The sequence below is a fragment of the Streptomyces sp. NPDC048111 genome (genome assembly GCF_043202815.1).
Classification (GTDB): domain Bacteria; phylum Actinomycetota; class Actinomycetes; order Streptomycetales; family Streptomycetaceae; genus Streptomyces.
On sequence record NZ_JBIDBD010000010.1, the window covers coordinates 173,015 to 229,453 of the forward strand.

46 protein-coding genes (1 of these 46 running past the window's edge) are annotated in these 56,439 nt (G+C 72.9%); 14 read left to right on the plus strand and 32 right to left on the minus strand.

What is annotated here, in order from left to right:
- Both ACGF3I_RS19005 and ACGF3I_RS19010 read right to left on the minus strand, forming a co-directional pair.
- Positions 1–807: the 5' portion of an NADH-ubiquinone oxidoreductase-F iron-sulfur binding region domain-containing protein gene (locus ACGF3I_RS19005; protein WP_393133425.1), read on the minus strand. 753 nt of this gene lie to the left of the window's left edge; 807 of the gene's 1,560 nt are visible here — the first part of the coding sequence; its start codon is at positions 805–807; its stop codon lies off the left edge, out of view.
- Between the two features lie 28 nt (positions 808–835).
- Complete coding sequence (locus ACGF3I_RS19010) at positions 836–2,056, minus strand: hypothetical protein (protein WP_393133427.1); 1,221 nt, start codon at positions 2,054–2,056, stop codon at positions 836–838.
- Positions 2,057–2,450: 394 nt separating this feature from the next.
- Here ACGF3I_RS19010 and leuS point away from each other — a divergent pair, with 394 nt between their 5' ends.
- The 3 genes from leuS to ACGF3I_RS19025 all read left to right on the plus strand — a co-directional run bounded on the left by leuS (position 2,451) and on the right by ACGF3I_RS19025 (position 7,162).
- The gene (leuS, locus tag ACGF3I_RS19015; protein ID WP_393133429.1) at positions 2,451–5,324 is read left to right on the plus strand and encodes a leucine--tRNA ligase; all 2,874 of its coding nucleotides are present in this window, start codon (positions 2,451–2,453) and stop codon (positions 5,322–5,324) included.
- Positions 5,325–5,444: 120 nt separating this feature from the next.
- Positions 5,445–6,203 carry a hypothetical protein gene (locus ACGF3I_RS19020; RefSeq protein ID WP_393133431.1) on the plus strand — a complete coding sequence of 253 codons (759 nt, stop codon included), beginning with the start codon at positions 5,445–5,447 and terminating at the stop codon, positions 6,201–6,203.
- Between the two features lie 113 nt (positions 6,204–6,316).
- A complete protein-coding gene (locus ACGF3I_RS19025; RefSeq protein ID WP_393133433.1) occupies positions 6,317–7,162 on the plus strand; it encodes a DegV family protein in 846 nt (281 codons plus the stop codon).
- Positions 7,163–7,415: 253 nt separating this feature from the next.
- Here the strand turns inward: ACGF3I_RS19025 and ACGF3I_RS19030 are convergent, their stop codons facing one another.
- Positions 7,416–7,655 (minus strand): hypothetical protein, encoded by a 240-nt coding sequence (locus ACGF3I_RS19030; protein WP_393133435.1) that lies wholly within the window; start codon positions 7,653–7,655, stop codon positions 7,416–7,418.
- A 181-nt stretch (positions 7,656–7,836) separates the two neighbouring features.
- Between ACGF3I_RS19030 and ACGF3I_RS19035 the strand changes: the two genes are divergently transcribed.
- Both ACGF3I_RS19035 and ACGF3I_RS19040 read left to right on the plus strand, forming a co-directional pair.
- The gene (locus tag ACGF3I_RS19035; RefSeq protein WP_393133437.1) at positions 7,837–8,664 is read left to right on the plus strand and encodes a helix-hairpin-helix domain-containing protein; all 828 of its coding nucleotides are present in this window, start codon (positions 7,837–7,839) and stop codon (positions 8,662–8,664) included.
- A 410-nt stretch (positions 8,665–9,074) separates the two neighbouring features.
- Positions 9,075–11,660, plus strand: coding sequence for a ComEC/Rec2 family competence protein (locus tag ACGF3I_RS19040; protein WP_393133439.1), 2,586 nt, complete (start codon positions 9,075–9,077; stop codon positions 11,658–11,660).
- 216 nt (positions 11,661–11,876) lie between these two features.
- Here ACGF3I_RS19040 and ACGF3I_RS19045 read toward each other — a convergent pair whose 3' ends face one another.
- Positions 11,877–12,338 carry a pyridoxamine 5'-phosphate oxidase family protein gene (locus ACGF3I_RS19045; RefSeq protein WP_393133441.1) on the minus strand — a complete coding sequence of 154 codons (462 nt, stop codon included), beginning with the start codon at positions 12,336–12,338 and terminating at the stop codon, positions 11,877–11,879.
- 393 nt (positions 12,339–12,731) lie between these two features.
- On the opposite strand from ACGF3I_RS19045, the gene ACGF3I_RS19050 reads away from it, so the two are divergent.
- On the plus strand, positions 12,732–13,619 hold the full coding sequence (locus tag ACGF3I_RS19050; RefSeq protein ID WP_393133443.1) for a YceI family protein: 888 nt from the start codon (positions 12,732–12,734) through the stop codon (positions 13,617–13,619).
- A 67-nt stretch (positions 13,620–13,686) separates the two neighbouring features.
- Here ACGF3I_RS19050 and ACGF3I_RS19055 read toward each other — a convergent pair whose 3' ends face one another.
- Complete coding sequence (locus ACGF3I_RS19055; protein WP_393133445.1) at positions 13,687–13,935, minus strand: hypothetical protein; 249 nt, start codon at positions 13,933–13,935, stop codon at positions 13,687–13,689.
- 215 nt (positions 13,936–14,150) lie between these two features.
- On the opposite strand from ACGF3I_RS19055, the gene holA reads away from it, so the two are divergent.
- Positions 14,151–15,137, plus strand: a complete 987-nt coding sequence (gene holA / locus ACGF3I_RS19060; protein ID WP_393133447.1) for a DNA polymerase III subunit delta — start codon at positions 14,151–14,153, stop codon at positions 15,135–15,137.
- Positions 15,138–15,544: 407 nt separating this feature from the next.
- On the opposite strand, the gene ACGF3I_RS19065 is transcribed toward holA, so the two are convergent.
- From ACGF3I_RS19065 to ACGF3I_RS19090, 6 genes are all read right to left on the minus strand, one after another.
- Entirely contained in the window at positions 15,545–15,739 is a 195-nt protein-coding gene (locus ACGF3I_RS19065) for an acyl-CoA carboxylase subunit epsilon (RefSeq protein ID WP_393133449.1), read from the minus strand.
- A 9-nt stretch (positions 15,740–15,748) separates the two neighbouring features.
- On the minus strand, positions 15,749–17,320 hold the full coding sequence (locus ACGF3I_RS19070) for an acyl-CoA carboxylase subunit beta (RefSeq protein WP_393133523.1): 1,572 nt from the start codon (positions 17,318–17,320) through the stop codon (positions 15,749–15,751).
- A 124-nt stretch (positions 17,321–17,444) separates the two neighbouring features.
- On the minus strand, positions 17,445–18,419 hold the full coding sequence (locus ACGF3I_RS19075) for a Gfo/Idh/MocA family protein (protein WP_393133451.1): 975 nt from the start codon (positions 18,417–18,419) through the stop codon (positions 17,445–17,447).
- A complete protein-coding gene (locus ACGF3I_RS19080) occupies positions 18,412–19,869 on the minus strand; it encodes an NDP-hexose 2,3-dehydratase family protein (RefSeq protein ID WP_393133453.1) in 1,458 nt (485 codons plus the stop codon). The genes ACGF3I_RS19075 and ACGF3I_RS19080 overlap by 8 nt, the downstream gene beginning before the upstream one ends.
- 51 nt (positions 19,870–19,920) lie before the next feature.
- Positions 19,921–21,222, minus strand: coding sequence for a lipopolysaccharide biosynthesis protein RfbH (gene rfbH / locus ACGF3I_RS19085; RefSeq protein WP_393133455.1), 1,302 nt, complete (start codon positions 21,220–21,222; stop codon positions 19,921–19,923).
- A gap of 39 nt (positions 21,223–21,261) precedes the next feature.
- Positions 21,262–22,287: an NAD-dependent epimerase/dehydratase family protein gene (locus tag ACGF3I_RS19090; RefSeq protein WP_393133457.1), complete on the minus strand. Its 1,026-nt coding sequence runs from the start codon at positions 22,285–22,287 to the stop codon at positions 21,262–21,264.
- A gap of 130 nt (positions 22,288–22,417) precedes the next feature.
- On the opposite strand from ACGF3I_RS19090, the gene ACGF3I_RS19095 reads away from it, so the two are divergent.
- Entirely contained in the window at positions 22,418–23,041 is a 624-nt protein-coding gene (locus ACGF3I_RS19095; RefSeq protein WP_393133459.1) for a dTDP-4-dehydrorhamnose 3,5-epimerase family protein, read from the plus strand.
- Between the two features lie 220 nt (positions 23,042–23,261).
- Here ACGF3I_RS19095 and ACGF3I_RS19100 read toward each other — a convergent pair whose 3' ends face one another.
- The 5 genes from ACGF3I_RS19100 to ACGF3I_RS19120 all read right to left on the minus strand — a co-directional run bounded on the left by ACGF3I_RS19100 (position 23,262) and on the right by ACGF3I_RS19120 (position 28,829).
- The gene (locus ACGF3I_RS19100; protein WP_393133461.1) at positions 23,262–24,866 is read right to left on the minus strand and encodes an FAD-dependent oxidoreductase; all 1,605 of its coding nucleotides are present in this window, start codon (positions 24,864–24,866) and stop codon (positions 23,262–23,264) included.
- Positions 24,863–25,879, minus strand: coding sequence for a dTDP-glucose 4,6-dehydratase (gene rfbB / locus ACGF3I_RS19105; protein WP_393133462.1), 1,017 nt, complete (start codon positions 25,877–25,879; stop codon positions 24,863–24,865). The genes ACGF3I_RS19100 and rfbB overlap by 4 nt, the downstream gene beginning before the upstream one ends.
- A complete protein-coding gene (locus tag ACGF3I_RS19110; protein ID WP_393133464.1) occupies positions 25,876–26,943 on the minus strand; it encodes a glucose-1-phosphate thymidylyltransferase in 1,068 nt (355 codons plus the stop codon). Before ACGF3I_RS19110 ends, rfbB begins: the two co-directional genes overlap by 4 nt.
- Positions 26,944–27,038: 95 nt before the next feature.
- Positions 27,039–27,614, minus strand: coding sequence for an NADPH-dependent FMN reductase (ssuE, locus tag ACGF3I_RS19115; protein ID WP_393133466.1), 576 nt, complete (start codon positions 27,612–27,614; stop codon positions 27,039–27,041).
- Positions 27,615–27,686: 72 nt separating this feature from the next.
- Positions 27,687–28,829, minus strand: a complete 1,143-nt coding sequence (locus ACGF3I_RS19120) for a MupA/Atu3671 family FMN-dependent luciferase-like monooxygenase (RefSeq protein WP_393133468.1) — start codon at positions 28,827–28,829, stop codon at positions 27,687–27,689.
- A gap of 410 nt (positions 28,830–29,239) precedes the next feature.
- On the opposite strand from ACGF3I_RS19120, the gene ACGF3I_RS19125 reads away from it, so the two are divergent.
- Positions 29,240–30,760, plus strand: a complete 1,521-nt coding sequence (locus ACGF3I_RS19125) for a class I adenylate-forming enzyme family protein (RefSeq protein WP_393133469.1) — start codon at positions 29,240–29,242, stop codon at positions 30,758–30,760.
- Between the two features lie 48 nt (positions 30,761–30,808).
- Positions 30,809–31,072 (plus strand): phosphopantetheine-binding protein, encoded by a 264-nt coding sequence (locus ACGF3I_RS19130; RefSeq protein WP_393133471.1) that lies wholly within the window; start codon positions 30,809–30,811, stop codon positions 31,070–31,072.
- Positions 31,073–31,897: 825 nt separating this feature from the next.
- Here the strand turns inward: ACGF3I_RS19130 and ACGF3I_RS19135 are convergent.
- The 10 genes from ACGF3I_RS19135 to ACGF3I_RS19180 all read right to left on the minus strand — a co-directional run bounded on the left by ACGF3I_RS19135 (position 31,898) and on the right by ACGF3I_RS19180 (position 45,630).
- Positions 31,898–33,061 (minus strand): nucleotide disphospho-sugar-binding domain-containing protein, encoded by a 1,164-nt coding sequence (locus ACGF3I_RS19135; RefSeq protein WP_393133473.1) that lies wholly within the window; start codon positions 33,059–33,061, stop codon positions 31,898–31,900.
- The gene (locus ACGF3I_RS19140; protein WP_393133475.1) at positions 32,949–34,775 is read right to left on the minus strand and encodes an MFS transporter; all 1,827 of its coding nucleotides are present in this window, start codon (positions 34,773–34,775) and stop codon (positions 32,949–32,951) included. Before ACGF3I_RS19140 ends, ACGF3I_RS19135 begins: the two co-directional genes overlap by 113 nt.
- Positions 34,772–35,941, minus strand: coding sequence for a nucleotide disphospho-sugar-binding domain-containing protein (locus ACGF3I_RS19145; RefSeq protein WP_393133477.1), 1,170 nt, complete (start codon positions 35,939–35,941; stop codon positions 34,772–34,774). The genes ACGF3I_RS19140 and ACGF3I_RS19145 overlap by 4 nt, the downstream gene beginning before the upstream one ends.
- Positions 35,929–37,095, minus strand: coding sequence for a nucleotide disphospho-sugar-binding domain-containing protein (locus tag ACGF3I_RS19150; protein ID WP_393133479.1), 1,167 nt, complete (start codon positions 37,093–37,095; stop codon positions 35,929–35,931). The genes ACGF3I_RS19145 and ACGF3I_RS19150 overlap by 13 nt, the downstream gene beginning before the upstream one ends.
- Positions 37,083–40,241 carry an amino acid adenylation domain-containing protein gene (locus ACGF3I_RS19155; protein WP_393133481.1) on the minus strand — a complete coding sequence of 1,053 codons (3,159 nt, stop codon included), beginning with the start codon at positions 40,239–40,241 and terminating at the stop codon, positions 37,083–37,085. The genes ACGF3I_RS19150 and ACGF3I_RS19155 overlap by 13 nt, the downstream gene beginning before the upstream one ends.
- Positions 40,238–41,440 (minus strand): nucleotide disphospho-sugar-binding domain-containing protein, encoded by a 1,203-nt coding sequence (locus ACGF3I_RS19160; RefSeq protein WP_393133483.1) that lies wholly within the window; start codon positions 41,438–41,440, stop codon positions 40,238–40,240. The genes ACGF3I_RS19155 and ACGF3I_RS19160 overlap by 4 nt, the downstream gene beginning before the upstream one ends.
- 144 nt (positions 41,441–41,584) lie before the next feature.
- Entirely contained in the window at positions 41,585–42,298 is a 714-nt protein-coding gene (locus ACGF3I_RS19165; protein ID WP_393133485.1) for an ABC transporter permease, read from the minus strand.
- Positions 42,298–43,224 carry an ABC transporter ATP-binding protein gene (locus ACGF3I_RS19170; protein WP_393133487.1) on the minus strand — a complete coding sequence of 309 codons (927 nt, stop codon included), beginning with the start codon at positions 43,222–43,224 and terminating at the stop codon, positions 42,298–42,300. Before ACGF3I_RS19170 ends, ACGF3I_RS19165 begins: the two co-directional genes overlap by 1 nt.
- A 43-nt stretch (positions 43,225–43,267) precedes the next feature.
- Positions 43,268–44,434, minus strand: a complete 1,167-nt coding sequence (locus ACGF3I_RS19175) for a nucleotide disphospho-sugar-binding domain-containing protein (protein WP_393133489.1) — start codon at positions 44,432–44,434, stop codon at positions 43,268–43,270.
- Positions 44,419–45,630: a glycosyltransferase gene (locus tag ACGF3I_RS19180; RefSeq protein ID WP_393133491.1), complete on the minus strand. Its 1,212-nt coding sequence runs from the start codon at positions 45,628–45,630 to the stop codon at positions 44,419–44,421. Before ACGF3I_RS19180 ends, ACGF3I_RS19175 begins: the two co-directional genes overlap by 16 nt.
- A gap of 215 nt (positions 45,631–45,845) precedes the next feature.
- Here ACGF3I_RS19180 and ACGF3I_RS19185 point away from each other — a divergent pair, with 215 nt between their 5' ends.
- The 3 genes from ACGF3I_RS19185 to ACGF3I_RS19195 are packed head-to-tail and all read left to right on the plus strand — an operon-like array spanning position 45,846 to position 48,408.
- Positions 45,846–46,910 carry a ketoacyl-ACP synthase III family protein gene (locus tag ACGF3I_RS19185; RefSeq protein ID WP_393133493.1) on the plus strand — a complete coding sequence of 355 codons (1,065 nt, stop codon included), beginning with the start codon at positions 45,846–45,848 and terminating at the stop codon, positions 46,908–46,910.
- 34 nt (positions 46,911–46,944) lie between these two features.
- Positions 46,945–47,706, plus strand: coding sequence for an NAD-dependent epimerase/dehydratase family protein (locus ACGF3I_RS19190; RefSeq protein WP_393133495.1), 762 nt, complete (start codon positions 46,945–46,947; stop codon positions 47,704–47,706).
- Between the two features lie 33 nt (positions 47,707–47,739).
- The gene (locus ACGF3I_RS19195) at positions 47,740–48,408 is read left to right on the plus strand and encodes an antibiotic biosynthesis monooxygenase (protein ID WP_393133497.1); all 669 of its coding nucleotides are present in this window, start codon (positions 47,740–47,742) and stop codon (positions 48,406–48,408) included.
- 85 nt (positions 48,409–48,493) lie between these two features.
- Here ACGF3I_RS19195 and ACGF3I_RS19200 read toward each other — a convergent pair whose 3' ends face one another.
- The 6 genes from ACGF3I_RS19200 to fabG all read right to left on the minus strand — a co-directional run bounded on the left by ACGF3I_RS19200 (position 48,494) and on the right by fabG (position 55,031).
- Positions 48,494–49,756 carry an FAD-dependent oxidoreductase gene (locus tag ACGF3I_RS19200; protein WP_393133498.1) on the minus strand — a complete coding sequence of 421 codons (1,263 nt, stop codon included), beginning with the start codon at positions 49,754–49,756 and terminating at the stop codon, positions 48,494–48,496.
- On the minus strand, positions 49,753–50,583 hold the full coding sequence (locus tag ACGF3I_RS19205) for an SRPBCC family protein (protein ID WP_393133500.1): 831 nt from the start codon (positions 50,581–50,583) through the stop codon (positions 49,753–49,755). Before ACGF3I_RS19205 ends, ACGF3I_RS19200 begins: the two co-directional genes overlap by 4 nt.
- A gap of 11 nt (positions 50,584–50,594) precedes the next feature.
- Positions 50,595–51,638 (minus strand): aldo/keto reductase, encoded by a 1,044-nt coding sequence (locus ACGF3I_RS19210; RefSeq protein ID WP_393133502.1) that lies wholly within the window; start codon positions 51,636–51,638, stop codon positions 50,595–50,597.
- A gap of 87 nt (positions 51,639–51,725) precedes the next feature.
- The gene (locus ACGF3I_RS19215) at positions 51,726–53,249 is read right to left on the minus strand and encodes a class I adenylate-forming enzyme family protein (RefSeq protein WP_393133504.1); all 1,524 of its coding nucleotides are present in this window, start codon (positions 53,247–53,249) and stop codon (positions 51,726–51,728) included.
- Positions 53,242–54,192 carry an aromatase/cyclase gene (locus ACGF3I_RS19220; RefSeq protein ID WP_393133506.1) on the minus strand — a complete coding sequence of 317 codons (951 nt, stop codon included), beginning with the start codon at positions 54,190–54,192 and terminating at the stop codon, positions 53,242–53,244. Before ACGF3I_RS19220 ends, ACGF3I_RS19215 begins: the two co-directional genes overlap by 8 nt.
- A gap of 41 nt (positions 54,193–54,233) precedes the next feature.
- On the minus strand, positions 54,234–55,031 hold the full coding sequence (gene fabG / locus ACGF3I_RS19225; RefSeq protein ID WP_393133508.1) for a 3-oxoacyl-ACP reductase FabG: 798 nt from the start codon (positions 55,029–55,031) through the stop codon (positions 54,234–54,236).
- A gap of 238 nt (positions 55,032–55,269) precedes the next feature.
- Here fabG and ACGF3I_RS19230 point away from each other — a divergent pair, with 238 nt between their 5' ends.
- The gene (locus tag ACGF3I_RS19230) at positions 55,270–55,710 is read left to right on the plus strand and encodes a nuclear transport factor 2 family protein (protein WP_393133510.1); all 441 of its coding nucleotides are present in this window, start codon (positions 55,270–55,272) and stop codon (positions 55,708–55,710) included.
- Positions 55,711–56,439 lie beyond the last annotated feature (729 nt).

The following is a 56,439-nucleotide window of genomic DNA, read 5'->3' on the forward strand; positions in this document are numbered from 1 at the left end:
GGCCAGCTGGAGGACGTAGCGCAGCGGCACCCCGGTCGGCACTTCGACGACCATCGGCCGGGCGACCGCGCCCGAGAGCGTGAGCAGCACCGTGCCGGGCTCGGACGGCTCGCCCGTGTTGCCGAAGCGGCGCGGGCCGAGCCGGGCGGCCACCGCGAGCTGGGCGTACGTCTCGGCGTTGGACAGCAGGGTCGGGGCGCCACCGACCCCGGACTCGGCGGCCCGCTCGCGGCGGCCCGGCGGCAGGGCGGGTCCGCCGTCGATGGCCCGGATCACCGCCGACGCCTCGCCCGACACCATGCGCTCGGGGGTTCGCACCACGCGGGCGCGCAGGGCGGAGCCGCGCTTGTCGGCGAGGCCGCGCTCGGCGAGCGCGGCCCGCACGGAGGCCTCCGTGGAGTCGCGGGTGACGGCGACGACCAGGGTCCTCGCGCCCAGCGCCTCGGCGGCCAGCAGGGCGCCGTCCAGGACGAGGTGGGGTGCGCGGCACACCAGCACGGTGTCCTTGCGGCAGGCGGGCTCGCCCTCGCTCGCGTTGACGACGACGACCGGGCGTATCCCGCGCCGGATCGCGGCCGACGCGACCGAGCGCAGCTTGCGGCCGAAGGGGAAACCGGCGCCGCCGCGGCCGGTGAGGGAGATGTCGTCGGCGAGCTGGGCCAGACGTTCCCCGTCGACCGGCTTCAACGGCCCGTGCACCTTGAGGTGCATCGGCAGGGCCAGGCGCTCGACGAGGTCGAAGCCCGCCGTCAGATGGGGCAGGCCCACGACGCGGACCTCGGGTACATCGGGGAGGGGCGTGTTCATGGTCGTACTCCTGCTGTCGCGGGCACCGTCACGGACGTTCCCCGGAGGAGCCCGGCCGCGCGGCGTGCCAGGGCTCGCCGGCGGCCGGCGGCTGATAGGGCGAGGAGGGGGCGGGGGCGGGCAGCGACTCGGGCGGGTGCGGCGAGGGCGCGGGCCAGCGGGGCGCCGGGGGAGCGGACGGCGCCAGGGAGACGGCGCGATAGGCCGCCGAGATGCCGGTACCCGCGTCGATACGGGGCTCGGGCGGGGCGGGCCGGTAGCGCGGCAGGGCCTCGTGCGGGGGCTCGTACAGGGGGCGCGTGTGCTCGAACTCCCGCCCCGGCGCGAGGACTTCCGGCGGCGCCTGTGCGCCGGGCAGGGGCTGCGTCGGCCGTGCTTCATACGAGGGCGCGCCGACGGGCCCGTGGGCGGGCTGCTCGTAGGGCGCCCCGTACGCCGGGGCGTAAGGCGGCTCGGGGGGCGCCTCGTAGGCCTCGCGGGCGGGCGGCGCGGCCGGGCGCGGGGGCATCGCGGGCTCGCTCTCCTGGGCCGGGCCGAGCGAGGAGAGCCGGGCCGCGATGCGGCGCTTGACCGGGCGGGGGAGCGCGCGTACGGCCAGCGCGCCCGCCACTCCCGCCAGGCTCAGGGCGTACATCGCGACGACCCAGCCGGCCGGCGGGCGGCCCGCGAACAGGCCGTGGACCAGCGCCGAGCACCAGGCCGGGTAGGCGAGCATGTGCACCGCGCGCCAGCGCGCCGCGATGCGGCCCGGGGTGGCGAAGGCGCTGCGCATCGCGCCCGTGGCGCCCGTCAGGACCATCAGGAGCCCGGCGAGCGACCCGAAGCCGATCAGCCCGGAGGCGCCCGTCATGCCCATCCCGAACGGGACGACGGCGCCGAGCAGGCCGACATGGCCGAGCGCGATCTTGACGGTGACGTGCAGCAGCAGGAAGCCGATCGAGGCGATGGCGGTCGCGCGGTGGACGGCCTGCGCCATGAGGCGGTCGCGCGGGGTCAGGAAGAGCCGGTCGGTGGCCAGCAGGCCCCAGGCGACGGAGGCGGTCAGCGAGACCAGGGACAGGACGCCGGAGGTGAAGTCCAGAGCGGCGCGCAGCGCGCCCGAGGACAGCAGGGCCAGCGGCGGGATGAGCAGGGCGACGACGCCCAGTGCGGCGGCGGAGAGCCCGCCCCTGCGGGCGGGACGCCCCCGGGCGGGGTTCTGACGCGGACGGTGCGGGCGGAGCGGGGTGAGCGGATGGCGAGGTTTCATGGTGGGGCGACTCCGAATGGTTCGGCAAAGCGGTCCCGTGGCGGCATGCTAGGTCGCCCCATACCGGCCGGTACGGGGTTTGCGCGGTTGCCCCAGAAGAGGGGGGTACGCGGAGTAACCTCGCCCTCGGCACCCCCGGGGGGTAGCCCGGATCACGCTCCGTGGGCGCTCCGTGCGGGCCTTGCGGGGCCTGCGGTACCCTGACGCCATGCGTGCCGTACGCCTTCTGCTTAGCGAGCCGCGCTGAACACTCCCGACCGATGAACAGACCCGGTCGGACTCGGCGCGGCGCCCCCTCCTGTGCGAGGGGTTTTTTCGTTTGGCGATTCGATGGCGGATCGACGGACGAACGCTCGTTACCGCTGGCAGAGACGATCGATGGAGCTTTGAGGACATGAGCGAGACGAACACCGCTGCCGCCGCAGAGTCGGCCGCGCCGCACCGCTACACGGCGGCCATGGCCGCCGACATCGAGGCACGCTGGCAGGACTTCTGGGACGCCGAGGGCACCTACGCGGCGCCGAACCCGACGGGCGACCTGGCCGGTGACCCGGCGGTCGCCGCCCGGCCCAAGAAGTTCATCATGGACATGTTCCCGTACCCGTCGGGCTCGGGCCTGCACGTCGGCCACCCGCTGGGCTACATCGCGACCGACGTCTACGCCCGCCACCAGCGCATGACCGGCCACAACGTGCTGCACACGCTGGGCTTCGACGCCTTCGGCCTGCCCGCCGAGCAGCACGCGGTGGCCACGGGCACGCACCCCCGGGTGTCGACCGAGGCCGCCATGGACAACATGAAGCGGCAGCTGCGCCGGCTCGGCCTGGGCCACGACAAGCGCCGGTCGATCGCGACGATCGACCCGGAGTACTACAAGTGGACGCAGTGGATCTTCCTGCAGATCTTCAACTCCTGGTACGACACCGACGCGAAGAAGGCCCGCCCCATCGCCGAGCTGGCCGCCGCCTTCGCGGACGGCAGCCGTGAGGTGCCCGGCGGCCGTGACTGGGCCGCGCTGAGCGCGGCCGAGCGCGCCGACGTCCTGGGCGGATACCGGCTGGCCTACGCCTCGGACGCGCCCGTCAACTGGTGCCCGGGCCTGGGCACCGTGCTGGCCAACGAGGAGGTCACCGCCGACGGCCGCTCCGAGCGCGGCAACTTCCCGGTCTTCAAGTCCAAGCTGCGCCAGTGGAACATGCGCATCACCGCCTACGCGGACCGGCTGCTCGACGACCTGGACGCGCTGGACTGGCCGGACGCCATCAAGCTGCAGCAGCGCAACTGGATCGGCCGCTCCGAGGGCGCCCGCGTCGACTTCCAGGTCGCCGGCGCCGACCCCATCACCGTCTTCACCACCCGCCAGGACACCCTGTTCGGCGCCACCTACATGGTGCTGGCGCCCGAGCACGAGCTGGTCGACACGATCGTCCCGGCGGCCTGGCCCGAGGGCACCCACGAGGTGTGGACGGGCGGCCACGCCACCCCCGCCGATGCGGTCGCCACCTACCGCGCGTTCGCCGCGTCCAAGTCGGACGTCGAGCGCCAGGCCGACGCCAAGGAGAAGACCGGCGTCTTCACCGGCGCGTTCGCGACCAACCCGGTCAGCGGCGACCAGGTGCCCGTCTTCATCGCCGACTACGTCCTGATGGGATACGGCACCGGCGCGATCATGGCCGTCCCGGCGCACGACACCCGCGACTTCGCCTTCGCGCGCGCCTTCGAGCTGCCCATGCGCTGCGTCGTGGAACCCTCCGACGACCGTGGCACCGACGCCTCCACGTGGGACGACGCCTTCGCCTCCTACGAGGCCAAGCTGGTCAACTCCGCCAACGACGCGATCTCCCTGGACGGCCTGGGCGTCGTCGAGGCCAAGGCGAGGATCACCGGCTGGCTGACCGAGCGCGGCATCGGCGAGGGCACCGTCAACTTCCGGCTGCGCGACTGGCTGTTCAGCCGGCAGCGCTACTGGGGCGAGCCGTTCCCGATCGTCTACGACGAGGACGGCATCGCCCACCCGCTGCCCGAGTCGATGCTGCCCCTGGAACTGCCCGAGGTCGACGACTACTCGCCGCGCACCTTCGAGCCCGACGACGCCGACACCTCGCCCGAGACGCCGCTGTCGCGCAACGAGGACTGGGTCAACGTCGAACTCGACCTGGGCGACGGCGTCAAGAAGTACCGCCGCGAGACCAACACCATGCCCAACTGGGCCGGATCCTGCTGGTACGAGCTGCGCTACCTGGACCCGCACAACAGCGAGAAGCTGGTCGACCCGGCCGTCGAGCGGTACTGGATGGGCCCGCGCGAGGGCATGCCGACCGGCGGCGTCGACCTGTACGTCGGCGGCGCCGAGCACGCCGTGCTGCACCTGCTGTACGCGCGCTTCTGGTCCAAGGTGCTGTTCGACCTGGGCCACATCTCCTCGGCCGAGCCGTTCCACAAGCTGTACAACCAGGGCATGATTCAGGCGTACGTCTACCGGGACGGCCGCGGCTTCCCGGTGCCGGCCGCCGAGGTCGAGGAGCGCGACGGCGCGTTCTTCTTCGAGGGCGAGCCCGTCAAGCGCGAGCTGGGCAAGATGGGCAAGTCCCTGAAGAACGCCGTCACTCCGGACGAGATCTGCACCGAGTACGGCGCGGACACGCTGCGCCTGTACGAGATGGCGATGGGTCCCCTGGACGTCTCGCGCCCCTGGGACACCCGCGCGGTGGTCGGCCAGTACCGGCTGCTGCAGCGTCTGTGGCGCAACATCGTCGACGAGGCGACCGGCGAAGCCACCGTCACCGACGCCGAGCCCGACGAGGCGACGCTGCGCGCCCTGCACAAGGCGATCGACGGCGCCGGCGGCGACCTGGCGGAACTGCGTTTCAACACCGCCATCGCCAAGATCACCGAGCTGAACAACCATCTGACCAAGGCCGGCGGCCCGCTGTCGCGCACGGTCGCCGAACAGCTGGTGCTCCTGATCGCCCCGCTGGCCCCGCACATCGCCGAGGAGCTGTGGCGCAAGCTGGGCCACACCGACTCGGTGGTGCACCGCGACTTCCCCGTCGCCGACCCGGCGTACGTCGTGGACGAGGCCGTGACCTGCGTCGTGCAGGTCAAGGGCAAGGTCAAGGCCCGCCTGGAGGTGCCGCCCGCGATCTCCGACGAGGAACTGGAGAAGCTGGCCCTGGCCGACGAGGGCGTCGTCGCCGCCCTGGGCGGCGCGGGCATCCGCAAGGTGATCGTGCGCGCCCCCAAGCTGGTGAACATCGTCCCCGCCTAAGGGCCGGGGCGGCCCTGCGGGCTTTCCCCTACGGGCAGGTTGGGGGTTCCACGGGAACCACCGGCCTGCCCGTTCCGTTTACGGTGGAGGGGACGATGCCGACCGACCGAGGGGACGTTCATGGAAGCCGCGATCCTGATCATGGCGCTGCTGTTCGTCGCCTTCGTGGCGCTCGGTGTGTATGTGACGGTCAAGGCGGTCGGCGCCGCCAAGCGCGGCGTTGAGCGCACGGTCACCCAGGCCAGGCGCACGGTCGAGGACACCACACTGCGGGCCAAGAGCGTGGGCCAGCCCGGCACGGCGGGGCGGCTCGCCCAGCTGAGGCTCTCGCTGCGCACCTCGATGCGCGCCACCCAGGAGGCACTGCACGCGGGCCTCGCCGAGGACGCGTCGCTCCACGAGTCGCTCGCCCTTTTCGAGCGGCTCAGCGCCCACGGCCGTGAACTGGACGACGAACTGAGGCGTCTGGAGCGCGAGCCCGACAAGCGCCGGATCGCCGACCTGCTGCCGGAGCTGCGCGAGCGCACCGAACGCGTCACCCACGCCGCGGACTCGCTGCGCTGGGCGGCACGCGACCGCGCGCGCCAGTTCGCCGACGACGACCTGGCCTCGCTCAGCCAGCAGATCGAGATGGAGTCCGGCGCCCTGCGCGACTGGTCGGTCAAGGGCCCCACGACCGGCCGGCCCGGCACCTGGGACGACACCGAGGACACCGGGGCGCCCTCGCCGGGTGAGCCGTCCTCCGCCGCGCCCTCGCCACGGCGCACCGCGGACCCCCGCCCCGAGCCGCGTGCCCAGGGACCGCAGGCGATCGGCGCGGCCCAGCCGCCGGTGAGCCATCCGTGGCAGAAGGCGCCCCGCCCCGAAGCCACCAGCTGATCCGCGAACACCGGGCCCGGGCGCCGGAACAGGGCGCGCCCGGCAGTCCCGAACCGATCACCGCACCGGGCCCGGACTGCCACGCGGCGGCCTCGGCGGGTAACCTCCCGCTCATGTCCCGCCATGTCGCTATCGTCACCGATTCAACGGCCTATCTGCCGCCGCAGACGATGGAGCGGCACAGCATCACCGCAGTGCCGCTGACCGTTGTCCTGGGCGACCGGGCGCTGGAGGAGGGCACCGAGATCTCGGCCCGTTCCCTCGCGCTCGCCCTCCAGAAGCGACGTCCGGTCACCACCTCCCGGCCCAGCCCCGAGGTCTTCGCGGCGGCCTACCGCAAGGTCGCCGAGGCGGGTGCGACGGCCATCGTCTCGCTGCACCTGTCCGCCGAGTTCTCCGGCACCTATGACGCCGCCGTCCTGGCGGCCAAGGACGCTCCCGTGCCGGTACGGGTCGTCGACACCGGCATGGTCGCGATGGCGCTCGGCTTCTGCGCGCTCGCGGCGGCCGAGGCGGCCGACGCGGGCGGCACGCTGGACGAAGCGGTGGCCGCCGCCGAGAAGCGGGCCGGCGCGACGTCCGCGTACTTCTACGTCGACACCCTCGACTATCTGCGCCGCGGCGGCCGGATCGGAGCCGCGCAGGCGCTGCTCGGCTCGGCCCTCGCGGTCAAGCCGCTGCTCCAGCTCGACGGCGGCCGCATCGACATGCTGGAGAAGGTACGCACCGCCTCCAAGGCCATCGCGCGGCTTGAGGAGATCGTCGTGGAGCGGGCCGGCAGCAGTCCGGTCGACATCGCGGTGCACCATCTCGCGGCGCCGGAGCGCGCCGCCGCCCTCGCCGAGCGCCTGCGGGCGCGGGTGCCGGGCCTGATCGACCTGCACACCAGCGAGGTCGGCGCGGTCATCGGCGCGCACACCGGTCCCGGGTTGCTCGGGGCGATCGTGTCGCCGCGCTGAGCGGACCACGTCAACGCGGGCGCGTGCCCGGGCGGTTGCGCGGTAACCCTGCGGGGTGACGGAGTTATCCACAACGGGCTTGCTGTCCACCGGAATTGAGGCCGCTCAGCGAGCTTGCGCCCAGGTGCCTAACGTCTCGTGCCATGGCGATCCGATCAGCACGCACACCAGGCACCACCCGCACCGCCACGAGCGGACCGGGCCGACCCCGGGGCTCCGATGGCCGGACCCGGGCGGTCCACGCCCGACGGCTTCATCCGTCCCGGGGCTCGGAATCCGCGCAGAGTTCGGCGTCGGCATCGGCATCCGCATCGGGCCCCGCGTCGGCGCCGGCATCGGCGTCTGCCTCGGCATCGGCGCGGAGTACCGCCATTGCGCCGCCGTCAGCGTCCGCCGAGTCGCCCACCGCATCCGCGCGGACCAACGCTTCCGCGCCCGCATCCGCGCAGAGCACCGCAGCCGGCCCGCCGTCAGCGTCCGCGGGGACGGCCACTGCATCCGCGCAGAGCGCGCGCCGGCGCGCGGACGCGCTGTTCCTTGCCCGGCCTCCGGGCACAGCCGCGCCGCCGCACGACCCCGGCGCGTCCTTCGCTGACGCGTACGCGGAGCCGGGCGGTACCGCGACGGGGGCCGGCCGCGCATCGCGGGCGAAAGCCCTGACTCCGGTCGGCTCCGTGCGGACGGCCGACTCGGTACCGTCGGACGACTCGGCGCCGTTGGCCGAGCCCGCGGGACGAACGACGTGGGACGCGCCCGGTGTACGAGACCGGCTGTGGGCGGCGGTGCGCGAACGGCTGCCGGTCTGGGCGCAGTCCAGGATCGGGCTCGCGCCGCGCAGTGTGGCCGCGCTGTGTGTGGTCCTGGTGGCCGCCGGTGCCTTCGCCGTGCACCACTTCTGGGCCGCCCGACCCCAGTCCGTCCGCGCTCCCGAGGTGGCCGACGGGCCCGTGGTGGCGCCGAGTGTCAGGGGTGCCGGTGCGCGGGCCGGGGGCGCCGGAGCAGGGCCCGGTGTGGGTGCCGCCACCCCGCGCACCGTGCCGAACACGGCGCCGTCACCGGCAGGGCTGCTCGTCGTGGACGTCGGCGGGAAGGTGCGGCGGCCGGGGGTCTACCGGTTGCCCAGCGGATCCCGGGTCGCCGACGCGCTGGCCCTCGCGGGCGGGGTGCGCGAGGGCACGGATCTGACGGCCCTCAACCGGGCACGGCTCCTCACGGACGGCGAACAGGTCCTCGCCGGCGTACCGGGAGGTGCGGCCCCGGCCGTCCTGGGGGTCGGTGGGGGTGGGGGCGGCCCGTCCGGAGGTGCAGCCGGGCCAGTCAGTCTCAACGCCGCGTCGGCCGAGCAGTTGGACGGGCTGCCCGGGGTCGGGCCCGTGCTGGCACGGCACATCGTGGATTACCGGACCCAGCACGGCGGCTTCCGCTCCGTCGACGAGCTGCGGGAGGTCAACGGAATCGGTGAGCGGAAGTTCCACGATCTGCAGGCGCTGGTGCGGCTGTGAACCGCTCACAGGCCCTGCTCGCCGATGCGGGGCATCGCCCGGACGTCCATGCCGACGCGGGCCATCGCCTGGGCGCCGCCAACCCGGCCCGGGAGGGGCCGACGGACCTGCGTCTGATCGGCCCCGCGCTCAGCACCTGGGGAGGCGCGGCCCTGGCACTGAACTTCTCGCTGGGGGAGGTGAGTTGCTGGACAGGCCTGTGCTTGGTGGCCGCGGGTGTGCTGGTGGCGCCGTCCGCGCGGCGGGCCCTGAGGGCGTGGCGGGCGGGGAGAGCTGAGGGCGGTGCGGCGGGTGCTGGGGGTGTGGAGGGAGAGGCGGGCAGGGTGGGGCCCGTCGGAGGGTGCCGGGGAGGTGGGGAAGACGGTACTGGTGGCGGTGGAGGAGGGGGCTGGCGGTATCGGGGAGCGGTCGTGGCGGTGCTGGTGTGTGTGGCCGCCGGGATCGTGGCCGGGGGCCTGCACGGAGCCGAGGCGCGGAGGGGCCCGCTGCCGGGGCTGGCGGCCGAACATCGGCAGGCCGTCGTGGAGTTGGTGATCCGCAGCGATCCAAGGGCGATCCGGGGCCCGGGCTGGGGCGGTGCGATGGTCGCGGTGGATGCGGAGGTCGAGCGGGTCCTGGTTCCGGGTTCGGCCCGGGCCCCGGGGGCGGCGTTGGCGTCAGGATTGGCTTCGGGTTCGGCCCGGGCGTCGGGTGCGGCGCTGGCCCTGGCTCCCGGTTCGGCCCGGGCCCCGGGTGCGGCGCTGGCGTCAGGCCTGGCTTCGGGCTCGGCCCAGGCGCCCGGTACGGATCGGAACGGGAGCCGGGACGAGCCCCCGGCCGGGAGCCGGGACGGGAGCCCGGGTGGGCGCCAGAGCGGGAGCTCGGCTGGGAGGAGTGAGCGGGTGCGTACGCCGGTCGTTGTGATCGCGCCCGCGAGCTGGCGGGGCCTGCTGCCGTCGACCCGGGTGCGGGTGACCGGGCGGCTGGCGCCCGGTGACAGGGGAGCCGCCGCCCTGGTGAAGGCTCCCAACGGTCCGCCGTACGTCGTCGCAGGCCCAACTGCCGTGCAGCGTCTGGCCGGTGGGTTGAGGGGAAAGCTACGGACCGCGACTGAGGGCCTCGCGCCGGACGTGCGGGCATTGCTGCCGGGGCTGATCGTCGGCGACACCTCCCGGGTCACCCCCGAACTGCACGCCGCCTTCGAGGCGACCGACCTCACGCACCTCATGGCCGTGTCGGGGAGCAACTTCGCCATCCTGCTCGCGTTGCTGATCGGGCCGCCGGGGCGGGCCCTGCTGGCGGAGCGGGGCGGTCTCGCGCCGCGGCTGGGAATCCCGCTGCGCGCGACGGCCCTGCTCGGCGGGGCTCTCACCGTCGCCTTCGTGGTGGTGTGCCGCCCGGAGCCGAGCGTGCTGCGGGCAGCGGCGTGCGGTCTGGTGACGCTGCTGGCCATCGGGACCGGCCGGCGCAGATCGCTCATCCCCGCGCTGGCCGCGGCCGTACTGCTCCTGGTGCTGTACGCGCCCGAACTGGCCCGCAGCTACGGCTTTCTGCTCTCGGTGCTGGCCACCGGGGCGCTGCTCACGATCGCGCCGGGATGGGGCGCGGCATTGCGACGGCGCGGTGTGCCGGGTTGGCTCGCCGAGGTGCTGGCCGCGTCGGCGGCGGCGCAGGCGGTGTGTGCGCCGGTGGTGGCCGTGTTCGCGGCACGGGTCGGTCTGGTGGCCGTGCCGTGCAATCTGCTGGCCGAGCCGGCGGTGGTGCTGGCCACGGTCGCGGGCTTCGCGGCGCTGGCTGTGGGGCCGCTCTCGATGCCCGTCGCCACCTGGCTGGCCTGGTGCGCGGGGTGGCCCACCGGGTGGATCGCGTCGGTGGCGCGCAACGGGGCTGCGCTGCCCGGGGCGCAGTCGGGGTGGCCGGGCGGCTGGCTCGGGGGGCTGCTGCTCGCGGCGGTGATGGGGGCGGCCGTGCTCGCGGTGCGCCGGGTGCCGCGATACCCGTGGGCGTCCGCGTCGCTCGCCTTGCTCGTTCTGCTCGCGGTGGTGCGGCCGGCCCCGCTGGCCAGGATCGTCACGGGGTGGCCGCCGCCGGGCTGGTCGTACGCCATGTGCGATGTGGGGCAGGGTGACGCCACGGTGCTGGCGGCGGGAGCGGGGTCGGCGGTGGTGATCGACACCGGGCCCGAGCCGTTGCCGGTCGACCGGTGCCTGCATGAACTCGGGGTGTCGTCCGTCCCGTTGCTCTTGCTCACGCATTTCCACGCCGATCACGTGGGCGGCCTCGCGGGGGTGTTGCGGGGCCGGGCCGTCGGGGTGATCGAGACGACCGGGTTCGCGCAGCCACCCGACCAGGCGGCGTTCGTGCGGCGCACCGCCGCGGAGGCCGGGGTACCGGTGGTGACGGCTCAACTCGGCGAGCGGCGAACCCTCGACGGCCTTTCCTGGGAGGTCCTGTGGCCGCCCCCGGCTCCGGTCACGCCCCCGGCCCCGGTCACGCCCCCGGCCCCGGCCGCGCCCTTGGCGCCGGGCACGCCCCCGGACCCGGCCGCGCCCCCGGTGCCGGGAGCGCAGTCACCGCCATGGCCGGCGCCACCGCCTCCGTTCCCGCCGCCGCCCCCGCCCGCACCAGGGCCGGTGCTGGACGGACCGAACGATGCCAGTGTCACCCTGCTCGTCCGTACCGCGTCCGGGCTGTCCCTGTTGCTGCCCGGAGATCTCGAACCCCCTTCACAGCGAGGCCTGTTGAGAGAGAAACCGGAACTCGGGCGGGTGGACGTCCTGAAGGTCGCCCATCACGGTTCGGCCCATCAGGAGCCTGCGCTGCTCAGGGCCGTACGACCCAGGATCGCGCTGATCTCGGTGGGGCGGGACAATCGGTACGGCCATCCCGCCGGCGGCACGATCGCCGTGCTGCGCGCGGGCGGAGCAGTGGTGCTGCGCACCGATACGGACGGGGCGGTCGCGATCGCCGGGGCGGGAGCGGGACTGAGGGCGGTGCCACGGGGGCGGGGGCCGTGACGCCGGCCGGGCCGGCAGCGGTGAACCCGGGTGCGCACAAGCCCGGCTGTGCACAAGCCCAACAGTGCATAAGCCCGGCTGCGTCCAAGCCCGGCTGCGTCCAAGCCCGACTGCGCACAAGCCAGGCTGCGCACAAGCCAGGCTGTGCGCAAGCCCGGTAGTGCCCGGCCCCCCGGCTCTGCGCAACACCTGCTCTGTACACGGGAGTTGGGGCCGTCAGATCAGCCAGGTCCCGTCGGTCATCAGGGTGCGGTCGGCGATTTCGTTGGCCTCGCGCCAGGCCTGGATGCGGTGCGGGACGACGCGGAAGTAGGTGTAGGACGGATCGCTGTTGCGAGGGTCCCAGATCACCTTGGCGGCGAAGGCGTCACCCGAGGAGGAGGGGAGGTCGGCGGTCGGAACGATGGTCGCGGTGCCGGTGATGTGGACGACGTCACGGGTGTGCCCGAGCGTGAGCTGGACCCGGCCGTCACCGGACTCCACGTTGCGCAGCGTGGGGTTGGTGCGGCGGGTGCACATCAGGAACGAGTCGCGTTCCCAGACGAAGGAGAGTGGCATGAGGTGGGGCTCACCGGTGGCGGAGGCGGTCGCGACCCAGGCGTCCTCGTCCTTTTCGAGGCGGGTCAGGACATCCTGCTTGCGCTGGATACGGCTGCGCGCGGGCTCGCGTGTGGTCATGTCGCGTTACGTTAGCGGCCGTTGGGGAGGGAGCGACTCCGTCGCTGGTCCTAGGTCCACAGCGGCGGATCGGGGCACGGGAGGGGTGCGGACCAGGGCGTGGGGCCGGGCGCCGAGCGGGCCGTGGGGCGGGATGTCGAGCGGGAAGTGGGGCCGGGCGCTGAGCGGGCCGTGGGGCGGTGTCGGGAGAGCCGGTAAGCGGAATGGTCAATTCGGGCCTCTGCTGACAGGTGCCTCAACAGTACGCAGGCGCCGTGTTTGCCTCGAACGGCACAACAGTGATCGAATGCGTCTTCGTCAAGGGGCCGCAGACCTGCTGTGGCGAGGACGGACGAGGATGTCTGCCCCCAGCGCGGCCCGGCAGATACTTCTTCGCACGGGGGTGCGTGCACAGTGTTCAGCCGCTGGTTCGGCAAGGGCTCGACCGGTTCTCCGCTTCGTTCCGGTCCGCTGGCCGGTCTCTCGGTCCCGCCGACCGCGGGAGTGCTCAGCTGTCGTGTGCTCGACCCGGTCAGCGAGCCCGTGCAGCGGGCCGAGTTCGTGGTCAGCGATGCCACGGGGCGCAAGGTCGTGGCGGGGGAGACCGACCCGTTCGGCTCGGTCGTCACGATGGTCCCGGCGGGCGAGTACCGGCTGGCCGTCACGGCCGAGGGATACACGCCCTTCCACGGCAACGCCAGTGTCGTCGCGAGCGGGCTCGCCGCGCTCGGCGACGTCACGCTCCAGGTCGCCGCCCCGCCCGCCCTGCCCGATCCGGGCGAGTGGGAACTCGACCCGACGCACTCGCAGATCGGCTTCACCGCGAGCCACATCGGGCTGGCCCGGATCCACGGGCGCTTCAACACCTTCGCCGGGGCGATCCGGATCGGTGAGCGCATGGAGGGTTCGGCGATGCACGTCATCATCGACACCGCCTCCATCGACACCGGGGTCCAGATGCGGGACGACCACCTCCGGTCGGGCGACTTCCTGGACGTCGGCAGCTACCCGACAATGGAGTTCTACAGCGACCGGTTCGTGCACCGGGGCGGCAGCAGGTGGGCGATCATCGGCGGCCTCACGTTGCACGGGGTGAGCCGCACGGTGACGCTCGACACCCAGTACCTGGGCCTCGGCACCGGGCTCGGGGGCGAGACCCGGGGCGCCTGCCGCGCCAGTACCGAGCTGCACCGCGAGGACTTCACGCTCACCTGGCAGACGATGCTGGCCCGCGGGATCGCGGCCATCGGGTCCTCCATCTCGATCGACCTCGACATTCAGGTCGTGCCGAAGGCGGGCTGATCCTGGCCCTGGCCCTGCCGGTGGCGGTGGCCGTGATCCTGGCCGCGCCGAAGTGAAGGCGGATGGTTCAGGGGGATTCCAGCCAGCCGTCGTGGTCCGCGACGAGGGTGTCCAGGGCCTTCGGGTCCAGGCGGGCGCCGGGGTCCTCCACGACGACGAGCCACTGGGCGTCCTCGGCGTCGTCCTCGCCGGCCAGGGCGTCCCGGACCAGATGGGGTTCCTCGGCGAGGCCGAACCGGTCGGTGAGCTCGGTGGCGACGTCCTCGGCGGCGTCGCGGTCCGGGAGCACCAGTACGTGTCGGGTCACATCGTTCACCTGGCCATTCTGCTGCATGGCGCCGTGCGGCCCGGGGCCTGGCCCCGGCCCCCCGCCCGGGTCCGTTCTCCGCCTGGCCCCGGCCTGGCTCCGGTCGGTCCCTGGGCCGTCCCGCGTCCGGTACGCGGTCCGGCCCCGGTCCGGCCTCGGGGCCTACCCGGGGCCACTCCCAGGCGTTCCGTGGGTGTCAGTGGGGCGTGGGATGCTGGACGGCGATGGCCACCAGGAAGAATTCCACCGACGATCCGCTCGCCCCCGTCACGCTCGCCGTGGGCCAGGAGGACCTGCTGCTCGACCGCGCCGTGCAGCAGGTGGTGGCGGCCGCCCGGGCCGCCGACCCCGACACCGATGTACGCGACCTGACCTCCGACCAGCTCCAGCCGGGAACGCTCGCCGAGCTCACGAGCCCTTCGCTCTTCGCCGAGCGGAAGGTCGTGGTCGTCCGCAACGCGCAGGACCTGTCGGCCGACACGGTCAAGGACGTGAAGGCGTACCTCGACGCGCCCGCCGAGGAGATCACGCTGGTGCTGCTGCACGCCGGCGGGGCCAAGGGCAAGGGGCTGCTCGACGCGGCCCGCAAGGCAGGGGCGCGGGAAGTGGCGTGCCCCAAGACGACGAAGCCGGCCGAGCGGCTCACTTTCGTACGGCAGGAGTTCCGGGTGCTGGGGCGTTCGGCCACGCCCGAGGCGTGCCAGGCGCTGGTCGACTCCATCGGCAGTGACCTGCGCGAGCTGGCCTCCGCGGTGTCCCAGCTGTGCGCGGACGTCGAGGGCACGATCGACGAGGAGGTCGTCGGGCGCTACTACACGGGGCGGGCCGAGGCGTCCAGCTTCACCGTCGCTGACCGGGCGGTCGAGGGGCGGGCGGCGGAGGCCTTGGAGGCCCTGCGCTGGTCGCTGTCGACCGGGGTCGCGCCGGTGCTCATCACCAGTGCGCTGGCGCAGGGGGTCCGGGCGATCGGGAAGCTGTCCTCCGCGCGGGGTGGGCGGCCGGCGGATCTTGCGCGGGAGTTGGGGATGCCGCCGTGGAAGATCGATCGGGTGCGGCAGCAGATGCGGGGGTGGACGCCGGAGGGGGTTTCTCTGGCCCTGCGGGCCGTGGCTGAGGCTGATGCGGGGGTCAAGGGTGGGGGGGATGATCCTGAGTACGCTCTCGAAAAGGCGGTTGTCGCCATTGCGCGGGCGGCTCGCATCGGGCGCTAGCGGGTCCGCTTTTTGCGCCGTTCCGCGCGCCCCTGGTGGGCCGGCTGCGCCTGGCCCCCTTGCGGTTTGACGCCGTCTGCAGGGCGTGGTCGCTTTTTGCGCCGTTCCCCGCGCCCCTGGGCCCGTTGTTGTCTGCGGGTCGTGGTTGCTTCTCGCGCCGTTCCCCGCGCCCCTGGTGGGCCCGGCTGCGCCTGGCCCCCTTGCGGTTTGACGTCGTCTGCAGGGCGTGGTCGCTTTTTGCGCCGTTCCCCGCGCCCCTGGGCCCGTTGTTGTCTGCGGGTCGTGGTCGCTTCTCGCGCAGTTCCTCGCGCCCCTGGTGGGCCGGCTGCGCCTGGCCCCTTGCAGCTTGGGGCGTGTGCGGGCCCGGTCGCGCCCCGCAGGTGTTCTGCGGGGGCGGGGCTCGGGGGTCAGGCGGCTCGGCGCCAGCTTACGGGGGGGTTGTAGGGGTGGCGGCGCCAGGCTGCCAGGGGGATGACGGGGGCCAGGGTGGGTTCGGGTTGGCCCGTCAGGGAGAGCAGGACCACGGCCAGGGCGGCCAGTTCCGCGTCGGTGGGGTCACCCTTCAGTACGCGGAACAGCGGTTCAGGCGATTCGTTCGGCACTCTCGCTCCTCACTGCGGGGGGTTGCCGTGCTTGCGGGACGGCAGGTCGGCGTGCTTCGTCCGGAGCATTGCCAGCGCGGCGGCCAGCACCGCCCTGGTCTCGGCCGGGTCGATCACGTCGTCGACCAGGCCGCGCTCGGCCGCGTAGTACGGGTGCATCAGCTCCGACTTGTAGGCCGCGATCTTCTCGGCGCGGACCCCCTCCGGGTCGGCCGAACTCGCGATCTCGCGGCGGAAGATGACGTTCGCCGCGCCCTCGGCGCCCATGACCGCGATCTCGTTGGTGGGCCAGGCGTAGGTGAGGTCGGCGCCGATGGACTGGGAGTCCATGACGATGTAGGCGCCGCCGTAGGCCTTGCGCAGGATCAGCGAGATGCGCGGCACCGTCGCGTTGCAGTACGCGTACAGCAGCTTCGCGCCGTGCCGGATGATCCCGCCGTGCTCCTGCGAGACGCCCGGCAGGAAGCCCGGCACGTCGACCATCGTCAGCAGCGGGATGTTGAAGGCGTCGCAGAGCTGGACGAAGCGCGCCGCCTTCTCGCTCGCCTCGATGTCGAGGACGCCCGCGAGGAACTGCGGCTGATTGGCCAGGATGCCCACCACCCGGCCGTCGATCCGGGCCAGCGCGCAGATGATGTTGCGGGCCCAGTGCTCGTGGACCTCCAGGAGGTCGCCGTGGTCGACGATCTCCTCCAGGACCTTCCGCATGTCGTACGGGCGGTTGCCGTCGGCCGGCACCAGGTCGAGCAGGTCGTCGTTGCGGCGGTCCGCCGGGTCGTCGCCGGGCAGCGGCGGCGGCATCTCGCGGTTGTTGGAGGGGAGCATCGAGATGAGGTAGCGGACCTCGGCGAGGCAGCTCTCCTCGTCGTCGTGGACGAAGTGGGCCACGCCCGACACTCCGGCGTGCACGTCCGCGCCGCCGAGGCCGTTCTGGGTGATCTCCTCGCCCGTCACCGCCTGCACCACGTCAGGTCCCGTGATGAACATCTGGGACGTGTCGCGGACCATGAAGACGAAGTCGGTGAGGGCGGGGCTGTAGGCGGCGCCGCCGGCGCAGGGGCCGAGCATCACGCTGATCTGCGGGATGACGCCGGAGGCCTTGGTGTTGCGCTGGAAGATGCCGCCGTAGCCGGCGAGCGCGGACACGCCCTCCTGGATACGGGCGCCCGCGCCGTCGTTCAGGGACACCAGCGGGGCACCGGCCGCGATGGCCATGTCCATGATCTTGTGGATCTTCGTGGCGTGCGCCTCGCCGAGCGCGCCGCCGAAGATCCGGAAGTCATGGGCGTACACGAAGACCGTGCGGCCCTCCACCGTGCCCCAGCCGGTGATCACACCGTCGGTGTACGGCTTCTTCGCCTCCAGTCCGAAGCCCGTCGCCCGGTGCCGGCGCAGCTGCTCGACCTCCTGGAAGCTGCCCGGGTCGAGGAGCAGGTCGATGCGCTCGCGGGCGGTCAGTTTCCCCTTGGCGCGCTGGGCCTCGGTGGCCTTCTCGCTGGGGCCGAGCCTGGCCTGCTCGCGCAGGACGTGCAGTTCGGCGACGCGCACGGCCGCGGTCTGGGGCGGCGGCTGCTCAGTCACGGTCACGGTCGGTCCTTTCCTCTTCCGAGGTTTCCGAAGTCGATGTCATGGGCGCGGAGCCCGCTCGTGCGGAGCCCGCTCGTGCGGAGCCCGCTCATGCGGGACTCGCTCATGCGGAGCCCGCTCATGCGTGGGCCCGGGCGCGGACCGCGTCGAGCAGACTCGCCTGCTCAAGGCACTCCCCGGCGTCCGGCGACTCGGGGGCGCCGGAGCGCACCGCGCGTACGAACGCCTGCACGGTGGCGGCCACTTGGTCGTGCGGCGCCAGGTTCAGCTCGCGCGGCCCGTGCGCATCCGTGATCCACACCGCCGGCTTGTGGTCGGCGGGCGGGGTGAACGCGGGCTCGACGCGGATCCGGCCCTCGCTTCCCCACAGCTCGTACGCCGAGCGGTAGGCGTGCTCCATGCCGAACGCCAGCTGTCCGAGCACCCCGGCGGGCGAGCGCACGAGCACCGCGCCCGAGGTCTCCACCGCCGCGCCGTCCCCGTGCTCCAGCGCGGCGCCGACGATCTCCAGGCCCGCCCCCAGGAAGTACAGGGCGGCGCGCACCGGGTAGTAGCCGACGTCGAGCAGCGCGCCGCCGCCGAGCTCGGGACGGTGCCTGATGTTCCCGGCCGCGAGCGCGGGGATCGCGAACGCCGCGCTGAACGAGCGGAGTTGACCGATCGCGCCGCTGTTCACCAGCTCCCGTACGACCGAGTGCTGGGGATGGTGGACGAACATGACGTTCTCCATCAGCACCAGGCCCGACGTGCGGGCCTGGTCCAGCAGTGCCTCGGTGGTCCAGCGGTCCGCGGTGAGGGGCTTTTCGGCCAGTACGTGCTTGCCGGCGCGCAGGGCCCGGCCGGCCCATTCGGCGTGCAGGGAGATGGGCAGCGGTACGTACACCGCGTCCACGTCGTCCCGGGTGAGGACCGCGTCGTAGGACTCGACTGCCGCGCAGCCGAACTGGTCCGCGACCTCCCGAGCGCGGGCGCCGTCCCGGCTCGCCACCGCGGCCAGCTCGATGTCGGGGTCCGCCGCCATGGCGGGCAGCACCCGGCGGCGGGCGATGTCGGCGGTGCCGAGAACGGCGACGCGCAGGGGTCGTTCAGTCATCCGTCAGATGTCCCATGGCGTTGAGGCAGGCGAGGAGGGTCCTGGCCTGCACATTGACGTAGTGGCCGTGCTTGATCAGCTCGGTGAGCTGGCCGACGGTCACCCACTGGTAGCCGGTCGGCGGCTCGATCGGGGCTTCCTGCTCGTCGGCCTCGATGACGAGGTAGCGGTTCTCCGCGTACAGGAACCGGCCGCCCTCCTCGGAGTGGATGGCGTCGTAGCGGATGCGGTCGGGGTCCGCGTTCAGGACGAGGTCCAGGAACGGCGGGCGGACCTGGAGGCCCTCGAAGTTGTCCGGCGAGCACTGCACGGTGGGGGCCAGTTCGACCGTGTCGAGGAAGCCGCCCTCGACCTTGGCGTTGGCCAGGACGTGCAGCACGCCGTCGAAGGAGCGGGCCAGGAACGCCGCGATGCCGCGGCTGCACGGCTCGATCAGCGGCTGCGTCCAGCTGGTCACCTCGCGGTTGCCGGCCTGCACCTCGACCGCGACCACGTTGAACCAGCGGCCGTCGTCCTTGCCGATGCGCGCCTCGTCGCGGGTCCAGCCCGGCACCTCGTCCAGGGGGATGCGGTCCGCCTGCACGTCGTAGCGCGAACGCTCGGCGGTGAACCAGGACAGCAGGTCGACGTCCGTGAGCAGGGCGCCGGCGCGGGGGTCGCGCGAGCGGGCCAGGGACTGGCTGAACTCGTCGTCGCGTACGGCGCCCGCGCGGTAGGCCGGCAGGCAGGCCAGGACCGTGCGCGAGTCCATGTTCACCAGGTTGTCCTGGTGCAGGAGTTGAGCGATCTGACCCAGCGTCAGCCAGCAGAAGTCCTCGTCGAGCGGCACGTCGCCGTCGACCTCGACGATCATGTTGCGGTTGCTCTTGTGGTAGAACCACGAGCCGTGCTCGGACTGCAGCACGTCGGCGAGGATGCGGCCCCGCCCACTGCCGGTGAAGTACTCGATGTACTTGACGTCCGTGCCCTTGTGGACCTTCGTGTAGTTGCTGCGGGTGGCCTGCACGGTCGGGGAGAGCTGGAGCAGGTTGCGGTTGCCCGGCTCCATCTTGGCCTGCATCAGGAAGTGCAGGACGCCGTCGAACTCCTTGACCAGGATGCCGAGGATGCCGACCTCGGGCTGCTTGATGATGGGCTGGTACCACTCCTTGTGCGGGCCGTCGTCGGTCGTGACGTGCAGCCCCTCGACGCTGAAGAAGCGCCCGCTGGAGTGCACCAGGTTGCCCGTGTCCGGCTCGAAGGACCAGCCGCGCAGCTTGGAGAACGGTATGCGCTCGATGTGGAAGCGCCCGGCCTTCCGGCGCCCGGCGAACCAGTGGTGGAACTCCCCGGTGGTCAGGAGTCCGGCGGCGGTGGCCGCGGACGCCGCGATCCGGTCGGCGACCGACACCGGCTCACGGGGCCTGACCACCGGCTGAAGCTCCGTCAGCTCCGCAAGTGTCGACGACATGTACGCTCTCTCCTCGTCAAGGGATGCTGGGTTGAGGGGTGTCGGGGGCCGTCACCAGCCGGCGACGAAGTCCCGGATCGAGTTCGTCATGAAGTCGGTGTGCTCATCGGTGAGCCCCGGGTAGACGCCGATCCAGAAAGTCTGCTCGGTGATGATGTCGGAATTGGTCAGATCGCCCACGATGCGGTGCGGTGCGTCCACATAGGCGGGCTGGCGGGTCAGGTTGCCGGCGAACAGGTTGCGGGTGCCGATCTTCCGCTCTTCGAGGAAGTTCACCAACTCCTTGCGCCGGAACGGCGCGTCGGGGTCGACGGTGATGACGAAACCGAACCAGCTGGGCTCGCTGCCGAGGGTGGCCTCCGGCAGGATCAGGTGCGGGACGCCCTCCAGGCCCTCCCGCAGGCGCTGCCAGTTGCGGCGGCGCGCGGCGGTGAAGTCGTCGACCTTGTCGAGCTGGGTCAGACCGAGCGCGGCCTGGAGATCGGTGGCCTTCAGGTTGTAGCCGATGTGCGAGTAGATGTACTTGTGGTCGTAGCCGGCCGGCAGGGTGCCCAGCTGGTACTGGAAGCGCTTGAAGCAGCGGTCGCTCTCGCCCGGCTCGCACCAGCAGTCCCGGCCCCAGTCGCGCAGCGACTCCACGATGCGGGCCAGCGCCAGGTTCGAGGTCAGCACGCAGCCGCCCTCGCCCATCGTCAGGTGGTGCGCCGGATAGAAGCTGACCGTGGTCAAGTCCCCGAAGGTGCCGGTCAGTTGACCGTTGTAGAGGGAGCCGACCGCATCGCAGTTGTCCTCGACGAGGAAGAGGTCGTTCTCCTCGGCGATCTGCGCGACCTCGGCCACCTCGAAGGGGTTGCCGAGTGCGTGGGCGACCATGATGGCGCGGGTCTTGGGGCCGACGGCGGCCTTGATGCGCTCGGCGGTCGTGTTGTACGTCTTCAGCTCGACGTCCACGAAGACCGGGACGAGGCCGTTCTGCAGGATCGGGTTGACGGTGGTGGGGAAGCCCGCGGCCACCGTGATGACCTCGTCGCCGGGCTTGAGGCGGCGGTCCTCCAGGTGCGGCGAGGTGAGCGCCGACATGGCGAGCAGGTTGGCCGAGGAGCCGGAGTTCACCAGGTGGGCCTTGCGCCGCTTCATGTAGCGGGCGAAGCGGGACTCGAACTTGCGGGAGCTGGTGCCGGCGGCTATCCGCATGTCGAGCGCGGCCTCCACCAGGGCGACCCGGTCGGCCGGCTCCAGGACCGCACCGGACGGCCAGATCTCGCTGACGCCCGGCACGAACGCGCGGGACGGCTCCTTCTCCAGGTGGTACTCCCGCACAGCATCGAGAATCCGTGCCTTGGTGTCACTCATTTTGGCTGCCTCCATGGTCGTCAGTTCGGCACGAAGCCCTCAGCGGTGATCCGACACGGCCATCGTCGTGGGGGTGACTTGAAGGGCACTGGACAACGGCTCGCGATGCGCGGCGGCCCGGGCGTGGGCCAGCAGGTCGCGCAAGGAGTCGTCCAGGCTCCGGCGCGGCGACCAGCCGAGCAGGCGCCGCGCGCGCCCGATGTCCATGCGCTGCCACTCGGCCTCCGGCGGCCGGCCGCCCGCGCTCGGCGCCTCCACGATCTCGGCGGCGGCGCCCGCGAGTTCGGTCAGCCGGTGCACCAGGCTGCGTACCGAAGTCGCCTGCCCGCCACCGATGTTGAACACCTGCCCGGTGGTGTTCGAGCGGGCCGCGGCGAGTGCGGCCGCCGCCACGTCGCGCACGTCCACGAAGTCGCGGTGGGCGAGCAGCGGGGCCAGGCGCAGCGGTTCGGGCGCGGAGGTGGCCAGATGGTGGGCGACCATGCCGAGCAGGCTCGCCCGGTGGGTGCCGGGCCCCGACACGTTCGAGACGCGGAGCACCACGCCCTCGGCCCGTCCCTCGGCCGCGGCGTCCAGCAGCGCGCGGGCCCCGGCCAGCTTCGAGCGGCCGTAGGGGGTGACGGGCGCGGTGGGGGTGTCCTCGGTGATGCCCGTGCGCGGCACCGGGCCGTACTCGTGCACCGAGCCGAGCTGGACGAGCCGGGGCCGCGCGGGCAGGGGGGCGGTCGCCGAGACCAGGCGCCGCACCAGGTCGGCGTTGGCGCGCGTCATGTCGTCCTCGGTCGCCTGCCACACCGCGCCGGCCGCGTTCACCACCGTGCTCGCGCCGCGCTCGGCGAGCAGCTCCGCGATGCGTTCGGCATCCGCGTCGACGACGTCGAGCGCCGTCATTTCGTACGGAGTCGCGGGGCCGTGCACGCTGCGGGCGACGCCGGTCACCCGCCAGCCCGCCGCGTCGAACACCTCGCAGACGTGCCGCCCCACGAAGCCAGTGGCGCCGAGCACCACCACCGACCCGGCTGCGCCGCCGCCCCTGCCGCCTGCTCTTCGGTCGTTCACCGACACCGTGGCTACCTCCTGTATGCGCGGTTTGGGCGGCACTGTGGCGCGTCGCGCTCGGGGGCCGCTGGACCGCCGGACAGGTGTTCCTGCGGCGCTACCGGGACTTGAGTAGGGGCGCCTACCGTCCGGGACCATGAGGATCGAAGAGACCGCCGTACCGGACGCGTACCGCATCATGCCGAAGCTGCTGACGGACCCCCGCGGCAGTTTCCACGAGTCGTACCGCTACGACCTGCTGGCCGCCGAGACCGGGCACGCCTTCGTGCCGCGCCAGGTCAACTACTCGGCGTCCTCGCGCAATACGGTGCGCGGGCTGCACGGCGTGGCCATCCCGCCGGGCCAGGCGAAGCTGGTCAGCTGTGTGCGCGGGGCGCTGCTCGACGTGGTCGTGGACGTCCGCGTGGGCTCGCCCACGTTCGGCGAGCACGTGACGACGGTGCTGGACGCGCGGGAGGGGCGGGCGATGTTCGTCGCGGAGGGGCTCGCGCACGGGTTCGTGGCGCTGACCGACGACACGTGCATCAGCTACCTCTGCTCCACCGAGTACGTGCCCGGTACGCAGCTCGACCTGCGGGCCTTCGACCCCGAGCTCGGACTTCCCTGGTCCCGGTGGCTCACGGGGGACCCCGTGCTGTCCGAGAAGGACGCGGGGGCGCCGACCGTGGCGGAGGCCCTGGAGCTCGGGTTGCTTCCTGCGTATGCGCAGTGTCTCTCCCTGTACGGGAGTGGTGTTGAGGGGGCTCGGCGTGCGGCCTAGTTTCCGCCGGTCGGTTGTTCGGCCGCGGGCCGTGGGGGGCTGCTCGCGCAGTTCCCCGCGCCCCTGTAGGCGGCCCGGGGTCGGGTGGGGGTACGGTCCCGCGCCCCGGTAGGCGGCCCCGGGGCGCGTCCCTGTAGGTGGCCCCCCTGTAGGCAAGGCTGCGCGCACAGCGCTTGGGCCCGCTCCCGGACTGATCCGGTGGCGGGCCCAAGTCGTGTTCTCAGTAGGTGAGTTGACGGATCTCGGCGGGCTGGATCCCCAGGGAGGCCAGTGCGGTCGACGGGGTCTCCTTCGCAGTGCCGCGCGCGGCCAGGTAGCCGTCGGGGCGGATCAGGAGCCAGCTGCCCTCGGGGGCGCCCAGGGCGGTGGCGAGGTGGCCGGCCGGGTCGGACAGGGTGTCCGGGCCGGGGGTGTTGACCGTGCGGATCCGCACCGAGGGGCCGACGGGCGCCTCGGGGGCCGGGCCGAAGCTGAGCAACAGCCATTCGGGGCGCTGGAGTTCGGCCACCACCTCCTGCCAGCCGGGGCTGGTGGCGAGGACGGGGGCCGTGACCCGGGCGACCCGCTCACCGGGGCGCACCCCGGGCGACGCGGGGGAGGCGAGGGCCAGCGGGCCCGCCGCGTAGCCGAGGCCCAGTGCCGACATGCCGCCCATGATCTTGCGCTGGATGCGGCCCTTGACGGGCGGCAGCGAGCGCAGCACCGTGAACGCCGCGCGCAGCGCCGCCGCCGCCCTGCGGCTCTTGAGCTGCACCAGCATCGTGGCCATCCTGGTGGTGCGCAGCAACTCCGCTCCCACCGGCACCCGTTCGTCGCTGTAGCTGTCCAGGAGCGTGTCCGGGGCTTCCCCGCGCAGCACCGTGGCGAGCTTCCAGGACAGGTTGACGGCGTCCTGGACCCCGGTGTTCATGCCCTGCCCGGAGGCCGGGCTGTGCACATGGGCGGCGTCGCCCGCGAGCAGCACCCGGCCGTTGCGCATCCGGGCGATCATGCGCTGCTGGATGGTGAACACCGAGACCCAGGACGGCGATTCGACCACGGCCGGCTTGCCGGTACCCGTGGTGATCTTCGCCGAGAAGCGCCGGGCCACCATCGCGTCGTCGCCGCCGTAGGACGTCTCCGCGGTGTCGAGCAGGCGCCACTTGCCGGGCTCGGGGAACGGCACCATCATCACGGTGCCGGTGGGTGTGCGCATCCAGTGGATGCTGTCCTTGGGCAGGTCGCAGTGGACGGTGGCGTCCGCGATCAGCCAGGTCTCGCTGGACTCGCCCTCCAATTTGAGACCGAGCTGCTTGCGGATGGTGCTGTGCCCGCCGTCGGTGCCGACCAGCCATGCGGTGGTGACGGTCTCGGCCCGGCCGTCCGCGTGCACGAGGCGGGCCCGTACGCCGTCGTCGCCGAGGTCCTCGAACTCGGTGAGCCTGACGCCCCATTCGACCTCCACACCGCGGCGGGCCGTCGCGGTGCGCAGCACCTCCTCGGTGATGACCTGGTCGACCATCAGCGTGAAGGGGAAACGGGTGGGCAGCCGGCTGTAGTCGGTGTCGAAGCGGATGAGCCGGCGGCCGTTCTGGTGCAGCGTGAAGTGCTCCACCCGCTGGCCGCGCGGCAGCAGCTCGTCCAGGATGCCCATCTGGTCGTACGTCTCCAGGGTGCGGGCGTGCGTGGCGAGCGCCCTGCTGGTGGTGGCGGGGCCCGCCGCCGCGTCCACGAGCCGCACCCGCACACCGTGGCGGGCCAGCTCGTGGGCGGCGCTCAGGCCCACCGGCCCGGCGCCCACGACCAGGACCTCGGGTGCGGGCGCCGTTTCGCTGAGCAGGGTCACTTCTGGCCCTCCTGCGGCGCGTGCTTGACCGCCTTCCACCAGCCGGGGTTGTCGCGGTACCAGGCGGCGGTCTCGGCGAGGCCGTCCTCGAAGGAGATGCGCGGCGCGTAGCCGAGCTCCTCGGCGATCTTCGCCTCGCTGAGCGAGTAGCGCAGGTCGTGGCCCTTGCGGTCGGCGACCCGGACCACCTTCGACCAGTCGTTGCCGGTCAGTTCCAGGAGCCGTTCGGTGATCTGGCGGTTGGTCTGCTCGTTGCCGCCGCCCACGTTGTAGATCTCGCCCGCGCGGCCGCGGGTGAGGACGAGCTGGATGGCGCGGCAGTGGTCGTCCACGTGCAGCCACTCGCGGATGTTGGCGCCCTCGCCGTACAGCGGGACCGTCTCGCCTTCGAGGAGGTTGGTGACGAACCGCGGGATGAGCTTCTCGGGGTGCTGGTAGGGGCCGTAGTTGTTGGAGCAGCGGGTGATCGACACGTTCAGGCCGTGCGTGCGCCAGTAGGCACGGGTGATCAGGTCCGAGCCCGCCTTGGAGGCGGCGTACGGGGAGTTGGGCAGCAGCGGCCACTCCTCGGTCCAGGAGCCCTCGTCGATGGAGCCGTACACCTCGTCGGTCGAGACGTGCACCACGCGCCGGACGCCGGCGCGCAGCGCGGCCTCCATGACGTTCTGGGTGCCGCCGACGTTGGTGGCGATGAACTCGGCGGCCGATTCGAGGGAGCGGTCCACGTGCGACTCGGCGGCGAAGTGGACGACCGCGTCGTGGCCCGGGAAGAGCTCCAGGAGCAGCGGCAGGTCGCAGATGTCGCCCTCGACGAAGGTCAGGCGGGGGTGCTCGGCGGGGAGGTTCTCGCGGTTGCCGGCGTAGGTGAGCTTGTCGAGGACGGTGACCTCGGCGTTCTCGTAGCCCTCGTAGCCGCCCTCCAGGAGGGTGCGGACGTAGTGCGAGCCGATGAAGCCCGCGCCGCCGGTGACCAGGATCTTGTTCATGGCGCTCTGCTCCGTGTCGTTCGTCATGCCGCGACCTCCACGCGGGTGTGGTCGCCGACCACCAGGCGGTGGTGGCGGCTTGCCAGGTCGATCCCCGTCACGGCCGCCGACCTGCCGAGCAGGGAGCCGTGCAGGCCCCGCACCGCGGAGATCGTCGCACCGTCGAGGGCGATCGAGTAGTCGAGATGGGTGCCGGACAGGACGCAGTCCCGGCCGATGGACGTGTGCGGCCCGACGTGGCTGTCCTCCAGGACGGTGCCCGCGCCGATCACGACGGGGCCCTCCACGAAGGACCGCGAGATCCTCGCGCCGGGCTCGACGACGACCGCGCCGATCAGCACGCTCTGGTCGTCGACCTCGCCCTCCACCCGGCGCTCGATGCCGTCCAGGAGCATCTGGTTGCACTCCAGGACGTCCTCGACGCGGCCGGTGTCCTTCCAGTACCCGCGGTACTCCTGGGCCCGGACGGTGGAGCCGTTGGTGACCAGCCACTGGATGGCGTCGGTGATCTCCAGCTCGCCGCGCGCGCTCGGCACGATCGAGTCGACGGCCCGGTGGATGGCCGGGGTGAAGAAGTAGACGCCGATCAGGGCGAGGTTGGAGCGCGGCACCGGGGGCTTCTCCACGAGGCGCTCCACGACGCCGGTCGCGTCCACCTCGGCGACGCCGAAGGCGCGCGGGTCCTCGACCTGGGCGACCAGCACCTGGGCCGCGGGGCGCAGCGCGTGGAACTCCGCGGCGGCCTCCCCGATGCCCTCGGGGAGCATGTTGTCGCCGAGGTACATGACGAAGTCGTCGTCGCCGAGGAAGTCCTGGGCCAGCTGCACGCACTGGGCGAGGCCCTTGGGGCTCTCCTGCGGGATGTAGGTGATCTCGACGCCGAGCCGCGAGCCGTCGCCGAGGGCCTCGGCTATCTCCTCGACGTGGTTGCCGACGATGATGCCGATCTCGGTGACGCCGAGGTCGCGGATGTTGTCGAGCACCCGCTCAAGGACGGGCTTGTTGGCGATCGGGATGAGCTGCTTGGGCATGGAGTAGCTGAACGGGCGCAGTCGGCTTCCCGTACCGCCGCTCAGAACCAGAGCCTTCATGGGGTCCTCTTCTGTCGTGGTTCCGTCGTGGTCGACACATCAACAGGCACATGCATGGGGGACGTTGCACAGCGATTCATGACAGCGATTCCGGGTCAGGCGGCGGGCACCAGCCGGACGGTCGGGGCGGAGGTCTCGGTGAGGCTCTCCACCAGGTCGGCGAAGGTGTCGGTGGCCCGGTGCAGCAGGGCCTCCGTGTCGGGCTCCAGGCCGGCGAAGCCGCCCGGGCCCTTGCGGATGCCGCCCGCGTGCACGAAGAAGCTCTCCGCGACCGCCCGCGGCTTCATCGACATCAGGACCGGACGCAGCCCGTAGTCCAGGGCCAGCACATGAGCGAGCGAGCCGCCGGTGGCCAGCGGCAGCACCACCTTGCCCTCCAGGGCGAACTGCGGCAGCACGTCCAGGAAGGACTTCAGCAGCCCCGAGTACCCCGCCTTGTAGACGGGAGTGGCCAGCACGATGGCGTCGGCCCGGGCGAACTGCTTTGCGGCGTCCGCGAGTTGGGGATGCGAGGCGTCGGCCCGCAGGAGCTCGGCGGCCGGCAGGGTGCGCACGCAGAGCGTCTGCACCCGGTGCCCGCGGCCGGCGAGCCGGTCCGCCGCGAGGGTCAGGACGCTGTGGGTGCTGGAGACCGGCGACGGGCTGCCGGAGACGGCGAGGATCGTCGGCATGGACAACCTCCAGATGATCGGTGGGAGAGGCTTCTTGCTCCGGTCGGGGGCGGGCGCTCCGCCGCCCGGGGGTCAGGCGGCGAGCACCGGCTCGGCCGGGACGGCGGCCGCCGTGCGCACCGCCGCGACGCGTTCGAGGGAGGCGAGCACGAGCGCCGGGTCGGCGACGAAGTCCACCAGGCAGGCGATCTCGTCGACGCCGGCCGCGCGCACCCGCCGCGCGGTCTCGGTGCACTCCTGGACGGAGCCGATGAGGGAGTTGCCGGACAGGTACCGGTTGACGCCCAGCTCGGCCAGCTTGCGCTGGGCCTTCACCGCGGACAGCACCTCGCGCCCCTGCTTGTTGCCGCTCATCCGGCCGCCGGCCTCGACCGCGAGGGCCTCCAGGTCGATCGCGGAGAGCAGGTAGTCGCGCAGGCTGCCGCCGCCGACCTCGCGGGCCCCGGCCGCGTCGTCGGCGACATAGGTGTGCATCATGACGGTGACCGTGCCCGGGCCCTCCCAGCCGGCCTCGGCGCGGGCCGCCCGGTACAGGGCGATCTTGTCGCCGAGCGACTCGACGTCCTGGTTCTCCAGGTGGGTCAGGATGTTGCAGCCGAGCCGCCCCGCCTCGCGGAAGGTGCCCTCGCTGCGCGACGCGGTCACCCACACCGACAGGTCCTCCTGGACCGGGCGGGGGAAGACGGGCAGCGTGGTCTCGGCGCCGAGCGGGTTGGGGCCGGTCCAGTGGCCGGTGCGCCAGGCGGTCCTGATGTCGCCGACGTCCTTGATCATCTGCTCGCGCCGGGTCTCGTACTTCTCCGGCGCGATCACGAAGTCGTTGACGTTCCAGCCGGAGCCCACCGAGATCGCGACCCGGCCCCCGGAGATGCCGTCCACCATCGCGAAGTCCTCGACGATGCGGGCGGCCGGGTGCAGCGGGGTCACGACACTGCCGGCCCTGATCTGGACGCGTTCGGTCACCGCGGCGATCGCCGCCGAGGTCACCGCCGGGTTCGGGAAGGCACCGCCGAAGCGGTGGAAGTGCCGCTCGGGCGTCGAGACGAAACCGAAGCCGAGCTGGTCGGCGCGGCGCGCCGCGTCCAGCATCAGCCGGTAGGTCTCCTCGGCCCGGTCGCCGACCGCGGCGAAGAAGAAGACACCGAAGTCCAGCGGCCGCTCACCTGCCGAGCCGTCCGCATCCTTGCTGCCGGTCTGCCGGGAATCCGCGTTCATGTAGCGCTGCCTCCTTCCCCGTCGGACGTCGTCGCGGCGGGGTCGTCACCATGGGGCTTGCTGCCCGGCGACACCATGGGGCGCCCTCCTCGTACCGGACTTGAGCCCCGCGCAGCTGCCGACCGCTCCAGTGCGGCTCAAGTGCCGCGCGAGCGCGGGCCGTTGGGATGGATTCGAGCGAGATCCGAGGGAGGCCCGATGCCGGGTGCGCGGCGACACCGACCCCGCCCAGGGGTCGCGGAAGGCCGCACGACCGGCCACGGACCGCCCGCGGCGGCGACGCACCCCCACAAGGTTGCGGGCCCGGGCCCCGCGGGGCCGGTGTCCACCACCACTCGACCGGGGGTCGAGACGGTCCCCGCACGCTCAGGGGGACCGACCTTCCGTTCCGATGACCACGAGGTTGCTGGATGACGACTCAGACGCTGGTTGCCGCGGACACCGGCACCGACACCGTCCACGGACTGCTCGCGGCGGCCGTGGCCGCACGGCCCGACGCCCCCGCGGTGCGCGACGCCTCGGGCGTGTGGACCTACGCGGAACTGGACGCCTGGTCGAGGGCGTACGCCGACTGGCTCACCGCCCGGGGCGTGGGCCACGGGGACCGGGTCCTGGTCCGGGTGGGCAACACCCGCGCCTTCACCGCCCTGATGTTCGGCGCGCTGCGCCGCGGCATCGCCTTCGTGCCGGTCAACCCGGCGATGAAGCGGTTCCACCTGAACACCGTCGTGCCGGACTGCGACCCCGTCCTCGTGATCGGCGAGAGCGCCCAAGACGCCGCCGTGCTGCGGGAGTTGACGGACCGGCCGGTCGTCGAGCTGGACGAGGTGCGCCGCGGCGCCGAGGCGCTGTACGAGACCGGGCCCGGCTCGGACGAGGCTCTCGTCGCGCCGGACGACCTCGGCCTGCTCATCTACACCTCGGGCTCGACCTCCGCGCCCAAGGCCGTGGTGAGTACCCACGCCCCGATCGTCTTCGCCGCCCGCGCCATCCAGGCCCGGCTCGGCTACCGCGAGGACGACGTCGTCCTGGTCGCGGTGCCGGTCTCCTTCGACTACGGGCTCTACCAGATCCTGCTGTCCGTGATCGCGGGCGCCCAGGTGGTGCTCACCTCGCCGGACCGCCACGTACGGCTGCTCTCCACGCTGCACGAGCACGGCGTCACCGTCGTCCCGCTGGTGCCCTCGCTCGGCGAGATGCTGCTCACGCTCGCCCGGCGCGACCGCCGCGAGGCGCCCCCGGTGCGGCTGTTCACCAACACCGGCGCGGCCCTGACGGGGCCCGTCATTGCCCAGCTGCGCGCGGCCTTCCCACAGGCCCGGGTCTCCCCGATGTTCGGCACCACCGAGTGCAAGCGGATCACCGTGCTCGAACCGGACGGCGACATCGAGCGCCCCGGCTCGGTCGGCCGCGCCCTCGACGGCACCGAGGTGCTGATCCTGGACGACGACGGACGGCTCCTGCCGGCCGGTACCGTCGGCGAGATCTGTGTGCGCGGGCCGCACATCATGACCGGCTACTGGCGGGCGCCGGAGCAGACCGCGCTGCGGTTCCGCCCCGACCCGGTCACCGGCGAGATCACCCTGCACACCGGCGACTACGGACACCTCGACGCCGACGGCCACCTCTACTTCGAGGGGCGGCGCGACGACCTGTTCAAGCGCAAGGGCGTCCGCATGGGCACCCTGGAGATCGAGACGGCCGCACTCGACATCGCGGGCGTGTCGGCCGCCGCCGCGCTGGCCCCGGCCGATGGCCACGACCTCACGCTGTACGCCGTCACCGCTCTGACGCCCGACGAGGTGCTCGCCGAACTCACCGAGCGCCTGGAGGCCGCCAAGGTGCCTGCCGCCTGCCACCTGCTCGACGCGCTTCCGCTCACCCCGAACGGCAAGACCGACAAGCAGCGGCTGCGCCGCGAACAGAAATGACCCGGATCGCGACTCCCCGAGTCGGTTACCCCGTAAGGAGATTGAGCCATGACCACCACTGACGTCTCGTGGGACGCCGGCTTCCAAGAGCTGCTGACCTCGGTCCTGCCGCGGATCACCGTCCCGCTCGACCCCGCGCTCGACCTCAAGGCGATCGGCCTCGACTCGATGGCCACCATCGAGCTGCTGGTCCGTCTTGAGGACCAGTACGACGTGGAGATCCCCGAGGACAGGCTCACCGCCGCCACCTTCGCGACGCCGGGTGCGCTGTGGGCGGTTCTCGCCGCGCAGCGCGGGGCCGTTCGCGCCTGAGGGGCGCCCGCCCCGGTCTCCGCTTTCCGCCGTTCCGCCCAACCCCGCCGTTCCATCCAACCCCCCACCCCTGTACGTCCTTTGGAGGACATCATGAGCCACCTCATCATCGGTCTCGCCGTTACCGTCGTCGTCTGCCTCGTCGTGAAGTTCGGGGGGGATGCGCTGAAGAAGCGGCGTGGCTGAGGCTGCGGGTTGGCCCTGGCGCGGCCCGTCTCCCATCGGGGGCGGGCCCTTCGCCATGCCCGGGGTCCGCACCCCGGCCGCCCGCCCGCTGCGGCTGTGCCCCAGGCCCCGGGGGGTTCGCCCACCCGCCCGCCCGTGCAGCGGGTTGCATCGGCTGAGCCCTGGGGCTCCGCCCCAGACCCCGGGGGCGCTTGCCCACCCACCCACCCGTGACGGGCACCGAGAAGTCGAGCCCTGGGGCTGCGCCCCAGACCCCCTGAGGGGCTCCGCCCCTCGAACCCCGATCGCGCCTGAACGGCGCTCGTCCTCAATCGCCGGACGGGCTGAGGATGCGCATGCTGGCCCGCACCGGTGCGGTTAGGGGCGCGGGGAACTGCGCAAGAAGCGACCACGGCCCGCACACGACCTCGGGGTCAGGGGCGCGGGGAACGGCGCAAACCCCGGGTACTCCGGTCCCGCCAAGGGGCGCGGGGAACTGCGCGACCAGCCACGCACGGTCCGCAGGCGACCGAGGGGTTCAGGGGCGCGGGGAACTGCGCGAACCCCGGGCCGGTCCTGCGGCGAGGGCGTGGGTGCGGGGTGGCACGCAAAAGCAGGGCCCTGCCGGATAGGCAGGGCCCTGCTTCGCGTGCCGGGGCGTCACCCCGCGAGCCGCTCCAGGTCCTCCACAACGCGCCCCGGACTCGGCATCTCCGACATGTCCGCCCCCAACTCCCGCGCACACTTCGCGTACCGCGCATCACCCAGCACGTCCCGGATCGCCTCGCGCACCTGCCCCGGGTCGTTCTGCGGGGCCGCCTCGCCGAGCACCCGGGCGGCGCCGGCCGCGGCGAGCAGTTCCGCCGAGGCGAACTGGTCGACGATCTGCGGGAGCACCACCTGCGGCAGGCCGAACGAGCACGCGGTCAGTGTCGTGTTCGCGCCCCCGTGGTGGACGACGGCGTCGCAGTCGCGCAGGAACAGGTTCAGCGGCACCGGCTCCACCACCCGGACGTTGTCCGGGACGGGGCCGAAGCCCGCGTGGAAGGCGGCGTCGGCGGTCACCACCGCCTCGACGCCCTCCAGCCCGTCGAAGGCCGCGATGATCGAGCGGTACAGGCCCGTGCCGTTGAGGACGAGCGTCTGGCGGCCCAGGCACACCACCACCCGGCGCACGCCACCCGCGGCCGGCTCCTGCAACCAGTCGGGGACGGTGCCGGTGCCGTTGAACGGGACGTAGCCGATGGGCGCGCCCGGCGCCGCGCTCGGGTGGCGCAGCGCGGGCGGGCACGGGTCGAGGAGGAGCGTCGGGTCGGGCAGGCCGTCCAGGCCGAGGCGCTCGGCGGTGCCGTACAGGAAGTTGCGGGCCGAGGCGCGCGAGGGCCCGCTCAGCGGGTCGACGCCCCAGCGGTGCTGCACCGAGGGGATGCCGAGCGCGCCGGCCACGAGCTGCCCGGCCAGTTCCATCTGCTCGGACACGATGAGGTCGGGCTGCCACGCGCGGGCGAATTCCAGGTAGGAGCTCACCAGGTAGCGGGCGTGGGTCTCCCACAGCTTGGTGGTGCCGGCCATCTTCTCCGGCGGGGTCGGCCCCATCAGCTCCAACGGGCGTACGCCGTCGGGGAGATGGCGCTGGAGGACGTCCAGACCGTGGAAGCGGTCGCCGATGTCGGTGGCGGAGATGCCGGCGGCGCGGGCCGCGTCGGTGACGTCAGGCTGCGCGGCGACCATCACCTCGTGGCCCGCTCCCATCAGCGCCCAGGCCAGCGGCACCATGGGGGTGAAGTGGGTGGGGAAGGGGGTGCTCAGCATCAGTACGCGCATCGTCTTCGTCCTCCAGGGACATGGGGGCGGCCGCTTCGGCCATCGTGTCGGCGGCCTGGTCGGCAGCCCCTTCGGCCGCCGGTTCGGCAGCCCCTTCGGCCGCCGGTTCGGCAGGGTCTTCGGCGGGCTCCGCGGCGGGTTCTTCGGCAGCCTCTCCCGCCGCCTCGGCCAGGGCGTTCACGTCCACGTCCCGCATGACCAGGGCGGTCACCAGGGCCAGGACCAGCAGGCCCGCCGCCGTCAGGAGCAGCGTGGAGGTGGCGTCCGCGAACGCGTCCGTCACCAGGTGGCGGCGGACCGCGTCGAGCCCGGCGAGCTGGGCCGCGGCGGCGTCCGGATCCTTGACGCCGGAGGCGCCGGCGGCGGACGCGAACCGGGTGCTGAGCACCGCGCCGAGCACGGTGCCGCCGATGGTGGTGCCGAGCATGGTGGCGAACCGCGAGGTGGTGGTCACCACGCCCAACTGGTCCGCTGAGGCGGCCGATTGGGTCATGAACAGGGCGATCTGGGTCACGCCGCCCAGGCCCACGCCGAGCAGCACCAGCAGCAGGTCGAGTTCCCAGACGGGTGCGTCGGACACGGTCAGGCCGAGGCCCGCCACCGCCGAGGTCGCGGTCGCCGTGGTGGCCACCAGGACCGCCTTGCACTTGCCCGTACGGGCGATGATCCGGCCCCAGCCGAGGAAGACCAGGACCACGCCGACGGCGAGCGGGATCAGATGCAGGCCGACCGCGTCGAGCGACACGCCCCGCACGATGTTCAGGTAGTTGATGAGGAACACCGGCAGCGAGAGCAGGGCGAAGCCGCCCACGAACTGGAGGATCGCGGCGGGCCTGAACACCTTGTCCCTGAACAGGGTGAGCGGCATCAGGGGGTCGGCCGCCTTCAGCTGACGGGCCACGAAGGCGCCGGCCATCAGGAGCCCGCCGTAGACGTAGGGCAGCACCGGACCCGAGAACGAGTTCTGCTCGCCGTACGCCTTCACGCCGAGCAGCAGCGCGCAGGTGGCCGCCGCGATCAGCACCGAGCCGAGGACGTCGACCTTCTGCCGGGTCCCCTTCACGGGGAGCCGCAGCGCCCACGCCACTCCGGCGAGCGCGAGCCCGGCGAGCGGCACGTTCAGGAGGAAGATCCAGCGCCAGGACAGGTTCTCGCTGAGCGGCCCGCCGATCATGGGTCCGGCGATGATGCCGGCCGCGATGAGCGCGCCGCCCGCGTTCGACCGCCCGGCGCGGGACTTGGGCGGGTACAGGGTGGCGATCACGATCAGCGTCATGCTCATCAGGCCGCCGCCGCCGAGGCCCTGGACCGCGCGGAAGACGATCAGCTGGGTGAGCGAATGGGCGGTCGCGCACAGCGCGGAGCCCGCGAGGAAGGTGGCGAGCGCCCCGAGGTAGACGCGGCGCGGCCCGTAGCTGTCGCTGAGCCGGCCGTACAGCGGCTGGGCCGCCGTCGCGGCCAGCAGGTACGCGGTGATCAGCCAGGGGAATCGGTCGATGCCGTGGGCGGGATCGAGGTCGCGCACGATCGGCAGGACGGCCGAGGAGACGATCGAGCCGTCGAGCAGGGCCAGGGTCATGGTGGCCATCGCGCAGACGATGAACACCAGGACCTGGATGTCGCTCATGCCGTGCGGATTGGGCTTCTTCTCCTTGGCCGGCTCCGCGGGCGCCGCCGCGGTGCCGGTGGTGTGCGCGGTCACATCGGTGCTCACGCGAGGACCTCCTGACGTGTCGTCAACTGTTCCAGCAGAGCAACCGCGTCGGTCGCGTCGGGCATCGCCGCCACTTCGTCGCGCAGGCGTCCGGCCGAGGCGCGGAAGGCGTCGTCTTCGAGCAACGCGCCTATGGCTGCGGCCAGTTCGGCGTCGCTGTTCTGGCGCTCGGCGCTGTCCAGGGTGATTCCGGCGCCCGAGGCGGCGATCTTGTCGCCCGCCAGGAACGTCTCGTCGAGCTGCGGCAGGACCAGCTGCGGGATGCCGAGGGCGACCGCGGCGAGCGTGGTGTCGGGGCCGCCGTGGTGGACCACGAGGTCGGCGCCGGGGAACAGCGCTCCGGGCTCGCTCACGTCGGTGCAGACCATGCCCGCGGGCAGCTCGCCGATCGCGGGCCGGTGCTCGGGGGCCGCCGAGACGACCGCCTCCACACCGCCCGCACCGGCCAGCGCGTCCAGGACACGGCGAAGGAGCGGGACGCCGTCCAGGTCCAGGGTGTAGCCGCCGAGCAGCACCGCGACCCGGCGACCGGGCCCGGCCGCGTACGCCCAGGGGCCGGCGTCGCCGGTGTGGGGCTCGGGGCGGACGGGCGAGGCGGGCGGCGCGTCGGTGCTCGCCAGCGAAGGCGGCGCCGGGTCGAGGATCAGGTCGGGTTCCGGCACGGCGGCGAGGCCCAGGCGCTCACACAGCGGACCCAGCCACATCCGGGTCTGGCCGAGCATGAACGTGCTGGTGGGGGCGGTGCCCCAGCGGTGCCAGACACTGGGCACCCCGAGCACCGCGGCGACGACCGGTCCCGCGAAGTCCATGTGGTCGGACAGGACCAGATCGGCCCGCCACTCGCGGGCGAGGTCCAGGTAGTCGTACAGGAAGTAGGGGGCGTGGTTGCGCCACATCTGGGCGGCGCCGTCGATCTGCTGGGCCGGCGGGCGGCCCACCACCTCGATGGGCCGCAGGCCCTCCGGCCGGCGGCCCCGGCGCAGGTCCCCGTAGTGGAAGGCCTCGCCGAACGTCACCGTCTCCAGGCCCGCGGCGGCGGCGGGGCCGGTCACGTCGGGCTGTCCGGTGACGAGCACCTCGTGTCCCGCGCCGGTCAGCGCCCGGGCCAGCGGCAGCATGGGCAGGAAGTGCGTGTCGACGGGGGTGGCGATGATCAGTACGCGCATCGGAGGTTCTCCAGGTCACGGACGACGGCGGCGGGGCTCGGCATGGCGGCCATGGTCTCGGCCAGGACGCCGGCGCCCTTGGTGAGGCGCTCCTCGGCGAGCAGGGTGCGTACGGCCCCGGCCACCTGGGCGGGGTCGTTCTGCTGCTCGGCCGTGCGCAGGGTCAGTCCCGCGTCGGCGGCGGTGAGCAGGTCGCCGCCCTCGAACTGGTCGACCAGCTGCGGCATGATCAGCTGCGGGACGCCGAAACTCGCCACCGCCAGCAGGGTGTTGGCGCCGCCGTGGGTGACCACCGCGTCCGTCGTGTCGAGGAAGCCGTTGAGCGGCGTCGGCGGGATGACGGTCACGTTGGACGGGATGGTGCCGAGCTCGTCGACGAACTCCTCCTGGACCGTCATCACCGCCTCGGTCTCCGGCAGGTCGCCGAAGGCCTCGACGATGCCGCGGAACATGGGGAGGCCGCCCAGCGAGATGGTCTGGCGGCCCATGGTCACGCAGACCCGGGGCCGCTCGCCCCGGCGGCGCAGCCAGCCGGGCACGGAGCCCGTGCCGTTGAACGGGATGTGGCGGATCGGCGCACCGGCCGGCGCGCCCTCCACCAGGAGCTGCGGCGGGGCGGGGTCGAGCAGGAGGTCGGGCTTCGGCAGACCGCCCTCGATGCCCAGGCGCTCGCACGTGCCGGCCAGCAGGTCCTCGGCGGTGGCCCGCATCAGATGGCTCATCGGGTCGACGCCCCAGCGGTGCGAGACCACCGGGATCCTGTGCACCCCGCCGATGAGGCAGGCCACCCAGTCGAAGATCTCCGAGATGACCAGGTCCGGCTTGAACCGCTCGGCGACCTCCAGGTACTTGGGCGCCATGTAGCGGCTGTGCAGCACCCACACCCGGGAGCCGATCATGGTCATCTTCGGGGTGAGCGGTCCGACGATCTCGATGGGCCGCTTGTCCGGCGGCAGCGGCGGGCTCAGCAGGTCGCGGCCGAAGAACTGCCGCCCCACGGTGACGGTGTTGAGGCCGGCGGAACGCGCCATCGGGATGATGTCGGGCTGCCCGGCGACGAGGACCTCGTGCCCGGCGCCGCGCAGCGCCCAGGCCAGCGGCACCATGCAGGTGAAGTGGGTGGACTCGGGGCTGCTCAGGATCAGTACGCGCATGAGGTGTCCTCGCAAGGGATGGGAGCGGCAGGGGCTTCGGCCGGGTCCGCGGGGCCGCGGCGCAGCGCGCCGGTGTACGCGGTCACCACCCGGTCGGCGATCTCGGCCGGGATCCGGTCGGTGCGTACCGAGGCGGTGACCAGGGCGCCGTCCGGGGTGATCCGGACGTCCAGCTCCAGCTCGGTGAACATGGTGGGCGTGCCGATGCGGGACAACTGGGCGGTGCAGCCAGCGAGTTCGAGCCGCGGGTCCGGATCGTCCTGCATCAGGAAGCTCGGCATCGGGCGCAGCGACTCGCCGCCGCCGGTCAGCACCACCGTGCGGGCCAGCTGGGCGCCACCGGTCTCCTGGGCGGCCAGCGCCTGGTCGACATGGGTGACGGCCTGCTCCAGGAGGCCCGAGCCGTCGTCCTTGTGCGGCGGCCAGAAGCGCAGGAACAGCAGGTCGACCCGGCAGCTGACGGCGCAGGCCAGCACCTCACTGCCCCGGCGGGCCACCGGCACCTTGACCGCGATGTCCGGCTGCCCCGTCAAGTCCCGCAGGACGTACCCGAATTGGGCGGCCAGCAGGGCGAAGCGGGTGGTGCCGAGGGTACGTGCCCGGTCGTCCCAGCGCGCCAGCTCCGCGGTGGTGAGCGTCAGGGCGCGGGAGTGGCCCGGGCCCGCGTTGAGGTCGTTCTCGGTGCGGCCCGGCAGTTCGAGGGGCTCCAGGAGCTCCAGCTGGTCCTCCCAGTACTCCGCCTGCGCCGCCAGGTCCACCCGCGAGATCACCCGGCGGTGGTCGGCGGACACCTCGGCGAGGGTGGCGGCGGGTGCGGGGAACGCCGGGGCGCGGCCCGCGAGCCGGGCGGCGTAGGCGAGCGAGAGATCGGCGGCCAGCACCGTCTCGGACGCGCCGTCGAACGCGACGTGGTGGGCGACCAGGCCGAACAGGGTGCGCGAGGTGTCCTTGGCCCGCACGGCGGCGCACCGCCACACCTGGGCGTCGGCGACCCGCAGCGGGGTGAACGCCGCCGCGAGCCAGGCCTGTTCGGCGTCCGCCTCGCCGTCGGCGTCGGCGAGCAGCAGCATCTCGGCGGCGGCCGGACCGTCCGGCACCACCGCGTAGCCGATCTCGTTGTCGCGGATCAAGTAGCGGGCGTGCAGGGCCTGGTGGCGCAGGTGCACGTCGCCGACGGCCGCGCGCAGCGCCGCCAGGTCGAGCGGCCCCTCGATCCACCAGGTCATCCGGCACAGACCGCCGAGCCCCTCCTTGTCGTGGGCGGCGGCGAACAGGAAGCCGGCCTGCTCGGGCGGCAGCAGGATCTCGCCCGGCGCGAGACCCGGCACCGGGGCCTCGGCGGCCTCGGCCGAGCGGGCCGTCGCGTCGAGCCAGGCGGCGAGCCGGCGCACGGTCGGGGTGCGGAAAATCTGGGAGGGCTGGACGGCGGCGCCCAGCACCGCGTCCAGGCGCTGGCACAGCCGGGCGGCTTCGAGGGAGCTGCCGCCGAGCTCGAAGAACGAGACGTCGCCGGGCACCTGGCCGAGGTCGAGCACACCCGCGAACTCCTCGGCGACCAGGGCCGCCGTGCCCTCGAAGGACTCGGCGGGCGTGCCGGCGCGCTCGTGCTCGGGGCGGACCCGCGCGGCCAGGTCCCGCCGGTCGATCTTGCCGTTCGCCAACTGCGGGAACCGGTCGACCAGGTGGACGCGGCGCGGCACCAGGTAGTCGGGCAGCAGGGCGACGAGCCGCTCGCGCAGCTCCCGCGGCCCCGTGCCGCCGTCGGCGTGCGTGTAGAACAGGGCGAGCCCGTGGTAGGTGCCGTCGGGCTTGGGCACCGGTACCACCGCGGCGCCCGTCACCGTGGCCACCCGCTCCACGGTGCGCTCCACCTCGGCGGGCTCGATGCGGTGGCCCCGGATCTTGATCTGGCGGTCGCCGCGTCCGGTGTAGTGGAAGACGCCCGAGGCCGAGCGGTTGCCCAAGTCGCCCGTGCGGTAAAGGCGTTGGGGCCTGCCGTCGATCTGCGCCGTGACGAAGACCTCCTCGGTCAGGGCGGGGTTGCCGAGGTAGCCGCGGGCCAGGCCCGGGCCGCCCAGGCACAGCTCGCCGTTCTCGCCCGGCGCGCACACCCGGGTGCCGTCCAGGACGTACACGTCGGTGTGGGCCAGGGCGCGCCCGAGCGGGATGCCGGCCGGATCGTCGCAGTCCTCGGGACGCACCTCGTGCGCGGTGACGACCGCGCCGCACTCCACCGGCCCGTACACGTTGAGCAGCCGGATGCCGGGGTGGGTGGCGAGGAAGGCGCGGACCCGGGTCGGGGCCGCGCGCTCACCGCCGATGGACAGCCACGTCATCCCGGCGAAGGCGTCCACATCGGTGGTGACCAGCATGTTGAACAGCTGGGTCGTCATGAACGCGCCGTTGACGCCCTCCTCGGCGATCAGCGCGCGCAGGGTGCGCGGCACCAGGACCGTCTCGTCGAGCAGGACCGTCCGCCCGCCGGTCAGGAGCATGCTCCAGCAGTCCAGGGTGAAGCCGTCCCAGGTCGGCGGGGCGGTCTGCGGCATCACGGTGCCGGGCCCGAGCTCGGCGTAGAAGTCGCCGTCGAACAGGCGGACCGCGTTCTCGTGGCTGGACACCACGCCCTTGGGGGTGCCGGTGGAGCCCGAGGTGAAGAACACCGAGCAGGCGTCGCCTCCGGACACCGCGACCGGCTCAGGGGCCGAGCCGCGCGCCGCGGTGAGGCGGAGGTCCTCGGCGGGCGGCGTCCACACCGGCACCGGCCAGTCGCCGTCCGTGGTGGTCACCAGGAGCGGCGCCGCCAGCTGGCCGATCACTCCTTCGAGCCGGTCGACGGGCCACCGGGCGTCCAGGAACGAGTAGGCCGCCCCGCACTTGAACAGCGCGAGCAGCACCGCGATCAGCGGGGTGCCGCGCTCCATGAGCACCGGCACCAGATGACCGCGGCGCACCCCCCGGGCCTGGAGCAGCGCGGCGTAGGCGTCGGACGCCGCGTCGAGGTCGCGGTAGGAGATACCGGCTCCGCGGTGCGAGACCGCGATCGCCTCGGGGAAGCGGCGGGCCGCGTCCTGGAACAGGCCGTGCATCGTGGTGCCCCGCACGAAGCGGTGCGTGCCCGTCGTGGGCTCAAGGAGTACGGTCATCGTCTTCCTGTCTCCTCAGGTGTGGGAACGTCGGTGCGACCGGCTCTCACGCACTCCTCGAGGAAGCCCACGAGCTGGTCGGGGGTGGGCATCCGGTCGGTCTCGTCCCGCAGCGCCCGGGACCGCTCGCGGTAGGAGGGGCGGGTCAGGAGGTCCTGGACGGCCGCGCCGACCGCGCCCTCCTCGGCGTCGGCGGGAAGCGCGGTGCCCGCGCCGGACGCGCGCACCAGATGGGACCAGTGCTCCTGGAAGGCGTTGCGCGGCAGCAGCAGCTGGGGCAGTCCGTGGGTGACGGCGATCAGTCCGCTGCCGACGCCGCCGTGGTGCACGAGCGCGTCGCAGTGCGCGAGCAGCACGTCCAGCGGGAAGGACTCCACCATCCGTACGCCGTCCGGGAGTTGGCCGGTGTGGGCCGCCTGCTCGGGGGTGACCGCGAGGACCACGTCGGTGTCCAGGGCGAGCAGTGAGCGCACCACGTGGTCGCGCACCTCGTCCAGGGCGGAGGTGGTGACCCCGCCGGTGACGCACACCAGCGGCCGGCCCGAAGGGCGCTGCGAGCGCAGCCAGCCGGGCAGCGCCGCGGGTCCGGCGAACGGGACGTAGCGCATGTTGGCGCGGCGCACCCCGTGCGGCGGGCGCAGGCCCGGGGGGCACGGGTCGATCCACACCGAGGGGCCAACCACCGGCTCGGCGCCGAAACGCTCGAAGAGCCGGGCGTAGGAGGGCCGCAGCTCGTCCTCGCTCTCGCAGTGCACACCGAGCGAGACGCCCCAGGTGTGCCCTACGGCCGGCACCTTGACCACGGCGGCGGCCACCAGGCCGGCCGCGGCGGCCGTGTCGTGCACCACGATGTCGGGCCGCCAGAAGCGGGCGAAGTCGACCAGGTCGTCGGTGAGGGTGTCGGCGACCGCGATCATCTTCTCGACGAGCGCCTCGCTCAGATCGGCGTCGAGCACGGCCACGGATTCGGCCGCCGCCTTCAACCGGCCCGGACCCAGGCCCAGTTGACGGGACGCGACCTCGGCGGTCACGGCCTCGTCGCCGACGGGCACGGCCACCAGACCGGCCCGGGTCACGGGGGCCACGCACTGGGGCCGCACCGCCACCCGCACCTCGTGGCCCGCAAGGCGGCAGGCCCAGGCGAGCGGGATGATCCAGGGGACATGGGCCGGGCCGTGCCCCACGAACAACACGCGCATTCAGTTGCCTCACTCCATCGCGTACGGTCAGTGGCAGGGCAAGGGTGGGGGCACCCGCTCGAATGCGACTCGCGTCCGGTACGAACACGAAAGTGCCCGCAGGGGGAGTCCCTGCGGGCACTTCGGACGGGCGGCGGAGCCGGATCAGGCGCGGCGGCCGCCCCTGCGGTAGGCGAAGGCGGCGAAGGCCGCGAGCAGCGCCGTCCACAGGGCGAGCACCCCGAGGCCGGTACCGCTCGGCGCGGAGTTGGCCGCCGCGTCCCAGGACAGCTGGGCGTAGCGGTAGACCGGGGTCTCCTTGGACAGCGGCTGCAGCCAGCTGGGCAGGGTGTCGGTCGGCATCATCAGACCGCCGAGCAGCGTCAGCGTCAGATACGAGACGGTGCCGGCGATCTGGGCGAGCTGCGCCTTGAAGAGGTAGCCGATGCCGATGCCGAGCATCGCGAGCGGGGCGATGCCGACCCACAGCAGCAGGAAGATCTCCAGCCAGGTGCCGGGCGAGAGGTCCACGCCCCGGTAGGACTTGCCGATCAGGCCGATGACCACGATGGGCAGGATGCCGAGGCAGGTGGCGACGGCGCCGCGCGCGATGACGACCTGCACCGGGGAGAGCGGGGTGAGGCGCAGCTGGCGCAGCCAGCCGAGCGCCCGGTCCTCGGCGATGCCGGTGCCGTTGGTGATGACCACGCCGAGCGCGCCGAACGCGGCGGCGCCCACCATCGCCCGCACCAGGGACTCCTGGTCGGGGCCGCCGCCCGCGAGGGTGACGTACAGGCCGACCGGCATGATGAGGCTCATCATGAGGTAGCCGCCGTTGCGGACGAGCCGCAGGATTTCGAGGCGGATGTATCCGAGCATCAGGTGGTCCGTCCTTCCGGAGCGGCCGCGTGGCGGGACTGGTGGGTGAGCGCGATGAAGGCCTCTTCCAGGCCCACGCCCGACACCTCCAGATCGGTGAAGGCGTCGGCGCGCGACAGGGCGTGCACCGTCGAGTCGGAGTCGCTGGTGCGCAGGTGGACCCGGCCGCCGCGGTGCTCCACGGAGCTGACGCCCGGCAGCAGGTCGAAGCCGTTCTGGTTGCCGCGCGGCACGAAGCTGACCGTGCGGCCCTCGATCATGGACTTGATCTGCGAGGTGGTGCCGTCGGCGACCACCCGGCCGGAGGCGATGACGACGACGCGGTCCGCGCTGTCGTCCGCCTCTTCGAGGTAGTGGGTCGAGAACAGGACGGTGTTGCCGCGCTCCGCGTACCGCTGCATCGCGGCCCACAGCTCGCGCCGCGACTCGACGTCGAGGGCGGCCGTCGGCTCGTCGAGGACCACCAGGTCCGGGTCGCCGGCCAGGGCGAGGGCGAAGCGCACCCGCTGGGCCTGGCCGCCGGAGAGCCGGTCCACATTGCGGTTCGCGATCTTGGAGAGCTCGGCGAGGTCGAGGATCTCCTGGAGCGGCAGCGGCTTGCGGTAGGTCTGGCGGACGAAGTCCACCAGCTCGCGCACCGACACCCGGGGAATCATCTTCCCCTCCTGGAGCATGGCACCCAAGTGCCCGGCACGCATGGCCAGTTCGGGCTTCTTGCCGAAGACCTCGATCTGGCCGTGGTCCGGCGGGAACAGGCCGAGGAGCATGTTGATGGTGGTGGACTTGCCGGCACCGTTGGGGCCCAGCAGGGCGACCGTCTCGCCGCGGTGGATCGTCAGATCGATCCCGTCGACGGCACGGACGTTCCCGTACTCCTTGACGACACCCTTGAAGACGACCGCGGGCGGGCCGTGCTGTTCTGCCATGGGGGGTGGCACCTGTTCCCTTTCCTGTGTGAGTGGACGCATGTCAGATCAGCCCTTCCAAGGTGTGGACCAGTTCCGTGGGGCCTGGCAGGCATTCGATCTCCGCGCGCACGTCCTGCGCGGCCTTGCGGTGCCGCTCGTTCTCCAGCAGGCCGGCGAGGGCCTCCCGGACGAGGGCGGGGTCGTGCTGCTCGGCCTCGGTGGCGAGGCTGATGCCGCAGCCGGAGTCCTGGACGAGCCGGCCGGTGGTCTGGAGGAACGGCTTGTCGCCCGGCAGCACCAGCTGCGGTACGGCCGAGGCGAACGAGGTCATGCTGGTGCCGCTGCCGCCGTGGTGGACGGCGAGCGCGGTGTGCCGCATCACCGGACCGATCGGGAAGCGGTCGACGACCTTGACCGAGGACGGGATCCCGGCGAGCGCCGGGTGGTACTGGGCGTCGATCGGGAACAGCACGTCGAGACCCTGCTCGGTGCACGCGTCCAGCACATGGCGGAAGCCCAGCGGCAGCTCGCCGGTCTCGGCCAGCACCCGGCCGTGCCACATGCCCAGGCACAGCAGCGCCCGGGGCCGCTCGGGCCTGCGCACCGCCCAGTCGGGCAGCTCGGCGGTGCCGCAGTAGGGCACGTAGCGCGAGAGCAGGCCCGGGGTGTTGTCGCCCTCGGGAAGCAGCGAGGCCGGGCTCGGGTCGATGATCAGGGCCGGGTCGGGGAAGCCGTCGGCGCCGAACTCGACGCACAGGCCGTGCAGTTGGACCTTGGCCTGGCGCAGCAGGGGGCTGGTGAAGTCGTCCGGACCCCAGCGGTGGATCACGCCGGGCACCCCGAGGGCGGCGGCGACCACGAGGCCGCCGAACTCCACCGGGTCGGTCACCACCAGATCGGCCTCCCAGGACCGGCCGAGCGCGACCAGCTCGTCGATGTAGCCGCCGAGCCGGGTGCGCCAGCGTTCGCCGACCGCGTCCCACTCGGAGTCCGCCCGGCGGTCCATGCCGGCCCGGTCGGGCATCGCCACGGCGCCGGGCCGGGTCAGCCGCTGGCGGGTCTCGCCGCCGCCGACGAGCCGGGTGTCCAGGCCCGCGGCGGACGCGAACCGCACCAGTTCCGCGTCGCCCGCCACCAGCACCTGGTGGCCGGCCGCGCGCAGCGCCCAGGTCAGCGGCACCATCGGCACGATGTGGCTGGGAACCAGGGCGGTCACCAGGACGCGCATGTCTTCTCCTCCGCGGTCGCGGTCACAAGGGCTTCGAGGTCGGTGACCAGCTGCTCCACCGGAGGACAGGCCAGGATCGAGCGGCGCACGGCGGCGGCGCGGAGCCGGAACGAGGGCTCGGTGAGTAGCCGCTGGAGGGCCTCGGTGACGGTCTCGCCGGTGACCCAGTAGGCGGGCAGGTCGATGCCGCTGCCGACGTCGGCCACGTGCGCGGCCGAGTTGGGCTGGTCGTCGTACATGGGTGTCACCAGCATCGGCGTACCGCTGCGCAGGCCCTCGCGGACGCTGCTGTGGCCGCCGTGCGTGACGAACACGTCGGCCGCCTCCAGGAGCACGTCCTGCGGCACCCACTCGGTGAGCAGCCGCACGTGCCCGGGCACCTCGCCGAACTCCTCGGGGTCGCGGCCCACGCCGATGGAGACGAGCGCCGTGCAGTCGAGCCCGGACACCGCCTCGATCACCGCGTGCAGCACCTCGTCCGACTTCCACGGCATGGACGGCGCCATGGTGCCGATCGAGGCGTACACCACCGGCCGGTCGTCGGGCAGTTCGGCGAGCCAGGGCAGGGCCTTGTCGTCGCTGCGGTAGGGCGCGGTCTGGCGGTAGTGGCGCAGGGTGCGCGGATCCAGGTCGTCGCCGGTGCACTCGGCGGGCAGCCAGCTGATCAGGCCGTACCGGTAGGCGGAGTTGTCGTCCTCGCCCCCGGGGGACGCGGGCAGCCCGAGCTCGGCGCGCAGCGCGTTCAGCGGGGCGCCGGTCACGGCGGGCGGCAGCAGGTGCGTCGAGCCGCCGGCCACCGCCAGATGCGGGATGCCGAGCTTCTCGGCGGCCAGCAGACCGCCCATCTCCTCGCCCTCGCGGACGATCAGGTCGGGGTGCCAGCCGGCGGCGATGTCCAGGATGTCGCGGGCCGCGGCCAGCGCGGGCGGCCCGAGGACACAGTCCACGAGCCCGTCCTCGTACGCCTCCTGGTCGCCCCGGAACAGCGGAAGCGCGATCGCCTCGATGCAGAACGGGTCCTTGGCCCAGTCGAACCCGGCCGGGAAGAACTCCAGACCGTAGCTCTCGCTCTCCTCGCGCATGGACTCGTCGTCGGCCACGGCAACGGTGTGCCCGGCCCGGACGGCGGCCTGGGCCAGGGGGATCAGCAGGCGCAGATGGGACTTGCCCGCATGGGCGGTGAACAGGATGCGCACGGCGGGTCTCCGAATGGGGGGTGGGGACGGCCCTGGGGACCGCCCGTCGGTCATGCCCAAGAGCGTGACGCGCCCCACTCGAACCCCACTTGAGCCGCCCTCGGCCGTCAGCTCCCCGGCCGCACTCAAGTCCGATTCGAGAGGCGGTGGCGACCTTGGGCGTATGCCGTATGCCCGAAGGATTCGACCGAACCGCCGAACAGGGGAGTAGCTGGATGCGTTGGAACGAGATCTATGTCGCCTCGCTCGGCACCTGGCTGCCCGAGCCCGTCCCGGTGGCCGAGGCCGTCGCGGCCGGGGAGTGCGGCCAGGAGTGGATCGACGACTTCGGGTACGTGTCCGTGCGGATCGCCCGCGAGAGCGCGCAGGAGGGCTGGACGGCGCCGCCGGACATGGCCGTCGCCGCCGGCCGCACCGCGCACGAGCGCTCCGGCCTGAACAAGTCCGCGTACTCCCTGCTCCTGCACGGCAGCACCTGGTTCCAGGGCCTCGACATCTGGCCCGCCGCGTCCTACATCGCCAAGCGGACCGTCGGCGCCACCGTGCCGGGCCTCGACGTGCAGCAGCGCTGCAACATCGGCATCAGCGGACTCGATCTGGCCGCCGCCCACCTGACGGCCGGCTACGGCAGGGGCACCGCCGTCATGCTCACCACCGCCGACCGCTTCGGCGGTCCGGGCGCCGACCGCTGGCAGCTGCGGCACGGCAACGCCTACGCCGACGGCGCGACCGCGACCGTCCTGTCCGCCGAGGGCGGCTTCGCCCGCCTGGTGGCCACCGCGACGGTCGCCGACAACTCCCTGGAGCCGATGGCCCGGGGCGACGAGGAGTTCGGCCCGGTCTCGCGCGCCGCCGAGCGGCAGATCGACCTCACCGCACGCGGCGACGCGCACAAGGCCGTCAGCGACGAGACGATGACCAACATCCGCTTCGGCAAGGTGATGCAGGAGGCCAAACAGTCCGTCCTGGACGACGCCGGCCTGGAGATGGACGACATCGCCTACGTCATCATCCCCTCCACCGGCCGCATCAAGGGCCCGTTCCAGATCCACCACCTGCTCGGCGTCGACGAGTCCGAGACCACCTGGGAGTTCGCCCGCCGCAGCGGCCACATCGGTGCCGGCGACTGGGCCGCGGGCCTGGAGGACCTGCTGCTCACCGGGGCGCTCAAGCCCGGCGACCACGTGATGCTCTACGGCGGCGGAGCGGGCTACACCATCACCACCGCCGTCCTGGAAATCCTGGAGATCCCGGCCTGGGCCGAGACCGCCGCGGCCTGAACCAGCCGCCCACCACAAGGAGTTGGCACACCCCATGGAGATAGTCGGCAGGGGCTTCCTGGCCGGACACCTGGCAGGCATCGCGGAGCACCACCCCGACGTGGTGACGCTGGCCGCCGGGGTCTCGGCCGCCGGTGACATCCCGCCGGAGCAGTACACCCGGGAGTCCGGGCGCCTGTACGAGGTGCTGCGGCACTGCGAGAAGCACGGCAAACGCCTGGTGTTCTTCTCCACCGCGTCCGCCGGGATGTACTCGGTGCCCGACGCCTCGCCGGGCCGCGAGGACGGCCCCGTCTACCCGGCGACCCCGTACGGCCGCCACAAGCTCTCCCTCGAAGCGGTCGTGAAGTCCTCGGACGTCGAGTACCTGATCCTGCGCCTGTCGCACGTCGTCGGCTTCAACCAGCCGGCCCACCAGCTGCTGCCCGCGCTGGTACGGCAGTTGGTCGCCGGGCGCATCCAGGTCTACCGCGGGGCGCAGCGCGACCTGATCGACGTCGAGGACGTCATCAAGATCGTCCACACGCTCCTCGTCGACGGCCGTACCCGTGACGTCGTCAACGTCGCCTCGGGCCACGCCCCGCGCATCGAGGACATCGTGACGCACATGGAGCACCTGCTCGGCACCCGCGCCGAGAAGACCTACGTGGAGGCCTCCGGCGCCCAGCCCGTCTCCATCGACAAGCTCTGCCGTCTCGTACCGCCGGTGTACGGGCTCGGCTTCGGCCCCGACTACTACCGCCGGGTCCTCGACAAGTACGTCCACGCCTACGCGCACCAGCCGGTCGCGGCGTAACCCGTCCATTCCAGCATCGAAAGGCCACACCCCATGAGCGAGAACAGCCCCGTCGTCGCGGTCGCCCACTTCGTCCTCAAGGAGAAGCACAAGGCCAAGGGCGCCGAGTTCGAGAAGGCGTACCTCAAGTACAAGGAGGCCGTCGCCGCCAAGGACGGTCTGCTGCGCACCGCGCTGCTGCGCGGCATCAAGGAGCCCGACAACTTCGTCATCCTCACCTGGTGGCGGGACGCCGACGCGCACCGCACCGTCGTCGGCGACTGGCAGTTCTTCACCGCCGTCAGCAGCCGCTTCGTCTTCCTGGCGTCCATCACCAGCGTGCACGGTCCGGTCCTGGCCGGCGAGAGCGCGGGCGACGGGCTCGGCGAGCTCGTGGTGCCGTCGGCGGACGCCGCGGTCGCCCTCACCACCTTCACCCTGCGCGAGGGCGCCGACCAGCAGGCGTTCGAGGGCTCCTTCCTCGGCCACCTGTCCTTCGTCAAGAGCCACGAGGGCTTCCTCGGCCACCAGCTGGTGCACTCCAACCGGGAGACCGGCGCGTACGTCAACATCGGCTGGTGGAGCGGTCCCCAGGCCTACCTGCCGGTGCTGCAGAGCCCGGAGATGGCCGCCGACGCCCGGACGATGGCCGTGCACGCCGAGGTGAAGGGCGGCCTCTACAAGGCGGTCGTCGACTCGGCCCGCACCGAGGTCGCCGTCTGAACCACCGCACACACCGAAGGCGGGCCGGGTCGTGAGACCCGGCCCGCCTTTCGTGTTTCGTGCGGCCGCCGTACGGGGCCCGCGGTCAGCGGTCGTTGAAGAGGCCCTCGGCCACCTCGATCGACGGGTTGCCGAACGCGATGGTGCGCAGCACCTTGCGGTAGAGGGGAGTGTGCTTGACGACGGCCGCCAGCTTGGGACGCACCCGGGTGGCGAACGTGCCGGTCGACAGCATCGCCTTGGACTGCATGCCCTGGAGCCGCATCATCGTCGCGATGTCGGGGGCCCGGCGCTCCTCGAAGCGCCCGAGGAACGCCGCACTCGCGTCGCCGCGGCCCACCGCCTCCACGAGCAGCGGGTGCAGCACGACCGCGTCCTGCACCGACAGGTTGATGCCCTGCGCGCCGATCGGGCTGTGCGTGTGCGCGGCGTCGCCCATCAGGACCAGGCCGTCGGTCGCCCAGCGCTCGGCGCGCCCGGAGAACACATCGAGCAGGCTGAGGTCGCGCAGCGAGGTGATCTGCGCGTCGATCAGGTCGGCGTAGGCCGGCACCGCCTTCGACAGCTGCGCCTTGACGTGGCCGAGCCCCTCGGCGACGACGGCCTTGTAGCCACCGTGCGGCAGCGTCCAGCCGACCTGGATCCGGTCGGGCCAGGACCCGTAGGCGAGCACCGGGCTGGTGCCGGCGCTCCTGAACACCCTTACGTCATGGCTGGGTTCGGGCTCGCCGCGGTCCAGCTTGAACCACAGCACGTCCTGGTCGAAGGCCTCGCTGCGGCCCGCCTCGATCCCGGCGAGCCGGCGCACCTTGGAGAACCGCCCGTCGGCGCCGACCACGACCTTGCTGTGGAAGACGTGCCCGTCGGCGGCGGCGCCGGTGACCCGGCCCCGCTCGTCACGCACCAGCGCGTTGACCCGGCAGCCGTCCACGTACGTGAAGTCGGCGAACGCGGCGCAGTGCAGCAGGAGTTCGGTCAGGAGGTGGGACTGCGGGATGGACAGCAGGTGGTCGTACGGGGCCGGCAGCGCGCGGTAGTCGATGTCGAGCAGCACCCGGTCCTGCTCCACCAGGCGGAAGCGGTCGTGCTCGTGGCAGCCGCGCTCGCGGGCGCCCGCCAGCACCCCGAGCCGGTCCAGGACCGTCATCGCGCCCGGCTGGAGGATCTCGCCGCGGAACTCCCGCTGGTGCGAGCGCGAACGCTCCACCACCGTCACCCGCAGCCCGGACTTGAGCAGCAGCAGGGCGAGGGTCAGACCGGCGGGGCCCGCCCCGACGACGCACACGTCACTGCGGTGCTCCTCGTCGGCGCGGGCCCCGGCACGGACCTCCTCGGCGGCCGCGGTCATCGCTGCCCGGCCAGCGCGAGCGCGGAGCGCACGTCGCCGGTGGCCAGGGCGAGCACCCGGTCGCGTCCGGTGGAGGCCACCGCGAGCACGTCCGCCGTCACCAGGACCCCGCCGTCCGCCTCGGCCAGGCGCCAGCGGCGCCGGTAGAGGTCGGCGGGCTCCGGCGCGGTGAGCGGCTTCTGGACCAGGGTGTGTCCGCCGTGCTCGATCTGCACGCTCGCCACCCCGTCCTGGGCGCCGAACCAGGCGCTCTCCTGGCCCTCGCGCGCGGGCAGCGCGTCGAGCAGCCGGGCGCGCACCGAGGCCACCGTGCCCGCGAGCACCGTGCTGTCGGCCACCCTGATCACGTCCGACGTCAGCGAAGCGGGCTGCTCCGTCCTGGCCTTCAGGGTGCGCATCTGGAGCCCGCCGTGCCGGTCGAGCTCGCCGGCGGTGTCCTGCGGGTCGGCGTCGGTGGTGAACCAGTGGCCCGAGACCACCTGGCAGCCGCCGTCGGGGCGGGGCAGGAAGTCCCAGGTGCCGCCGAGCTCCTTGATCGGGCCGACCGAGCCCTGCTGGGTGAAGTCCATGCGCAGCGCCACCGGGTCCAGGGTGCGCCGGGAGGTCCAGACGCGCAGGCCGCCCTCGGGGCCCGGGCGCACCGCCCAGAACTTCACCTCGTCGTCCTGCCCCTGCCGCGACAGGATCTCGGTGTGGGCGATCCAGGGGTAGAGCAGCGGCCAGTCGGCCACGTCGGTCAGTGCCCGGTAGACGGTGTCGGCCGGGGCGTCGACGTCGATGCCGGCCCGGGTCCGGTGGATCTCCCTGGCGGTCGTGGAAGTGCTCACAGCGATACCTCTCAGAGGGTGGCGGGGGAGGGGATGGCGGGGGAGGGGGCGGCGGCCCTGGCGCGGAGCATCCGGCTCAGGGTCAGAGCGGGGTCGGTGACGACGACGGGGCCGAGGGCCGCGTCGATGCGGGCGAGCAGGTCCGGGTCGAGCACGGCCTCGGTGGCCGCGAGGTTGCGGGCGATCTGCCCGGGCGCCGATGCGCCGATGACGGCGGTGGCGACCTGGGCGTTCTGGAGCACCCAGGCGAGCGCCAGCTGAGGCAGCGTCAGTTCCGTCTCGGCGGCCAGCTCGGCGACCCGGGCGACGGCGGTCAGGACCTCGTCGGACAGGAAGCGGTAGCGCTGGATCGAGACGTCACCGCCCTTGGCGGCGACCGCGCGCGACCCGGCCGGTGCCTGCTGCCCAGGCCGGTACTTGCCGGTCAGCACCCCGCCGGCCAGCGGCGACCACACCATCTGCCCGATGCCGAGCGGCTGCGACGCCGGGATCACCTCGGCCTCGATCACCCGCCACAGCATCGAGTACTGCGGCTGGTTGGAGACCAACTCGATGCCGAGCTCGCGGGCGAGCAGCGCGGCCCGCCCGATCTCGTCGGCGGCCCACTCCGAGACGCCGACGTAGCGGATCTTGCCCGCGGCCACGGCGTCCGCGAAGGCCGCCATGGTCTCTTCCAGCGGCGTCGAGTCGTCGTACAGATGCGCCTGGTACAGATCGATGTGCCCGGTGCCGAGCCGGCGCAGCGAGGCGTCGAGGGACGCGGCGATGCGGGGGCGCGACAGCGCGCCCGGCCCGGGCGCTCCGCCCCTGCCCACCTTGGTGCAGATCACGACGGTGTCCCGGTCGACGCCCGCGAGGGCCCGGCCGAGGTGTTCCTCGGCCCGGCCCTCGGCATACGCGTCCGCGGTGTCGAACGTGGTGATGCCCGCGTCGAGCGCGGCCCGCACACAGGCGGTGGCGGCCCGGTCGTCCAACTGGTTGCCGGCGGTCAGCGAGTTCCCGAACGCGACCCGGCTCACCACCGGTCCCGAGGCACCGAGACGGCGGTACTCCATGGTGAATCCCTTCTGTTTCCGGTGTTTCCGGGCCCGTGTCGGGGCCCGTCGGCCCCGGCCGGGCCGTGCCCCTCCGGGTGCGGCGGTTCAGCCCGCGACGGGCTGACGGCTCAGCAACTCCTGTGCCAGCACGCGCCGTTGGATCTTTCCGTTGCCGGACCGGGGAATCGCGTCGAGCGTGATCGCGTCCCGCACCTGCTGGTAGTACGGCAGGGCGTCGTTGGCCCGCGCGACGACGTCGGCGAGGGCGTCGGCGCCCGCGCCCGCCAGCACCACCAGGGCGCCGGCGACCGCGCCGTGCCCGGCGTCGGGCAGCTCGACCACGACGACGTCGGCGACCCGCTCGTCACGGCGCAGCACGCGCTCCACGTCCGAGGGCGCGACCAGGAAGTTGTCGCACTTGAAGACGTCCTTGAGGCGGTCCACCAGGAACAGGCGGCCGTCCTCGTCGATCCGGCCCACGTCGCCGGTGCTCAGCCAGCCGTCCGGTTCCAGGCCGGTGCCGTCGGGGCCGCCCGCGTAGCCCTGCATCACCTGCGGGCCGCGCAGCTGCACCTCGCCGACGGCGCCCGGCGCGAGCACCGCGCGCGAGTCGATGTCGACGACCCGGCACTCGGTGCCGGCCACCGGGGTGCCGACCGAGCCGTGCACCGGGTGGTCGGGGTCGTCGCTGTGGGTCAGCGGGGACGTCTCGGCGAGGCCGTACCCCTGGAACACCGGCACCCCGAACCGCTTCGACAGACGGCGCGCGGCCGGCACCGGAAGGCCCGACCCGCCCGAGGCGATGCGCCGCACCGAGGTCATCGAGACGGAGTCCAGGTCCGGGTCGGCCGCGAGCCGGGCGAGCCGCACCGGCAGGCTGTACAGGATGGTGGCGCGGTGCCGGTTGGCGGTCATCACGGCCGCGTACGGCTCGGGCGAGGCGCACAGGACCTGCGTCGCTCCGGCCGCGACGGCCGAGTTGAGGTGCATGGGGTGGTAGGTCGGCAGATGGTTCAGGGCGACCGACCCGCCGTCGAGGCGGTGCGCCTGCGCGATCTGCGCGGCGTTCACCGTCACATTGCGGTGGCTGAGCCGGACCGCCTTGGGGCGGCCTGTGGTGCCGCTGGTGAACTGCAGCGCGGCCGTGTCGTCGGCGACCTTGGCCGGGGCGGCGGGCGGGGTGTCGCGGGCGAGCGAGTCGAGGCCGTCCGTCCCGGCGCCGATCAGGACCACCTCGCGCAGCTCGGGGAGCCGGTCACGGACGTTCTCCAGACGTGCGTTCAGAGCCGGGTCGAGCAGGGCGACCCGGGCCCCGCCGAGGCCGAGGACATGGGCCAGGTCGTCCTCGCGCAGCAGCGGGTTGACCACGGCCACGGTGTGGCCGGCCCGCACGGCCGCGTAGTAGGCGACGGCCACGTCCGGGTGCAGCACCGTGCCGACCGCCACGACCGCGGGCTCGGGCGCGAGGGCCTGGAGCCCGGCGGCCACCGCGGTCACCCGGGCGTCGAACGCGGCGTAGTCCATCGCGAAGTCGTCGGTGACGACGGCGGGGCGCGCGGGGTGGGTGGCCGCGGCCCGGGACAGCAGCTGGTCGAGCCGCTCCGGCACCTCGGGCAGCGTGTCAGCCACGGAGCGCCTCCGCGTAACCGCGGGCCAGCTTCAGGGTGTTGGTGGAGTTGGTGGACAGCGCGCGGTGCACATAGGCGCGGGCGTCGGCGACCGTCTTGCCCTCGCCGAGGTACTTCTCGATGGTGTCGGTGCGCAGGGTGACGGTGTGCCGCGAGGTGACGTCCACGCCGTCGGCGGTCTCGACGATGGTCCAGCGGCCGGTGTGGGCGGTCATCAGGCCCGGCACGGTGGTCTGCTTGTAGACGATGCGGTCCGGCGCGAAGACCACCCGGATCGACTCGGTGGTGTGCACCGAACCGTCGGCGGTGCTGGTGTCCATCGCCATGACCTGCACACCGGGCTCGTCCTCGGTCAGGTCGAGACGGGCCACGTGCGGCAGGCGCTCGGGCCACAGGTCGGCCCGGTTCAGGAAGTCGAAGACGTCGGCGGCATCGGCCTTCATGTGGACGGTGTCGTCGAACATGAAGACCAGCTCGTCCAACTGGGCGTGCTGCTCGGCGAGTTCCTTGATGTTGTTCAGCTCGGCCGCACTGTTGCGGTCGACGGCGGAGCTGATCCAGTCCACCGCGTCCGGCGCGTCGTCGACGGCCTCGAAGTCGTGGTGCAGTTCGAGCAGCGAGGTCTCGTCGTCCACGCGCGAGACCACCCAGGCGCCGCCCATGCCCGCCACCGGCGGCGTCGAGACCTCCTGGCGGAAGTCGACCCGCAGACGCTCCGGGTCGAAGGTGCGGCGCGAGATCCAGTTCTTGACGGCGCCGTTGGCGGTCGCCCAGATGTGGATGCGCTCCGCGCGGTCGTCCTGCTCCAGGTGCTCGACGTGCACATTGGGGCCGAAGTACTGCGGCCACTTGGTGACATCGGCGACGATCCCGTACACGACCTCGGCGGGGGCGGCGACGGCGACGCTGTGCAGGGTGTGGTGCTTCGTTCCGGTCACGGACACGGGAAATTCCTTTACTGGTCGGGGAGTTGCTGCGGGTCGGCTCAGAAGTTGCCGAGCCCGCCGCAGACGTTGAGGGCCTGCGCGGTGATGGAGGCGGCGGTGTCGGTGGCCAGGTAGCCGACCAGACCGGCGACCTCCTCCGGAGTGGAGTAGCGGCCGAGCGGGATCTTGGAGGTGAACTTGGCGAGGATCGCGTCCTCGGAGGTGTCGTACGCCTCGGCGTAGCCCTGCCGCACGCGCTGCGCCATCGGCGTCTCGACGTAGCCGGGGCAGACCGCGTTGACGGTGATGCCGGTCGGGGCCAGCTCGTTGCCGAGTGCCTTGGTGAAGCCGACCACGCCGTGCTTGGACGCGGAGTACGGGGCGCCGAGCACCACGCCCTGCTTGCCGGCGGTGGAGGCGATGTTGATGATCCGGCCCCAGCCGCGCTCGCGCATGCCGCCCGCGTTCAGTGCCTCGCGGGTCACCCGGAACACGCTGTTGAGGTTGGTGTCGATGACGTCGTCCCACAGCTCGTCCGACACGTCGGCGGTCACGCCGCCACCGCTGCGGCCGGCGTTGTTCACCACGACGTCGACCCGGCCGTACGCCTCGACCGCGGCGGCCACGAGCTCCTTGACGGATTCGGCGCTGCGCACGTCGGCGGTGGTGCCGGAGACCTCGATGCCCTCCTCGCGGAGTTCCTTCACGGTGAGCTCGACGGACTCGGAGCCGCGGGCGCAGATGAACACCGCGAGACCGGCCTGGCCCAGCGCCCGCGCCGACGCCAGACCGATACCGCTGGTCGCTCCGGTGATGAGCGCGACCCGGCGCTCGCTGGTGACCTTGGGCTGAGTCATACGAATCTCCTCGGATGGGTTGGTGTACGCGGCCAAAGTGCCCAGGGCCACTCGAACGGGTATCGAGCGGGGCTGGATCCCTGGCGGGGGGCGGGGCGGCCGGGCCGGGGGCGGGCCGGCGGCGGGCCGGGGTGCCGAGGGTGGGGCCCGGGAGTCGGCCCCCACCGGGGCACCAGCGCGGATCGAGTCGCGGCGCCGATGCTCTGGGGGCAGGAAGTTCCAGGAGGAGAGGACCCCCATGAGCGTCACCGAGCTGCCGCAGGCGACCACCGCCGGGCTGTACACGGAGATCCAGCAGTTCTACGCGCAGCAGATGCACCTGCTCGACGACGGCCGGGTCGAGGAGTGGGCCCAGACCTTCACCACGGACGGTGTGTTCGCCGCCAACGCGCAGCCGGTGCCGGCGGTCGGACGCGAGGCCATCACCGCGGCGGCGGCCGCCGCGACCGAGGCGTACGCCAAGGCCGGGGTGCAGCGCCGCCACTGGCTGGGCATGGTCTCGGTCGAGGGGGTCGACGGCGACGCCGTCACCGCCCGCTGCTACGCGCTGGTCATCGAGACGCCGCGGGGCGGGCGGCCCGAGATCAAGGCGAGCACGTTGTGTGTGGACCGGGTGTTGCGGGTCGCGGGGTCCTGGCAGATCCAGGACCGCCAGATCACCCGCGACGACCTGATCTGACCTCTCGCCCCTGCGGGCGGCCCCCTCGGCGGGGTGCCCGCACGGGGTGCCTGCACGGGGTGCCCCTGCGGATGGCCCCCTACGCCGGCGACCTCCGCCGGTGACCCCCGCCGGCGACCCCCGGGGTGCCTCTGCGAGCCGCCCCCTGCGAGCCGCCCCCTCCCGGGGGCCCCGAGCGAGTGCCCGCGCGCGATCCCCCGGCGCGCGGGCACTTCCGCATGCCCGGATGCGGGCCCACCCCAGGTTCTGCTTCGGCCTCGCGCCGTACGTGGCTGGTCGCGCCGTTCCCCGCGCCCCTGAAACCCCGGGTCGTCTGCGGACCGTGCTCGCTTTTCGCGCAGTTCCCCGCGCCCCTGGCAGGGCTGGTGTCGGCCCGGATGCGCAGCCCGGCCTGCCTTGCGCAGTTCCCCGCGCCCCTAACCCCTCGGTCGTGTGCGGGCCGTGGTCCCTTCTCGCGCAGTTCCCCGCGCCCCTTGGCGGGACTGGCCCGGCCCGGGGTTTGCGCAGTTCCCCGCGCCCCCTGGCAGGACCGGTGCTGGGCCGTGTGAGTGGCCCAGCCTGCCTTGCGCAGTTCCCCGCGCCCCTTAACTGCTCGGTGCTGGCCCGCGCCGGGCACCTCAGCCCGTCCGGCGTCTGAGGACGAGCGCCGTTCAGGCGCGATCGGGGTTCGGGGCGGAGCCCCGAGCAGGGGTGCAGGGGGCGGAGCCCCCGCCGGGGTTCGAGGGGCGG

Excerpts from the sequence above, each read along its gene's own strand:
- ACGF3I_RS19110 (WP_393133464.1), bottom strand. The coding sequence starts at position 26,943 with ATGAAGGCTCTGGTTCTGAGCGGCGGTACGGGAAGCCGACTGCGCCCG.
- ACGF3I_RS19185 (WP_393133493.1), top strand. The coding sequence starts at position 45,846 with ATGCGTTGGAACGAGATCTATGTCGCCTCGCTCGGCACCTGGCTGCCC.
- ACGF3I_RS19150 (WP_393133479.1), bottom strand. The coding sequence starts at position 37,095 with ATGCGCGTACTGATCCTGAGCAGCCCCGAGTCCACCCACTTCACCTGC.
- fabG (WP_393133508.1), bottom strand. The coding sequence starts at position 55,031 with ATGACTCAGCCCAAGGTCACCAGCGAGCGCCGGGTCGCGCTCATCACC.
- ACGF3I_RS19120 (WP_393133468.1), bottom strand. The coding sequence starts at position 28,829 with ATGAACGCGGATTCCCGGCAGACCGGCAGCAAGGATGCGGACGGCTCG.
- ACGF3I_RS19010 (WP_393133427.1), bottom strand. The coding sequence starts at position 2,056 with ATGAAACCTCGCCATCCGCTCACCCCGCTCCGCCCGCACCGTCCGCGT.
- ACGF3I_RS19155 (WP_393133481.1), bottom strand. The coding sequence starts at position 40,241 with ATGACCGTACTCCTTGAGCCCACGACGGGCACGCACCGCTTCGTGCGG.
- ACGF3I_RS19045 (WP_393133441.1), bottom strand. The coding sequence starts at position 12,338 with ATGACCACACGCGAGCCCGCGCGCAGCCGTATCCAGCGCAAGCAGGAT.
- ACGF3I_RS19145 (WP_393133477.1), bottom strand. The coding sequence starts at position 35,941 with ATGCGCGTACTGATCATCGCCACCCCCGTCGACACGCACTTCCTGCCC.
- ACGF3I_RS19160 (WP_393133483.1), bottom strand. The coding sequence starts at position 41,440 with ATGCGCGTGTTGTTCGTGGGGCACGGCCCGGCCCATGTCCCCTGGATC.
- ACGF3I_RS19125 (WP_393133469.1), top strand. The coding sequence starts at position 29,240 with ATGACGACTCAGACGCTGGTTGCCGCGGACACCGGCACCGACACCGTC.
- ACGF3I_RS19095 (WP_393133459.1), top strand. The coding sequence starts at position 22,418 with ATGAGGATCGAAGAGACCGCCGTACCGGACGCGTACCGCATCATGCCG.
- ACGF3I_RS19080 (WP_393133453.1), bottom strand. The coding sequence starts at position 19,869 with ATGTCGTCGACACTTGCGGAGCTGACGGAGCTTCAGCCGGTGGTCAGG.
- holA (WP_393133447.1), top strand. The coding sequence starts at position 14,151 with ATGGCCACCAGGAAGAATTCCACCGACGATCCGCTCGCCCCCGTCACG.
- leuS (WP_393133429.1), top strand. The coding sequence starts at position 2,451 with ATGAGCGAGACGAACACCGCTGCCGCCGCAGAGTCGGCCGCGCCGCAC.
- rfbB (WP_393133462.1), bottom strand. The coding sequence starts at position 25,879 with ATGACGAACGACACGGAGCAGAGCGCCATGAACAAGATCCTGGTCACC.
- ssuE (WP_393133466.1), bottom strand. The coding sequence starts at position 27,614 with ATGCCGACGATCCTCGCCGTCTCCGGCAGCCCGTCGCCGGTCTCCAGC.
- ACGF3I_RS19135 (WP_393133473.1), bottom strand. The coding sequence starts at position 33,061 with ATGCGCGTACTGATGCTGAGCACCCCCTTCCCCACCCACTTCACCCCC.
- rfbH (WP_393133455.1), bottom strand. The coding sequence starts at position 21,222 with ATGAGTGACACCAAGGCACGGATTCTCGATGCTGTGCGGGAGTACCAC.
- ACGF3I_RS19175 (WP_393133489.1), bottom strand. The coding sequence starts at position 44,434 with ATGCGCGTCCTGGTGACCGCCCTGGTTCCCAGCCACATCGTGCCGATG.
- ACGF3I_RS19195 (WP_393133497.1), top strand. The coding sequence starts at position 47,740 with ATGAGCGAGAACAGCCCCGTCGTCGCGGTCGCCCACTTCGTCCTCAAG.
- ACGF3I_RS19020 (WP_393133431.1), top strand. The coding sequence starts at position 5,445 with ATGGAAGCCGCGATCCTGATCATGGCGCTGCTGTTCGTCGCCTTCGTG.
- ACGF3I_RS19210 (WP_393133502.1), bottom strand. The coding sequence starts at position 51,638 with ATGGAGTACCGCCGTCTCGGTGCCTCGGGACCGGTGGTGAGCCGGGTC.
- ACGF3I_RS19130 (WP_393133471.1), top strand. The coding sequence starts at position 30,809 with ATGACCACCACTGACGTCTCGTGGGACGCCGGCTTCCAAGAGCTGCTG.
- ACGF3I_RS19200 (WP_393133498.1), bottom strand. The coding sequence starts at position 49,756 with ATGACCGCGGCCGCCGAGGAGGTCCGTGCCGGGGCCCGCGCCGACGAG.
- ACGF3I_RS19230 (WP_393133510.1), top strand. The coding sequence starts at position 55,270 with ATGAGCGTCACCGAGCTGCCGCAGGCGACCACCGCCGGGCTGTACACG.
- ACGF3I_RS19025 (WP_393133433.1), top strand. The coding sequence starts at position 6,317 with ATGTCCCGCCATGTCGCTATCGTCACCGATTCAACGGCCTATCTGCCG.
- ACGF3I_RS19165 (WP_393133485.1), bottom strand. The coding sequence starts at position 42,298 with ATGCTCGGATACATCCGCCTCGAAATCCTGCGGCTCGTCCGCAACGGC.
- ACGF3I_RS19170 (WP_393133487.1), bottom strand. The coding sequence starts at position 43,224 with ATGGCAGAACAGCACGGCCCGCCCGCGGTCGTCTTCAAGGGTGTCGTC.
- ACGF3I_RS19190 (WP_393133495.1), top strand. The coding sequence starts at position 46,945 with ATGGAGATAGTCGGCAGGGGCTTCCTGGCCGGACACCTGGCAGGCATC.
- ACGF3I_RS19075 (WP_393133451.1), bottom strand. The coding sequence starts at position 18,419 with ATGACTGAACGACCCCTGCGCGTCGCCGTTCTCGGCACCGCCGACATC.